The following is a 57324-nucleotide window of genomic DNA, read 5'->3' on the forward strand; positions in this document are numbered from 1 at the left end:
GCTTCCGTACCCAGGAAAACCATCGCCACCAGCAGATCGTTCCATACCCACAGGAACTGGAAGATGGCAAACGAGGCCAGCACCGGAAATGACAGCGGCAGCACGATCTTGACGAAGATCTCGAAATCGCTGGCGCCGTCGATGCGCGCCGATTCCATGATCTCGCGCGGCAGGCCGGCAATGTAGCTGCGCAACAGGTAGATCGCGAAGGGCAGGCCAAAGCCGGTATGCGCCAGCCAGATGCCAAGATAGGTTTTCGACGGCACGCCAAAGAACGAACCGACGCCGTTGTAGAGCTTGAGAAGCGGGATCAGCGACATCTGCAGCGGCACCACCAGCAGGCCGATGATGACCGCGATCAGCAGCGCACGGCCGGGAAAGCGCATCCAGGCCAGCGCGTAGGCGGCAAAGGCGGCGATCAGGATCGGGATGACGGTCGCCGGGATGGTGACGGTCAGCGAATTCATGAACGAGCGGCCGATGCCCTCGGAAAACAGCACGGTCTTGTAGTTGTCGGTGGTGAATTTCGGCGGCGCCGACGAGGCATAGTAGACGCGCTGGCCGCGATCGCCTTCGAACGCCTTGGGCGAGGCCATGACGAAGCTGCCGTCGGCATTGAGCTGCAACGTCACGCCGTCGCCGAGATCGGCAACGCTGCCGGCGGTATATTGCGTGGGCGCCGCCGACTTGACGCCGAAAGCGCTGATGTTGCGGGCAGCGCCGTCACCGAAGATGTTGCCCTGGAGGATGAACTTGCCGTCCTTCTCGACCTGCGTCGAGGCGGCCGGCAGGCGGCCGGCTTCCGTCTGAGTGGAGCTGGAGAACGAGTTCCACCAGCCCGAGGCGATGATCTGGTCCTTGTCGCGCAGCGACGAGACCAGGATGCCGAGCGTCGGGACGGTCCAGATAGTGACGAAGACAAGCACGGCAATGTGGACGCCAAAGCGGCTGGCGAAGGAATTTCCGGTCGCGACGGCCATCTCAATGTCCTCCCGTCTCTTTGTTCGCCTGGCGGATGTTCCAGACCATGATCGGAATGACCGCGATCATGATGATGATGGCGATGGTGGCGCCGCGGCCGAAATCGCCGCCGCCGCGGAACATCCAGTCGAACATCAGGTTGGCCAGCACCTGGCTGTTCCACTGGCCATTGGTCATGGTCAGCACGATGTCGAACACCTTGAGCACCAGGATGGTGATCGTCGTCCAGACGACGGCGATGGTGCCCCAGATCTGTGGCACCATGATCTTCCAGAATATCTGGAACGGGTTGGCGCCGTCGATGACGGCGGCTTCCAGCGTCTCCTCCGGAATGCCGCGCAGGGCGGAAGACAGGATGACCATGGCAAAGCCGGTCTGGATCCAGATCAGGATGATCATCAGGAAGAAATTGTTCCAGAACGGCAGCGATATCCAGACCTGCGGCTGGCCGCCGAAATGCTGGATGACGGCGTTGAGGATGCCGATCTGCGTCTGGCCTTCGCCGCGATACTCGTAGATGAATTTCCAGATCACGCTGGCGCCGACGAAGGAGATCGCCAGCGGCAGGAAGATCAGGCTCTTGGCGATCGTGCCCCACCAGATCTTGTCGGTGAGCACGGCGATGATCAGCCCGAGGAAGGTGCAGGCGGCCGGAACCACCGCCAGCCAGATGATGTTGTTGAGGATCGAGTTGCGGAACTCGCGATCGCCGAACGCCCATTCATAGTTGGCGAAGCCGACGAAATTGGCGCCGCCACGATCGAGGAACGACAGCCGCAGCGTCTCGACCACCGGATAGATCAGATAGATGGTCAGGATGATCATCGCCGGACCGACGAACAGCCATGGCCTGATAAGCCCCTGCCGGCGAAGATTGTCGATGGCGGCGGCACCGGCGACGCCGCGCGACGGGAATATCAGATCGACCAGCTTGTTGGCGCCCCAGAAATAGGCGACGCAACCGCCGACCCCGACGATGATGACGAATATGGCCGAGAAAATCTGAGACGCCATGGTTTCCTCCCCCTGCGCATGATCCACCAAGGTTGAATGCCCTTGGTGACGGGACCAGGCGCCGATTCAGTTGTGTGGAGCGCGATCGGCCGCAAAACGTTTCTCACGTGCGGATTTGCGCTTCATGTCGATGCGCTCATGACGAAAGGCCGCGGCGCGGGCCGCCGTCGGATCCGGGCCGGCTGGGCCCGGATCCAGTGCGAGAATGAAAGGCTCGGACGTTCGGTGGCCGAGCCGGCAGGCCGCCTACTTGGCCGGCCGCCTACTTGATCGCGTCCCAGCTCTTCTGGATGTCGGTGGCGACATCCTGGGCCGACTTGCCGCCGACCAGGTCGATCATGCCGGTCCAGAAGGCGCCGGCGCCGATCTTGCCCGGCATCAGGTCGGAACCGTCGAAGCGGAAGGTCGAGGCATTGGCGAGGATCTCGCCCTGCTTCCGCAGCGCATCGCTGGCATAGGCGGCCTTGTTGACCGCCTTGAACGGTGTCACGAAACCGCCCTCGGCCATCCAGATCTCGTGCGCGAGCGGCATCTTCAGGAATTCGATGAAGGCGCGCGCGGCCTTGGAGTCCTTGGTGATCATCGCCAGCGTGCCGGCGCCGAGCACGGGCGTGCCCAGGTCAGGCTTGGAGGCATAGGGCGGGAAGTAGAAGAAGTCCGCGTCCTGGCCAACCTTGGTGCCTTCGGGGAAGAAGGTCGGGATGAACGATGCCTGATGGTGCAGGTAGCATTTCGGCGGCACCGAGAAGAGGCCCTTCGGGCTGTCGCGGAAATCGGTCGCCGCAACCGCCTTGGCGCCACCATCGACCATGGTGTCGTCGGTCGCGATCTTGCCGAAGATGTCGATGGCGTTGACCACCGCCGGATCGTTGAACGGGATCTCGTTCTTCACCCACTTGTCGTAGACGTCGGGCGTCTGGGTCCGCAGCATCAGGTCTTCGACCCAGTCGGTCGCCGGCCAGCCGGTGGCGCCGCCGGAGCCAAGCCCGATGCACCACGGCTTGCCGCCATCGGCGATGATCTTCTTTTCGAGATCGGCGAGTTCTTCCTGCGTCTTGGGAACCGTGTAGCCGGCTTCCTTGAAATTGTCCGGCGAGTACCAGACCAGCGACTTCACGTCGGCCTTGTAGGGGAAAGCGAAGAAGCCCGGCTTGCCGTCCTTGTCCTTGAAGGTGCCGAGATCGACCCAGGACTGGCCGGCGCCGTAATTGTCCTTGACCCATTTGGCGGTATCGTCGCCGAGCGGCGTCAGCAGGCCCTTCGACGCCAGGTCCTGGATCAGGCCGGGCTGCGGCAGCACGGCGATGTTGGGCGGGCTGCCGGCCTGCGTGTCGATGACGATCTGCTGCTCGTAATTCTCCGAGGAGGAGTATTTGATCTCGACGCCGGTGGCTTCCGAGAAATAGTCGAGAACGCCGCGCACCAGACCTTCGTCCTCGCCGCGCCATGGCCCGAAGATGGTCAGCGTCTCGCCCTTGAGGTCGACTTTCTTGAGCTCTTCAAAATTCGCCCAGTCGAAGCGGGGATCCTCGCCCGGCTTGAACTTCAGTTCGGCCTGCGCGGGCACGTTCAGGGCGAGCGTGACAAACGCGGCGCCCAGCAAAAGCATTTTCTTCATCGGTATTCCTCCCAGTGGGTCACACACACACCGGACGGAACCTCCATTCCGTCCGCCGACGCCGCAGGACTGTGACTCACTCGGAAAGGAACCGCAACCTTTCGAAGAGTCTTCCAAAGCGCTTTGGCTTTTTTGATCTCGCCATTGAATCGCTCGGAAGTCAAGAGGGTGATGCGCTAATCGATTTAATTTAAGGCCATTCGAGGTCGAAAAGTGCGGTGCAGCATGCTTTTATGGCGGTGCAGCAGCAATTTTTGTTTCAAATCTGGTCAAACCACCCGTATGGTTGCTCATGGCGTCGCCGCGCTACCGTGGCGTCTTGGCCAATTCAATTTAAAAGCGCTTTGAGGCGCGGAGACCTGCTGTGAACCTCAAGCAGCTCGCCCATATGCTGGCGCTTTCGCAGACCACGGTAAGCCGCGCGCTAAACGGCTATCCCGAGGTCAACGAGGAAACGCGCCGGCGGGTGATGGACGCCGCCAAGCGCCACGGCTACCGCCCCAATCCGAGCGCGCGCCGGCTGGCGACCGGCAAGACCGGCATGATCGGTTATGTCCTGCCGACCGGTGCATCCGTCGACATCGATCCGCATTTTGTCGAATTCCTGTCAGGGCTCGGCGATTATGCCCGTTCGCACGAGCTCGACCTGGTGCTGTCGCCGGCCGACGCCGACGACCAGGAAACGACCTACCGGCGCATCGTCGCCAACCGGCAGGTCGACGCCGTCTACATCTCCTCGCCAAGGCCCGCCGACCGGCGCGTGGCGCTGGTCAACACGCTCGGCATTCCCTTCATCGTGCATGGCCGCAGCGACGGCTTGGATTTCGACTATCCTTTCACCGACATCGACAATGAGGGCGCCTTCCACGAGGCAGCCCGGCTTCTCATCCAGCTCGGCCATCGCCGGCTGGCGCTGATCAATGGCGACGACCGCGAGACCTTCGCCATCCATCGCGAGCGCGGCGTGCGCCGCGCCCCGGCGGCGAGTGGCCTGGAGCTGGGCGAGCGCCATGTCTGTTCGGTGGCCATGACCGAGGAGAACGGCTATCGCGCCACCCGGCGTCTGCTGGAAGAGGGCGATGCGCCGACGGCGATCGCCTGCTCCAGCCTGATCATGGCGCTCGGCGTCGTGCGCGCCGTGCGCGACCTCGGCCTGACCATCCCCGGCGACGTGTCGCTGATCGCCCATGACGACGTCTTTCCCTGGCTGAGGCCTGAGAATTTCTCCGTGCCGCTGTCGACGACGCGCTCATCCATCCGCCTCGCTGGCGCGCGTATCGCCGAACGGCTGGCGGCACGGATTTCCGGCCTGGAAGAGGGCGCCCGCGGCGAGGTCTGGCCGGTCGACCTGGTGGTCAGGGGATCGGTCGCCGGCGCGCCGGCCTGAGGGATTAAAACTCAATCACTCTGAACGACAGAGGTCGATCCTCGGCGGTTGCTGGCAGCCCGCAGCGGCGACTCTCTTGGCTTGTAGCCGGCGTGCCTCGGATTGCCATGCGTCCTGGTTGCCGGAAGTCGTATTCCGGAAGGAAGGGTTCCGGCATCCATTCATTGTCTCAGGTCGCGGATCTGAGGTGATCGATGAAGGCGCGCAGCTTCGGCAGGACCTGGCGCCTGCCAGGATGATAGAGGAAGACGCCCGGCGTCGTGGCGGCGACGCCGTCCAGCACCGATTTGAGTTTTCCTTCGGCTATCGGACGTTCGGCGACGGGCCGAGGTGTCTGCGCCAGCCCGACGCCCTGCATCGCGGCCCCGAGCAACGTCGGATAGTCGTGCGCGATCAGCGGGCCCGAGACCATCGCTTCGATCGCCCCATTGCCGTCGACGAAGGACCACGGCGCGACGGCGCCGTTCGAGCGGCGCAAGCGCAGGCAGGCGTGGTGGCGCAAATCCTCGACACGCTCGGGGCAGCCGTGGCGATCGAGATAGTCCGGACTGCCGACGACGACGAACGTGAATGGCGGCGTGAGCCGCACCGCGATCATGTCCGGCGCGATGAACTGGCCGAGCCGGATGCCGGCATCGAACCCGCCGGCCGCGAGATCGACCATCTCGTCGCTCGCGGCGATCTCCAGTTCGATCTCGGGATAGGCCCGGCAGAACGACGCGATCATCGGCTCAAGGATCAACGGCACGACGGCGCGGGGCACGGACAGGCGCAGCAGCCCGGTCGGCCGTTGGCCGACGTCGCGGGCGGCCTCGCCGGCCGCGACGATCTCCTCGAAGGCAGGGCCGGCACGATCGAGGAACCGCTGGCCAGCCTCGGTCAAGCCGACGCTCCGCGTCGTGCGGGCGAACAACGCCGCGCCCATGCGAGCTTCCAGCGCGCGTACCGCCTGGCTCACGGCGGACGGCGTCACGCCGAGATCGGCGGCGGCACGGCGGAAGTTGCGGCGCCTGGCGACAGCCAGGAACACCTCGACACCCTCCAGTGCACCATGCCGGACTGTGTAGTTCTGCTTCATGGGTTGTTGTGATTACAGCGGATAGTCGAACCATGGAAGCGGGCCTAGCTAGTCGATTGAAACTTGCAGACAGAGCAAGCCAATTGCCGAGCGGAGGCCAAATGCCCACGGAAGTGTTGTTCCAAATCCATCTCGTTCTAGGCTATGTTGCGTGGCTGCTTTGTTTCGGCGCATACGGTCTGCCGTGGCTGGGCTCGATGGACCGGGTCGCAACGCAACGTGCTATCGCCACTCTGCACAGCTTCCGCTTCTTCGGGCTCGTCTTCCTCCTTCCGGGCGTCGTAAGCCCCAATCTGCCCGCCGGCTTCGCCGTGTTCGCCGCCTATGGCGACTTCGCAACGGGGGTGCTGGCCATGCTGGCGCTGCTCACGGTGAGGATACCTCAGCTGTTCTGGCCGTTCGTCGTCGCCTTCAATCTCGTAGGGATGGTCGACCTCATCGTCGACTACTACCACGCCATCCAGATCGGCCTCCCTGCACGCGCGGGTGAGCTGGGCGCCACCTACGCGATTCCAATCATCTATGTGCCGCTGCTGATGATCACGCACGTCGCCGCATTCTATTTTCTGCTCCGTCCCCGGCAGAACGCGAACTGAGCCGCCGCAGGCTACTCCTTGTCCGCCCCTGCGGCCTTGGTGTCCAGCAGGCCATAGCCGAAATCATTATCGCGCCCCTTGGGGCCGAGATCTTTCGCCGTTGCCGCGAGCGCCTTTTCGATGTCGTCGGCCGAACGGTCGGGCGCGGCATGGAGCAGGTTGGCGATGGCGCCGCTCACGATCGCCGCCGCGAACGAGGTGCCGGTGACCACGTCCGAACCGGCGCCGCTCGGCGCCACCATCTCGACCCCGGGCGCCGAGATGAAGACATAGGCGCCGCGATTGGCCTGCGGCATCAGCCCATCCTTGGCATCGGTGGCGGTCACCGCGATGACGCCGTCGAAGGCGGCCGGATAGCCATAGGGCGCCTTCGGCCCGTTGTTGCCGGCCGCCGCCACCAGCACCATGCCGAGCGCCCGCGCATTGCGGCAGGCGGCGCCGAGCAATTCGTTCCTCGGGCCGACGAAGCTCATGTTGATGATGCGGACGTCCTGGTCGGCCGCCCAGTCGAGCGCCGACAGGATGACGTCCATGGTCGACTTGCCGCCCTCGAAGGCGCGGGCGTGGTAGATCCTGGCGCCTGGGGCCATGCCTTCCAGCGCGCCCACCCCGGCGATCAGGCCGTCGACCGAAGTGCCGTGATCGCGCTTTTCGATCGGCACGTCGGGCATGGCGTCGAACTGTCCGGCGATGACGCCGGAGAACGCCGGATTGGTGTCGTCGATGCCGGTATCGATCACCGCGATGCGGACGTTCTCGCCGCTGGCCTGCTTGGCATCGAGCGCGATGCGGTCGAAGGCATAGTTGACGATGCTGGCGGCCTGCTGCAGCGAATAGACATGGTTGGGCTCACGCCGCTGGGTGCGGCCGTCGGCGGCCAGCTGCGCCAGCACGACGCCGACCGGGCGGCCATCGGGAATGCCGAAGCGTACCAGCGTGGTGCCAAGCAGCCTGGACTGGCGCTGCGAGCGCACCTGCAGGCCAAAGGAAGCGGCGATCTGCTGCACTGCGCCCGCATCCCCGTCGACGGTCACCAGCACTTCGTCGGGCACGAAATCGCCGACCACCGCGCGCGGCGGCTGAACGGCGATGAGATCGGTCGGCGAGACGATGGGGCCGCCCGTCGGTGGCCCGGCCTGCGTGTCGGCAGGCGGTGTCGCCGGGTCTGGCCGTGGCGTCGGCACCGGTGCCGGAGGGGCGACCGGATTGGGAAACAGGTCGACGATCAGGGCGGGAAGAAAGACGGCACTGGCTTTGGCAGCACCCGCACCGGCATTGTCGCTGGCGCCGCTGCCGTCCGTGGCGCAGTCGGTGCCGGCAGCATTGGTGCCGTCGCGGCAGTCGATCTTCGTCTGGTCGCCATTGGCGGCATTGGTCTGCGCCGACGCAGGCACGGCGGCGATTGTCATCGCCGCCGCAAGGATTGCCGCAAATCGAATGACCGCCTCAGCCGCCATCAACCGGTTTCCTTCCCTCGATCACAGTGTCGGTGAAAGGCTGGGCGGCAATAAGGCCAAGTTGCTTGGTGTAGTCGGCTGCGGTGGCAGCCGGGATGCCAAGCCGGAACACGCCGTCGGCGGTCGGTCCACCGATGATCTTCAGCCCGTTGTCGCCGAGGAAGCCGGCGATGTCCGACATCTTCGCGTCCGGCTTGAACTTGACCAGGGCGAACGGCATTTTTGCCAGATCGTCTTGTGCACCGGCAATCTCGAAATTGCCGCTCTTGCCGCCCGGATTGACGAGCGACTGCACCATGATCAGCGCCAGCAGCACCGCGGCCGCCGCCCACGCGACGCCGGCCGGCACCGCCATGAAGCGACCCCAGGCCTGCGCCAGCCAGGACGAGCTTGCCGGGGTCCGCGCCGGCCCGGCCTCGGCGTCGAGCGCCCCGGCGAAGCGGCTGAGCGCATCGGCCGGCGGCCGGATCGCTTCGTTGGCCGCCGTGGTGCCGGAGAATTCCGCTTCCGCCTCGCCAAGGGCGGCAAGCGCGGCCGGATCGCTGGCCAGCCATTCCTCGACGGCTTCCAGGTCCGAACCTTCCAGCGAGCCGTTCAGGTAGAACGGCAGCAGCGTTTCCATTTCGTCGCGGCGCGACATCTTTTCAGCGGCGCTCATGGCCACCCCCTGTCGTAACCGGCGGCCTTGAGGGCCTCGCCGAGTTTCTTGCGGGCGTAAAACATCCGGGTCTTGACGGTCGCGACCGGGATGCCGAGCACCTCGCCGATCTCGGTCACCGACTGCCCGTGATAATAGGCAAGATCGATCACCGTGCGGTGCTCTTCGGGCAAGGCGTCGACGAAGCGGCGCAAGGCGGCGGCCTTGTCCTCCTTCATGGTGACGACTTCCGGCGTGTCGGCGCCGTCGGGCACCGCGGCGGCGGCCTCGTCGTCGATCCAGTCTTCCTTCTTCTTGCGCAGCAGGGACAGCGCCTTGAACCGGGCGATGCCGAGCAGCCACGTCGAGACTTCGGAGCGTCCTTCGAAACCTGGCGCCTGGCGCCATAGCTCGAGGAACACTTCGTTCGCGATATCGTCAGCCATCATTTCCGATCCCGTCTGGCGCGCCACGAAGCGGTAGACCCGCGCGTGGTGACGCATGAACAGGAGCCGCACGGCGGCACGGTCGCCCTTCGCGACCCGGTCGACAAGCGCGCGATCGGTCTCCGTCGCTGCCGTCATGGCCGGTCGAGCCGCCTGGCTCCTGTCTGCTCTGTCGCTGATCGGCCCAAAAAGGTTCATCCTCCGCCAAGGAATTCCGGGGAGGCTAACCGAAGTAAGGAAGTGTTGCCAGTGTGTCTGTCCAGCCGATAGATGGGTAACACTTTGAACCGGATAGATGGGTAACAGTTCTCCCCCTATGCGTCCGCCGCAGCGCCGAGCGGTTTGGTTGGCGCGACGCCGCGGCGGACAAGCTTCATACGCCTCGTATCGATGATGCCGAGGGCCCATTGGCCGTCCGCGGTTTCCGTGGCAGCGACCGCTTCGCCAGCCAGCGTCTGTGAGACATAGACGAAGCCGCCATTCCACCTGATCTCGCCTTTGTGGCGCACGCGGCGGACCGCGGCCTCGGCCGGATAATCCGGCTCGGGCGTCGCCCTTGGCATGGCGCGCTGTGACGAACGGTACTGCTGCGCTGGAGTGTCCATGGCCAGCGCTTCATGCGGACGCTCTTCATTGTAGCTGCGCCGGAAGACCTCGAAGGCCTGCCCCTGGGCCATCCTGTCGGCCTCCGGTGCTTCGGCCAGCGGCAGCATGGTCGGATGGAAGCGCTCATGGCGTCCGTTCTGCTGCGGCTTGCCGGGCGCGATCCGCTCCAGAGTGATGCCGAGCTTGATGAAGCGCACCGAAAGCGGCGTCAGCCGGTGACGCCGGCCGATGCGAAGGGCGGGCCATTGTCGCTTCTGAAGCGATCCGGCAGGCCATGCTCCTCCGGTTCGCACAAGGGTGAGGGGCAGCGCCGACTCTCCGCTGCGAGACTACTTCAATACCTTCCCATCCGCGCCAAACCGATACGTCTTCGCCGGATCCGGCGTCGCATAGAGCGTGGCGCCCGGCTCGGCGTCGTAGACACCGAAGATGCGCACGGTGATCAGCCCGGCCTTTTCGCAGTCGAGATAGAGGTTGGTGTCGGCGCCGAGATGCTCGGCGTGCACCACCGTGCCCTTCCAGCTGCCCGACTTCGGATCAACCGTCAGGTGTTCAGGCCGCACGCCGATGGTCTTGGCCGTCTCGCCGAGACGGGCACCATCGATGAAATTCATCTTCGGCGAGCCGATGAAGCCGGCGACGAACTCATTTGCCGGCGAATTGTAGAGCTCCATCGGGCCACCGATCTGCTCGATCCTGCCTGCGTTCAACACCACGATCTTGTCGGCCAGCGTCATCGCCTCGACCTGGTCGTGGGTGACGTAGATCATTGTCGCCTTCAGCCGGCGGTGCAGCTGCGCGATCTCGAGCCGCGTGTTGACGCGTAGCGCGGCGTCGAGGTTCGATAGCGGCTCGTCGAACAGGAACAGCTTGGGCTCGCGCACCACGGCGCGACCGATGGCGACGCGCTGGCGCTGGCCGCCGGACAGTTCGGCCGGACGCCTTTCGAGATAGGGTTCCAGCGACAGCATCGCCGAGGCGATGCCGATGCGCCGCTCGATCTCGGCCGTGGGCGTGCCCGCCTGCTTGAGGCCAAGGCCCATATTGTTCTTCACCGTCAGATGCGGATAGAGCGCATAGGTCTGGAACACCATGGCAATGCCGCGCTTGGCCGGCGGCGTGGCCGAGACATCCTCGCCGTCGATGACCACCCGGCCCGAGGTCGAATCCTCCAGCCCGGCGATGACCCTGAGCAAGGTCGACTTGCCGCAGCCCGAAGGGCCGACGAAGACGACGAATTCGCCATCCGTCACTTCGAGGTTGATGCCCTTCAACACCTCGACCGGCCCGAAGGCCTTCTTCACATTCTCGATTTTCAGCGAGCCCACGGCTTCGTTCCTGTCGTTAGAGTTTGACTCGTCCTAGAGCTTGACTGGGGCGCCGCTGCGCACGCTCTCATCGGCGGCAAGGCAGACGGCGAGCGATCTGACCGCATCGTCCATGTGTCTGGTGAGATCGAGATCCTCGCGGATCGCCTTCAGCACGAAGGCCTGTTCGAGATCGCAAAGGTCCTGATGGCCGGGCTCGCCCTGCATCGACAGCATCTCGTCCTGCTTCACGAATTTGCCATCCGGGCCGGTTGCGGCACTGTGCAGGCGGATGGTCGAGGTCTTGGTGTGGGTGTCGATGTCGTCGGACTTCACACCTTCCTTCATGACGATCGACACGCAGCCATTCGGCGAAATGACGTCCTTCACGAAGAAAGCCGTCTCCGAAATCATCGGTCCCCAACCGGCTTCGTACCATCCGACCGAACCGTCGTCGAACAGCACCTGCAGATGGCCGTAATTGTACATCGTGGGCGCAACCTCGTCGGTCAGCCGCACCCCCATGCCGCGCACCTCGACCGGTTTGGCGTCGGTGATCTGCAGCATGACGTCGAGATAGTGCACGCCGCAGTCGACGATCGGCGAGGTCGTCTGCATCAACTGCTTGTGCGTCTCCCAGGTATGGCCCGAGGATTGCTGGTTGAGGTTCATGCGGAAGACGTAAGGGCCGCCGAGCTTGCGCGCCTCGGCGATCAGCCTGATCCAGGACGGATGATGGCGCAGGATGTAGCCGATCACCAGCTTCCTGCCATTGGCCTTGGCGGCCGCGACGACTCGCTTTGCATCCGCCACCGTGGTGGCCAGCGGCTTCTCGACGAAGACATGGCAGCCAGCCTCGAACGCCTTGACCGCATAATCGGCATGGCTGTCGGAATAGGTGGCGATACAGGCGACGTCAGGCTTTTCGTCGCGCAGCGCCTCGTCGAAGGAGCGCCTGATGCCATAGTTGGACAGCCCGTCAGGCAGCGGCACGTCGGAACGGTTGATCAGGGCCGCGATCTCGAAGCCCGGATTGGTGTGATAGCCCAGCGCATGGCTGCGGCCCATATTGCCGAGACCGGCGACGACGACGCGAAGGGGACTTTGCGAACTCACTTGACGGCTCCGGAGGTAATGCCGCGGATCAGCTGCCGCGAGAAGATGACGTAGAGGATCAGGACCGGCATGATCGCCAGCGACAGCGCTGCCAGGATGGCGTTCCAGTTGGTGACGAACTGGCCGAGGAACAGCTGGGCGCCGAGCGTCACCGTCTTGGTCTCTTCCGACGGCGCCAGGATCAGCGGGAACCACAGATCGTTCCAGATCGGGATCATGGTGAAGACGGCGACCGTCGCCATCGATGGCCGCACCAGCGGCAGCACCAGGCGGAAGAAGATGGTGTATTCCGACAGCCCGTCTATGCGGCCGGCATTCTTCAGGTCGTCGGACACCTGCTTCATGAATTCCGACAGGATGAAGACGGCGAGCGGCAGCCCTTGCGCGGTGTAGACCAGGATCAGCGCCGTCAGCGTGTTGACCAGCCCGCTTGCCACCATCAGTTGCAGGATGGCGACGGTGCCCAGCCGGATCGGGATCATGATGCCGAGCGCCAGATAGAGGCCCATCAGCGAATTGCCGCGAAAGCGATACTCCGACAGCGCAAACGCGGCCATGGCGCCGAACAAAAGCACGAAGAACAACGAGGCGACGGTGACGACGAGGCTGTTCTGGAAATAGTGGATGAAGTCGCCCTGGCCGATCACGGTGGTGTAGCCGATCAGGTCGAAGGTTTTCGGCGTCGGTGGCGTCAGCGGCGCGCCGAAGATGCCCGCGCGCGACTTGAACGAATTCATGATCACCAGGATCACCGGGAACAGCGCGATCGCCGTGTAGGTCAACAGGATCGCGTGGGCGCCGATGGTGCGGGGCAGGGAACGGGTGGCGGTGCTCATCTCTCGCCCCTCAGAACTGGTAGCGACGCAGGCGCGTCTGGACGAGGAAGAGATAGACGCAGACGCCGCCAAGGATGATCAGGAACATCATCGTGGCGATCGCCGCGCCCATGTTGGGGTCGCCGACCTGCAACTGGAAGCCGAAGAAGGCGCGGTAGAGGAAGGTGCCGAGAATGTCGGTGGAATAGTTCGGCCCGGCGAGCGCCCCTTGCGCGGTGTAGATCAGGTCGAAGGCGTTGAAATTGCCGACGAAGGTGAGGATCGAGATGATGCCGATCGACGGCAGGATCAGCGGCAGCTTGATCTTCCAGAACTGCGACATGCCGGTGATGCCGTCGCATTCGGCCGCCTCGATCACCTCTTCGGGGATCGACAGCAGTGCAGCGTAGATCAGCATCATCGGGATGCCGACGAACTGCCACACCGAGATCAGGCTGAGCGCCGTCAGCGCATACTGCTCCTTGCCAAGCCATGGCGTGAACAGGCTCTTCAGGCCGACCAGGTCCATCATATGCGGCGCCACGCCCCACAGCGGCGACAGGATCAGCTTCCAGGCAAAGCCGACGATGACGAAGGACAGGATGGTCGGCACGAAGATCGCCGTGCGGTAGAAGGCGGCGAATCTCAGCCTCGGGCTGGACAGCAAGGCCGCCAGCATGACGCCGATCGGGTTCTGCACCAGCATGTGGATGATGAAGAACCAGGTGTTGTTCCTGAGTGCGTTCCAGAAACCCACCGACCAGTTAGGATCGCCGAACAGCGTGCGGAAATTTTCCAGCCCGACGAAGATCTGGTGCTGCTCGATGTTGCGGAACAGCGAGAGCTGCAGCGTGCCGGCGAGCGGCAGGATCATGATCGCCGTGTAGACGAGCAGCGCCGGCGCCAGGAAGACGCCGATGTGCCAGCGAGTCGGTCGTTTCGGTCGTGTTTCTGCGGCCATGAGTTCGGTCCCCGCCGTCTCTCGGTTCCAAATGGTGTCGATGCTAGATGATGCCTCGATGCACTGCCCGGATTCCTTCCCGTGCGGGAAGGACAAAGGCCTGTGACAGGTCAGCTTCGCCTTTCCCTACGCAGAGGGTAAGGCCGAGAGGCCACGCCGACAATCACAGCCTGAAAACCAGGATAGTCCGAAACCGGCCAGGCCTGCGCCCGGCCGGCTTCGTTGCCTGAGCTCTTACTTGGCCGGCTTGTACCAGCTGTCGAGACCGGTCTGCAGCTTCTTGGCGGCAGCTTCCGGCGTGTCGGTGCCGTTGATGACGTTGGCCGATTCAACCCATGTCTCGTTCTCGAGGTTCGGCGTGCCGCGCGACAAGATCTGGTAGGTCGAGCGGATCGTCGACTTGCACTTGCCGCGCCAGGAGACGAATTCCTGCGCCAGCGGGTCTTCCATCTTCACCGGCGAGGAGTTCAGGCTGAAGAAGCCCGGCAGCGCGTTGGCGTAGATGGTGGCGAAGTCCGGCGAGGCGACCCAGGACAGGAAGGTCTTGGCGGCGTCGGCGTTCTTCGAAGCCGCATTCAGGCCCATGCCGATATCGGTATGGTCGGAGATGTAGCAGGTGTCGCCGGCCTTCTCGACCGGCGGCGGGAAGGCGCCCATCTTGAACTGGGCCTGGGTGTTGAACAGGCCGATCTCCCACGAGCCGGCCGGGTAGATGGCGGCGCGGCCAAGGGTGAACAGGTTCTGACTGTCTGGGTAGGTCTGGGCTTCGAAACCGTCGCCGAGGTAGGGCTTCCACTTGGCCAGTTCCTCATACGGCGCGACCCAGTCCTTGTCGGTCAGCTTCTGATCGCCCTTGATCAGTGCTGCGCGGCCGTCCTCGCCCTTCCAGTAGTTGGGACCGATGTTCTGGTAGCCCATGGTCGCGGCTTCCCAGAGATCCTTGGTGCCCATGGCCATCGGGATGTAGGTGCCATCGGCCTTGATCTTGTCGAGCGCGGCGAAGAATTCGTCGCGGGTCTGCGGCACCTTGATGCCGAGCTTGTCGAAGGCGTCCTTGTTGTAGATGAAGCCGTGGATGACGGAGGCCATCGGCACGCAGAAGCTCGCCTTGCCGTCGTCGGTCTGCCAGGCGGCCTTGGCTACGGGCGAGAAATTCTCCATGCCGGGCAGCGCCGAGAGGTCGGCGAGGTTGCCCTTCTTGTAGAGTTCAAGCGACTTGTCGAACGGGCGGCAGGTGATCAGGTCGCCCGCCGAACCGGCGGCGAGCTTGGCGCCGAGCGCGGCGTCGTATTCGGTCGGCGCCGACGGGGCGAACACCACCTTGATGCCCGGGTTCTTGGCTTCGAAAGCCGGGATCAGCTTGTCCTTCCAGATGGCAAGGTCGTCGCCGCGCCAGCTTTCGATGTTGAGCGTTACGTCTGCGGCAGAAGCCATCCCGGCCGTGCCGAGAATGCTGGTGCCCAGAAGCAGTGCCGTCAGTAGTTTCGTTGTCATGCTCAGTCTCCCTGTTGACCTTTTTCAGGTTCGGTTTTGATGAGAACGGAGGCAGTGCGCCCCTTGCTCCCCTCGATCGCGGAAAGGGCCGGCCGCAGCTTCTGGCCGGCCTCTTCCAGTATCTTCTCGGCCGCATCGGCGCTGTCGGCGCCGGCGGCGAGCAGAATGGCGGTCTTGACCGCGCCGCCGCTCTTTTCGAGCAGCCGGGCGGCTTCGTCCCTGCCCCGCCCGCTGATGGCGGCGACAATGCGCGCCGCGCGATCGCGCAGCTTGATGTTGTCGGCCATGAGATTGACCATGTAGCCGTCATGCACGTGACCGAGATGGACGGCGGTCAATGTCGACAGCATGTTGAGCGCGATTTTCTGAGCGGTGCCCGCGCCCATGCGGGTCGAGCCGGCGATCAGCTCCGGCGGCGTTTCCAGCAGGATGGCGGTTTCGGCCTGCCGGAGCAGCAGCGAATCGCGGTTGTTGGCGATACCGATGGTGGCAGCACCCCGCCGCCGCGCATCCTCGACAGCCCGCACCGCATAGGGCGTCGTGCCGCTGGCGGAGACAGCGATCAGACAATCGCCCGCGCCAATGCCGGCATTGGCGACGGCTGTCGCAGCCTCCTCGGTATCGTCTTCGGGCCCGCCGGCCAGTGTCGTGAAAGCCGCGTCGCCGCCAGCGATCAGGATGGCGATGCGGTCGCGGTGAATGCCGAACGTGCCAGGCAGTTCAAGCGCATCGGCCAATGCCATCAGGCCGGAACTGCCGGCTGCCGCGTAGGCAAGCTTGCCGCCGCTCTTCAGCCTGCCGGCGATGATCTCGGCTGCCCTGGCGATGGACGGAATGGCTTGGCGTACGACCTTTGCGGCTTCGATCTGCGCATCGGCCAACGAAGCAAGGATGGCGTCGGGAGCCTGGATATCCAGACCCTCGGCATTCTGGTGAAGCGCTTCGGTGCGCGTTTCGGCCATCCCGGTTCCTCCAATACCAGAACAATACCAAAAAAATACCACTTGTCCACACGCATTAACGAATTCCCGAGTCGGAAATCGCTGAGCCAACGAAATACCTAGGTTTTTCAATAAAATACGCCTTAATCTTTTTGAAACGGAAATTAACCCTTGGCTATTGGTATTTTATTGGTATTATCCGCCCGGAGGAGAAATCACGTGAATTTCGTGCTCGGTATCGATGGCGGCGGCACCAGCTGCAGGGCTGCCTTGGCGACGGTGGAAGGCGCGGTCATCGGCCGCGCCAAGAGCGGCGCCGCCAATATCCGCACCGACCTCACCGGCGCTCGATCGAACATCGTCGAGGCCGCGCGGCAGGCGTTCATCGCTGCTGGGCAGGACCCGGACCAGATCCCGCAAACGCCGGCCATTCTCGGCCTCGCCGGCGCCAATGTCGGCACCTACCGGCAGCAACTCGAAGCAATCCTGCCGTTCAGCATCAGCCGCGTCGAGACCGACGCCGAAATCGCACTCGAGGGGGCTGTCGGCTCCGGTGACGGCGCCATGGCGATCCTCGGCACGGGTACCGCCTACATGGCGCGCAAGAACGGCAGGTCGCGCGCCATCGGCGGCTGGGGTTTCCAGGTCGGCGACCAGGGCAGCGGTGCCCGCATCGGCCGCGACCTGCTCGAACAGACGCTGCTCGCCTATGACGGCGTCCGCGCGGGTTCGCCGCTGACGCAGAGCATGCTCGCCGTCTTCCGCAACAACCCGGAGGACGTGGTCGAATTCACCACCAACGCCAAGCCAGGCGATTTCGGCGGCTTCGCGCCCAAAGTGTTCGAGCACGCCGAGAAGGGCGACAGCGTCGCCAACTGGATCCTCGACAGGGCGATCACCGACGTCGAGGCCTCGCTCGGCGCGCTCGACCTTGCGGACGACGCGCCGCTGTGCCTGCTCGGCGGGCTGGCGCCGCTCTACGCGCCGCGCCTGTCGGCGCGCTACCGGGCATTGCTGAAGCCGCCGCTCGACGACGCACTGGGCGGCGCCGTGCAGATGGCGGTACGCCTTTTCGCCAGACCGGCGGAGGCAGCGCGATGAGCGACGCCGCCGACCAGATCTTCGCCACGCTGAAACAGTCGTCGCAAAGCGGCGCGCCGCTTTATCTGCAGCTTCGCAAGAGCATCGAGGATGCCGTCAATCGCGGCCTGATCGGGCCGGGCGACGCGCTGCCTTCCGAGCGCGATATCGCCACCAAGGCCGACATTTCGCGGGTCACCGTGCGCAAGGCGGTGCAGGACCTGGTCAAGGGCGGCATCCTGGTCCAGCGCCACGGCTCCGGCACGTTCGTGGCGCCGCGCATGGAGCGCGTCGAGCAGTCGCTGTCGCGGCTGACATCCTTCACCGAGGACATGGCGCGGCGCGGCATGGCGGTGCGATCGGCCTGGCTCGACCGCGGCCTTTACGCGCCCTCGCCCGACGAGATGATGGTGCTCGGCCTGTCGTCGAGCGAACTTGTGGCGCGCGTGGCGCGCCTGCGCATTGCCAACGACACGCCGCTGGCGATCGAACGCGCCTCGCTGTCGGCTAGCGTGTTGCCCGACCCGGCGGGAATAGGCTCCTCGCTCTATGCGGCGCTGGAATTGACCGGCAACCGTCCGGTGCGGGCGGTGCAGCGCATTTCCGCCGCCAATCTCGGCGACAGCGACGCGCGCCTGCTCGAAGTGCCGCCCGGCATCGCCGGCCTGCACATCGAACGCATTTCCTATCTGGCGAGCGGCAAGGTGATCGAATTCACCCGCTCCATCTACAGGGGCGACGCCTATGATTTCGTCGCCGAACTGCGGCTGACAGGGCCGAGCGAAGAGGGCCGACCATGAGCGTAGAGCCGACAGAGATGACCCATATGCGGCGCGAGATCGAAGAGATCCCGCAAGCCGTCGCCCGCCTGCTCGACGGCTCCGGCGCCGTGTTGACCGAGGCCGGACGTGGCATCCGCGAACGCGACCCACAGTTTGTCGTCACCGTGGCGCGTGGCTCGTCCGACCATGCCGCCACGTTCATGAAATATGCCGTCGAGCTGACTGCGGGCCTGGCCGTCGCCTCGGTCGGTCCGTCGATCGCCTCGATCTATGGCGCCAAGCTCAGGCTGGCAGGCTCTGCCTGCCTGGCGATCTCGCAGTCGGGCAAGAGCCCCGACATCGTTGCCATGGCCGAAGCCGCACGGGCCGGCGGCGCGCTGACCATCGCCATCACCAACACCGCCGATTCGCCGCTGGCGCGCGCCTCGGACTATGCGATCGATATCCTGGCGGGCCCCGAGCGCAGCGTCGCGGCAACCAAGACCTTCGTCAATTCCGCCGTCGCCGGTCTCGCCTTGATGGCGCATTCCACTGGCGACGAGGCGCTTCTCAAGGCGCTCGCCAGCTTGCCCGAGCATTTCAGCAAGGCGATCGGCTGCGACTGGATGACGGTGCTGGCCGAAACGATCGACAAGCAGAAGTCGCTGTTCATCCTCGGCCGTGGACCGTCGGCGGCGATGGCCAACGAGGCGGCGCTGAAGTTCAAGGAGACCTGCGGCATGCATGCCGAGGCCTACAGTGCCGCCGAAGTCATGCATGGCCCGCTGGCGCTGATCGGTCCCGATTTCCCGGTGCTGGCGCTGGCCGCGCGCGACGCGTCCGAGCCGTCGGTCGCCGAAGCCGCCGACAGCCTGGCCGCCAAGGGGGCGCCGGTCTTCATCACCTCGATGCTTGCCAATCGCGCCGTGCGCCTGCCGCATGTCGCCACCGGTCACCCGCTGACCGATCCGCTGACGCTGATCGTGTCCTTCTATGTGTTCGTCGAGGCCTTTGCCCGCCATCGCGGCCTTGATCCGGACACGCCGCGCAATCTTCGCAAGGTGACGGAGACCGTATGAGCGACCGTTTTGCCCTGACCGGCGCCCGGATATTCGATGGCGACGACTGGCATGAAGGCGCAGCGCTTGTCGTGCGCGACGGCCTCGTCGAGGCTATTCTTCCCACAGGCGCCATCCCCTCCGACATTCGCGTCGTCGACACCGGCGGCGGCACGCTGGCGCCCGGCTTCGTCGACCTGCAGGTCAATGGCGGCGGCGGCGTCATGCTCAACGACCACCCCGATGTCGCGTCGATCGAGATCATCTGCAAGGCGCATGCGCCCTTCGGCACGACGGCGCTGCTGCCGACGCTGATCACCGATACGCCCGCGATTACCGCCGCCGCCGTCGCCGCCGGCGAAGCAGCGTCGCTGCGGAAGGTGCCGGGCTTCCTCGGCCTGCATCTCGAGGGACCGCATCTGTCGATCGCCCGCAAGGGCGCGCATGATCCGGCGCTGATCCGGCCAATGACGGACAAGGACGAGGCGATGCTGATCGCGGCGCGGCACAAATTGCCGGTGCTGCTCACCACGATAGCGCCCGAATCCGTCGAACCGGCACGCGTCGCGGCGCTCGCCAAGGCGGGCGTCATCGTCAGCCTTGGCCATTCCGACACCGGCTACGCCACGGCCAGCACCTTTGCCGCCGCCGGCGCTTCGATGGTCACCCATCTGTTCAACGCGATGAGCCAGATCGGCAATCGCGAGCCGGGACTGGCGGGCGCGGCCATCGACATCGGCACATTGTCCGCCGGGTTGATCGCCGACGGCATCCATGTCGATCCCGTCACCATCAAGGTCGCGCTGCGCGCCAAGCAGGGACCGGCGAGGATCGTGCTGGTCACCGATGCCATGGCGACGATCGGCACCGACATGACCTCATTCACGCTGAACGGCCGCATCATCTACCGCAAGGATGGCAGCCTGCGGCTCGCCGACGGCACGCTGGCGGGTGCGGATCTCGACATGATCTCGGCTGTTCGATACGTCCACCGCGTTATCGGGCTGGACCTGTCGGAGGCGTTGCGCATGGCCTCGCTCTATCCGGCGCAAGCGATCGGCCAGTCGCACCGGCTGGGGCGTTTCGCCAACGGCACGGCGGCGGATATTGTCGCGTTGTCGGACGATCTCGATATCGGACAAGTCTGGATCGGCGGCAAGACGGTGTTCGAGGCCAGCGCTTCACACTGAAGGCGAGCTCATGCAGGCAATCGACTGTGTTGTCGCCGGAGCCGGCGTCGTCGGGCTCGCCATCGCCGGGGCGCTCGCTTTGGCGGGCCGCGAGGTGGTGGTGATCGACAAGGCCGATGCGATCGGCACCGTCACCAGTTCGCGCAATTCCGAAGTCATCCATGCCGGACTCCATTATGCGCCGGGAAGCCTGAAAGCCCGGCTCTGCGTCGAAGGCCGCCTGCGGCTTTACGCTTATTGCGCCGAGCACGACGTCGCCCACAAGCGCACCGGCAAGCTGATCGTCGCCAGCGAGCCCGGCCAAATGGATGGGTTGCGGGCGATCCAGGCCAATGCGCGACGCTGTGGGGTCGACGATCTCGAGCTTTTGACGCGCGGCGAGGCCGAAAGCCTGGAACCGGCACTGACATGCGCCGCCGCCTTGCTGTCGCCGTCGACCGGCATTGTCGACAGCCATGCGCTGATGCTGTCGCTGCGCGGCGACGCCGAGGCCGCCGGTGCGTCCTTCGCCTTCCTAACCGTCGTTGCGGGGGCGACGATCGAAGCCGACGGGATCCGGATCGACACGCGCGATACCAGTGGCAAGACCTTCGCCTTGAAGGCCCATGCCTTCATCAATGCCACGGGCCTCGATGCGCAGGCCGTAGCCGGCCGCATCGACGGTTTCCCAAGGGATCTGATCCCCCGGCAGTGGCTGGCGCGCGGAAACTACTTCGCGCTTCCAGGCCGGTCGCCTTTTTCGCGGCTGATCTATCCGGTTCCGGTCGAAGGTGGCCTTGGCGTCCATCTGACGCTCGACCTGGGCGGCAGTGCCCGCTTCGGGCCCGACGTCGAATGGATCGATCGTATCGATTACACGGTCGATCCGGGCCGAAGCGCCGTCTTCTACGAGGCGATCCGGCGCTATTGGCCCGAGCTTGGCGACGGAGCCCTGCAGCCGGCCTATGCCGGAATCAGGCCGAAACTATCCGGCCCGGGCCAACCGGCGGCCGATTTCATGATCCAGGGTCCGGCTGACCATGGCGCCGGGCGAATCGTCAACCTGTTCGGCATCGAGAGTCCCGGCCTGACGGCAAGCCTGTCGATCGCCGACCATGCCGTCGGGTTGCTGTACCCGAAGTGACAGGCTCTCTTGATAGTTGTCATCGCAAGCGGACGTCATGAAACCTTTTGATTTCGAGGCCGTTGTCGGGGCGAATGTCCGACGCGAAACCCAGATCGAAACCGGCCGACGGCATCAAGCCGCGTGGCACCCCCGAGCCGCGTAGGGCAAAGGCGCGACCAGCAAAGTCGGGTGATGCGAAGTCGAACGACGAGGCTCCGCGCGAAAAGAAGCCACACGAGAAGGAGGCATCGACCGTCGAAGCGGCAGCTTCCGAGGCTGTCGGCGAGACTCCGCCGCCTCCGGAAGCCGTCGAACCCGATCCACAGTTGACGGCCGAGGGGGCAGAACAGGCGCGCAAGAAATATCTGCTGAAGCGTTTCTGGATCAGCGGGCGCGGTTATTGGGGACGGCACGGTGACAAGCTCGCCTGGCCGTTGACCATCGGGCTGTTGATCCTGATCAGCATCAATGTCGTCTTCCAGTATGGGATCAATGTCTGGAACCGCGCCATCTTCGACGCGATCGAGAAGCGCGACGCCCACACCGTCTACTTCCTGAGCGCGGTGTTCGTGCCGCTCGTGCTTGGCAGCATCAGCCTTGTCGTCGTGCAGGTCTACCTGCGCATGACCATGCAGCGCCGCTGGCGCTCCCGGCTGACGACCTCGGTCATAGCGCGCTGGCTCGCCAACGGCCGCTACTATCAGCTGAACCTCGTGAAAGGCGACCACCAGAACCCCGAGGCCCGCCTCTCGGAAGATCTGCGGGTCGCCACCGAGTCGCCCGTCGATTTCGTCGCCGGCGTGATTGTCGCCACCCTCTCGGCCTCAACCTTCATCGTGGTGCTTTGGACGATCGGCGGGGCCTTGAGCTTCACGTTGGGAGGCTCGACCTTCACCGTGCCCGGCTTCCTCGTCATCACGGCGGTGGTTTATGCGGCGATTACCTCCACCTCGATGTTCGTCATCGGCCGCGATTTTGTTCAGCTCTCGGAGAAGAAGAACCAGGCGGAAGCTGAATTCCGTTACGTGCTGACGCGCGTGCGTGAAAACGGCGAGAGCATCGCCCTGCTTGGCGGCGAGGAGGAGGAAAGCAGCGGCATCCACAAGACGTTCGCCGGTGCGCTCAAGCAATGGGCGCGGTTGACCGGCCAGCACATGCGCACGGCGGTGGTGTCGCAGGGCTCGAGCCTGTTTGCGCCCGTCGTACCGGTTCTGCTGTGTGCGCCGAAGTTTCTCGAAGGCTCAATGTCGCTCGGACAGGTGATGCAGGCGGCCTCCGCCTTCGCCATCGTGCAGGGGGCGTTCGGCTGGCTGGTCGACAACTACCCGCGTCTCGCCGACTGGAACGCCTCCGCGCGCCGCATCGCCTCGCTGATGATGTCGCTCGACGGGTTGGAGCGTGCGGAACAGAGCAATGATCTGGGGCGCATCAAACACGGCGAGACCAAGGGCGATGCAATGCTCTCCCTCGACGAGCTCTCGGTGACGCTCGACGACGGCACCTCCGTGGTCAAGGAAACCGAGGTGGTGATCGAACCGGGCGAGCGCGTGCTGGTGTCCGGCGAATCCGGCTCGGGCAAGTCAACGCTGGTGCGGGCGATCGCCGGCCTGTGGCCCTGGGGGAGCGGCAGCGTCAACTTCCACCCCGACAGGCGATTGTTCATGTTGCCGCAGCGGCCCTACATTCCCTCGGGGACGCTGCGCCGCGTGGTCGCCTACCCCGCGGCGGCGGATAATTGGACAGCCAAACAGATCAAGGCTGCCCTCGACAGTGTGGGCCTCGGTTATCTCACCGACAGGATCAAGGAAGAAGCGCCGTGGGACCAGACGCTGTCGGGCGGCGAAAAGCAGCGCCTCGCCTTCGCGCGCCTGCTGCTGCATCGCCCCGATATCGTCGTGCTGGATGAAGCGACCTCGGCGCTCGACGAGAAAAGCCAGGACAACATGATGGCGACGGTGATCCGCGAATTGCCCGATATCACCATCGTCAGCGTTGCACACCGCGCCGAGCTGGAAGCCTTCCACAGCCGCAAGATCACCCTGGAACGGCGCGAAGGCGGCGCCAAACTTGTCAGCGATATCGACCTCGTCCCGCGCAAGCGCAAACGCGGCCTGCTGAAGCGCGCCTTGTGGGGTTCAGGCACTCGGTAAGCTGGAAGGCGGCACCATTCAGCACGCAACTAGAGCAGTTCACCGTTTCACGGAAACGGCAAACCGCTCTAACTCTTTGTTTTGACGCAATTCCGGACGGAAAACCGTTCCACACTTTTCCTGGAATTGCTCTAGGATGCGTAGAGATCCTTGTAGGTCTCGCGCAAGAGATTCTTCTGCACCTTGCCCATCGTGTTGCGTGGCAGTTCGTCGACGAAGATCACCTGCTTCGGGTGCTTGTACTTCGCCACTCTTTCGGCGATGGCGCCGAGGATCTCGGCCCCGGTGATCCGCGAGGCCGGCGCACGCACGACCACTGCGGTGACGCCTTCGCCGAAATCCGGATGGGCAACACCGATGACGGCGCTTTCCGTGACCCCGTCAAGCGCGTCGATCTCGCTTTCGAGTTCCTTCGGATAGATGTTGTAACCGCCGGAAATGATCAGGTCCTTGCCGCGGCCGACGATGTGGACATAGCCGTCGCCGTCGATCATGCCGAGATCGCCTGATATGAAGAAGCCGTCGGCGCGGAATTCCGCCCTGGTCTTCTCCGGCATGCGCCAGTAGCCGGAAAAGACGTTCGGACCCTTGACCTCGATCATGCCGACTTCGCCCTGGGCGAGCGGCCGGCCATCGTCGGGATCGGCGATGCGCAGCGATACGCCGGGCAAGGGGAAACCGACCGTTCCGGCGCGCCGCTCGCCGTCATAGGGATTGGAGGTGTTCATGTTGGTTTCGGTCATGCCGTAGCGCTCGAGGATCGCGTGGCCGGTGCGCTCGCGCCAGGCCTTGTGGGTCTCGGCCAGCAACGGCGCCGAACCGGAAATGAACAGGCGGATGTTCTTCGCCGCCTGGCGGTCCAGCCCGTCCTGCTGAAGCAGGCGCACATAGAAGGTCGGCACCCCCATCAGCACGGTTGCGCGCGGCAACAGCGAGACGATGCGGCCTGCGTCGAACTTCCGCTCGAACAGCATCGACGCACCGGCCATCAGGATGACGTTGGTGGCGACGAACAGGCCATGGGTGTGGAAGATCGGCAGCGCGTGGATCAGCACATCATCCATAGTGAAGCGCCAGTGATCGACCAGCACCCGTGCGTTCGAGGCGAGGTTCTCGTGGCTGAGCATGGCGCCTTTCGAGCGGCCGGTCGTTCCCGAGGTGTAGAGGATCGCGGCAAGGTCGCCCTCGCCGCGCGTCACATCGTGGAAGTCCGACGGCAGCCGCGAGGCCTGATCGGTCAGCGATCCCTCGCCCTTGCCGTCGAGCGTGACGGTGGTAGCGCCCGCCCTTTGCGCCAGCGCTTCGATGTCGGCCGCCCTTGCCGGATCACAGACGACCAGTCGGGGTCCGGCATCGCCGAAGAAATACTCCAGCTCGGCCAGTGTGTAGGCGGTGTTGAGGGGCAGGAAGACGGCACCGGCACGCAGGCAGGCGAGATAGAGCAGGATCGCCTCCGGGCTCTTCTCGACCTGGACGGCTACCCGGTCTCCCGGCTCGACGCCCAGTTGCAAAAGCGCGTGTGCCAGCTGCGCCGACCGCGCCAGCATGTCGCCATAGGTGAGCGAGCGCCCGTCATCGGTTTCCATCAACAGGCGGCCCGGCGCCGGCATCCTGGAACGGAACGCATCGAACAGATGATTGCTCATGAAGTCTTTCCCGGGGCGGCGGAGTCGGTGCTGAGCACGCTTTTCGAGCGCCATGCACTGGCGGCGAAGCGTTCGCGGTTCTTGGTCGTGCCGTCAAGACCGAAAGCGGTGGTTCGGGCTCGCCACGTCAGCGGTAATGGTTGCGAGCGATGGGCCGCGAAACGGCCTTTCGATGGAACGGCCGCTAGCGCCGGGCGCGTTCGGCCTTGCCGGCGACCGCCTTTGACCCTTCGCCTTGCTTGAAGCGTTCCAGGCACATGGCAGCGGTCAATTGGTAATGATTGACCAGTGCCTCGACCGCACCATCGGCATCCCCGTCCAGGGCACATTCGGCGATCAGGCGATGCTCGCCGAGATCGTCGCGCTGACTGCTTTCGCCATCACTGGCCATTTGCCGGTAGCGATGGGCGTGATCGGAAAGCTGATCGCAAAATCCCACGAGCCAGTGCGAGCGGCAGGCCGAGATCAGAACCCTATGGAAGATACGGTGCAACTTCTCCCAATCGGGATCGAGCGAGGAAGGGTGCGGCGAAAGACGTGACGCGCGCCCCAGGCGATGCAGCGCCAGCACCAGCTGCTCCTCCCATTCGGCGGTGCGGTGAGCGATGGATTCGCGAAGCGCCCGTTCTTCGAGCCAGCAGCGGGTGCGCGTCAGCTCTTCAAGCTCCGACGCACTGACCGGCATGATGAAGAAGCCGCGCTGATCGTGCCGGCCGAGAAGCCCCTCCGAGGCGAGGCGATTGAGCGCCTCGCGGACAGGGGAAGCGCCGGCCCCATATTTGGAAACCACCCATTCGACCCGCAGCTTGCTCTCGGCTTCAAGGACACCGTCAAGAAGGTCTGCACGCAGTTGGTGATAGACCGTGCTGGCAAGCGTGCTCTTGGATCCTGCGCGGTCGTCGTCGAGATTGGCAGCTCCGTACGTCAAAGCGACTCCTTGTCCCCAAAACTGTCTTGGGCAATTCGAGTCCGAGAGCATTCCCTTTTCGTACGCGTACTATACAGCTTCCGCCACTGAACGCTCAAGCAGAAGATCGCGCCATCGCACTTAAGCACGAAGAAATATGCGACACGTAGGCGTTCGATCCTGTAAATCCGCGCGTCACCACGACCTGAGGAAACTCAACCTGTTTTGCATGCACGCAGGAGAATCTGTTCTTCCTGTTCCTTTGTATGCGTGCGAGACCATCTGTTCTGTCGTGTTGGACAGGGCGGCGAACATTCGAATCGAATGAGGCCGCGCTCCTCATCCAGATCCGATGCCATGGAGCATCCGACCTCACGAGCCCGACACCGGAATCACTGGCCGACATATCGGGATTGAAACCGGGATGGGCGCCGTGCGTTAGCCGGCTGCGTTGTCGGCTGCCGTCCGGATCGCCTGAATGTTTTGCCGGTAGGCTTCGACGCTGCCGCCCTTGAAGATGGCGGCGCCGGCCACCAGCACGTCAGCGCCGGCGGCGGTGACCAGTGGCGCGGTTTCGGCCGAAACGCCGCCGTCGATCTCAATGCGGATCGGCCGGCCGCCGATCAGCGCCTTGACCCGCTTCACCTTGTCGACGATGCCCGGAATGAAGGCCTGGCCGCCGAAGCCCGGATTGACGGTCATGATCAGGATCAGGTCGAGCCGGTCGAGCACATATTCGACCGCGCTTTCCGGCGTTGCCGGATTGAGCGACACACCCGCCTTCTTGCCAAGGTTCTTGATCGTCTGCAGCGAGCGGTCGAGATGTGGTCCGGCCTCGGCATGCACCGTCATGCCGTCGCAGCCAGCCTCGGCGAAGGCGGCCAGATAGGGATCGGCCGGCGCGATCATCAAATGGCAGTCGAAGAAGGCCTTGGTGCGGTCGCGGATTGCCTTGATCACCGGCGGACCAAAAGTGATGTTGGGCACGAAATGCCCGTCCATCACATCAAGATGGATCCAGTCGGCGCCGGCCGCCACCACTGCCTCGACCTCGTCGCCAAGCCTGGAAAAGTCCGATGCCAGCACCGACGGTGCGATCAAGGTCTTCTTGCTCATGCTGCGGCCTTTCCGAGCGACCCTTCATATGGCTGCTCCGAATCGACTGCCTAATGCGCTCCAGGTGACTTGTCGAGTACGCAGCTTGCGGTGACCGCACAGACCCGCGTGGCGCGGCAGCGTCCACGGGGAAAAAACCCGCCGGATTGCTCCGGCGGGTTCGCGATGTCTGACTGGCCCGATTACGGCTTGAAGTTCTGGATGTTGTTGGTCGCCGGATCCAGTTGCTGCTGCTGGACCTGCGGCGTGCGCCGCGGCAGAAGCTGCAGGATGTTCGGGTTCAGCAGGTTCGGGTTGATCTCCACGCCCGGCTGCCTGCGGATCGGCACGCAGTTCGGATACCGTCCGACCGTGCCCACCGGGCAACGCCGTTTGATGATCGGCTGGCACTGGCCATTGATCATCTGCGAGCCCGGCGCGCATTCCACCTGCGGCTTGCGGCAGGCACCGTCGATCACCTGCGTTCCACGCGGACAGACACACTCGCCGCGCTTGTTGTGGACCTGGCCGCGTATGTCGCACTGCTCCTGCGTCGGCTGCTTGCGCCGGCAGGCGTTGCCTTGCACCTCGGTGCCCCTCGGGCAGACGCAATCGCCGTTGGCGTCATGGACCTGGCCACGGATGGTGCACTGCTCGGGCTTCGGTCGCACCGGGCGGCAGGCCCCATTGCGCACCTCGGTCCCTTGCGGACAGACGCAATCGCCATCGGCATTGCGTATCTGGCCGGGGATGCGGCACTGCTGCGGCTTCGGCTGGATCGGACGGCAGGCGCCGTTGCGCACCTCGGTCCCTCGCGGGCAGACACAATCGCCATAGGCATCATGGATCTGGCCACGGATGGTGCACTGCTCGGGCTTGTCGGTCCTGACGCACTTCCCGTTCTCCAGTCCCGTGCCGCGCGGGCAGACGCAGCGTCCGTCCTCGGTGCGGATCTGGCCTTCGAGCAGCACGCAGCGCTTCGGCGGCGGCGGCGTTGGCAGAACGTTGGTGCCGCCGCCGGTGCACTGGCCATTGCGGAAGGTGGTGCCTTCCGGGCAGACGCAGCGACCGGCGTCGTTCATGACGAAGCCCGCCGAACATTCCTTCTTGGCCTCATGCGTGATGGTGAAGGGATGGCAAGCATAGGCCTTGCCGCGATCGCCCTGCACATTGGCCTGGTCGCCGCCCAGCACGTCGCCGCCGCCTTGCACCCGTGTGTCGGGAGACAGGACGCCAACGCAGTTCTGGCCGCTGACACTGCCCTGCAGATTGGCCAGGCGGCCATCGTCGGGGATAACCACCGTCACGTGGTGCGATTGGCTTTCGCCCGCGCCAAGCGACAGGTTGGCGATGCAGGACGCCGGCAAGGTCACCGGCTCCGGCGAGCAGCCGAAGGGCGGGTCGATCGAGGTGATCGCAACACCGTCCAGCCTGCCGAGACCCTCCACGCCGATCGCATCACCGATGCGAACCGGACCAGAGAAGGGGCTCGTCCCATCATTGGTTATGGTGATGTCGAACGAGCAAGGTTGGCCGAGCCGGCATTCGCGGTCGCCGGTCTTTTCGACACGGATGGTCGAGGGACCGCCGCCCTTGGCGCAGGCCTGGCCGATCGGATAGACGACATCGTCGCCCGGCGCCGGCCCATAGGAGCCGCGCGCGCAGTTCTCGAACTCGCCATTCGCCGAAACCGTCACGTCGAAGTGGCGGCTGGTTCCGGGTGCCATCACGGCACCGGGAATCTGGCACGACAGCGCATTGGCCGGAACCGGTCCGCAAGCCCATTCCGCGCCATCGGGAGTGACGGTCTGGATCTGGACGGGCGCGCCGCCGGCCACCAGCGTGGCGGCGTCGTTGACCCGCACCGGACCGGTGGGGGCAGCGGTGCCGGCGTTGGTCACGGTGATGCGGCAGGAAACCACCGCGGCACCAGCCAGCGAACCGCTGCACACCTTGGTGATGCGCAGGCCAGGCTGGCCGCCATTGGGATGACGGATGCGTTCCTTGGCGCAGGCCTTGTTGTTGGTGAGGTCGGTTTCACCGGGGATGGGTTTTACCTCGGCGCAGTTCTCCACCGTGTCGGACCGATAGCCGGCCGGCATGACCGCCTTGACTAAGATCGGCGTCGAGGCACCCGCGGGCAACGAGATGCCCGCATTGTCGCAGCGGAACTGGCCGGGGCCGTTCGGTCCGCATGTCCAGGGCGGGCTCGGCCCGAAGGTCGAGGAAGCCGGCGCGCCGCCGGGATAGGCGTCGATGACCGTCAGTGGCCCATTGTAGGTGGCGCTGCCGTTGTTGATGACGTCGATCACGAAATAGCAGATGCCGTCGGCCGTGCAGACCGGGGTGCGGGCACGCTTCTTCAGGATCAGGTCGACCTTCTTCTCGACCGGCGGCCGGCAGTCGCGGTCACGGTCGCCACGCCGGCAGATCGGGATCGAGGCGCAGCCGCGGTCATTCGACTGGCTGCCGAACAGCGGCTTGCCACTGGCCGCATAATTATAGGCGGCGCAGTTGCGTAAAGCACCGCCTTGCCAGCCCGCAGCCGGCTTGAAGCCGAGCTTGAGGTCGACGAAGGCGCCCGGATTGAGCGTGGTCACCGGATAGGTGCACGTCATCGGGGTGGTGCCGGGCACGCAGACCCAGGGCGGATTGGGCCCTGAACTCAGCGTCGAGCCGGCCGGCAGCGTCACCTCGTTGAGCACGATCTTGCCGTTGTAGGGCGCGGTGCCGACATTGGTGACCCTGATGGTGAAGTCGCAGCCGCCGGCCATCGTGCAGCGCGGAACATCGGCGCGTTTCTCGACCTTGAGGTCCGGTTCCTTGTCCCTGGGCGGACATCTCTGGTCGCGCGGGATGACGATGTCGATGGTCTGCGTGCAGCACAGGCCCCAGCCTTCCTTCGGGCCGGCATAGGTTTCGATGCCGGTGACGATGAGATGGATGACGTCGCCGGGCGAGGCACCGACGATCTTCCAGTTGAGCACACCGCCGCCCGCCGGCACCAACTGCGTGTCGGGGATGATGGTGATGCCGGGTGTCGTCGTTGAAACCTGCACCCACTTGCCGCCCATCTCCGGGCCGACCGGCATGTGGTAGATGAAGGCGCCGCCACCGGGCACGCAATCAACCGTGCCGCGTTCCACCTTGAAGCATTCCTTGCCGGGAGGTGGTGGCGGCGGATTGCACTTGGTGACGTCGATCTTGATCGAGGTCTTTTCACCGGTCTTGAAGTCACCGTCGTCGGGCTTGCTCGGATCCTGCGACGGGATGATGGTCCCGGTGCCCGGTCCGGCGGTCACCTTGATCATACCCTGGTTGTCGACGATGGTCGGCGAGGGAAACGCCGCGTGGTCGATCTTGGCCGTGATCTGGAAGGTGATGACGCGCTCGTTCGGAGCGCCGACGCCGTCGAGATCGGAGGCGGAAATCCGGAAATCGGAAACATCAGCCGTATCGTTGGGATTCGCCGAGGTGCTGATCGTTGCACCCGGTAGAGGTCCGCCGGACGAATCCGTGCCGTCGCCGGCCACATTGACGTTGACGATCTCAAGGCCGTGCGGGAGCTGGTCCTTGAAGTCGAGCTTGAGCTTGTTAAGCCTGGCCGCGAGGCCTGGGTCGGCAAAGCCCTGCGGGTCGCCGCGCAAACCGAAGCTCAGCGAATAGACGACGTAGTCGCAGCCTCTTTGGGTGCCTTTCTTGGTGAAGAAAGGCACGATCCGGTCCGGCCTCGGATTGATGACGCGCGAATTGTCGAGGTCGAGCTTCAGCTCCGGGGTGATCGGGGCGGCGTCTTCCGCGAAGCCTTGCACCGGGGTTAGCATGGCGACCGCGATACCGGCCGCCATCAGCCAGCGCGCGCCGCGCCTGGCATATGACAGGGGTTTCATGATCGTCTCCATGACGGTTTCTTGAGTGTTCGTCGCGAGTGGGGACAGGGCAAGAATGTTCATCTTTCCCTCCTCAACGTTCGCAGCTGACGGCTGGGGTTCTGAGCGGCAAAGTCATCTTGCAGCAAGGGTAGTAGCCACCCTTGTCCTTGTCGGACTTCCTGTAGAAGCAGAGCCCGACATCGACTGTGTCGCCCGGATAGTGGCCGGTGATGCCGATCGTGTAGGGCTTGCCGGGCGCATGCGACTGCGGGGTGGTCACCCCGACGCCTGGCGTCCTGGACTGTGCCTTGATCGAATCGCCGCCGAAGCCGGCATGGTCATGGAGATAGAGATCGGCCTCGAGGCCGGAAGGCGTGCAGAAATACTGGACGTCCTCCACATCGAGACAGGGAGGCAGATTGCCGGGCGGTGGGAAGTCCGGCGGATAGAAGGGGGGCAGGTAGCCGCCCGGGATTTCTTCATAGTAGCCGGCGCGGCCCTCGCAAGGGTGCCAGACGGCAACGTCGCCGACATGGCCCTCGACCTCGGGGTCCTCGAAATAGCCGTCGAAGTCGACGAACCAGGAGCCAAAGGGCGGCACGTTGGCCGGCTTGACCAGTTCCCTGGGCGTGATCTGCACGCCATGCACGGCGAGCGGCCCGCCGGCGGCGAGCTGTTCGGCAAGGGCTGGATTGTCGCGCAGCTTGTCGCCGGTGTTGACCAGCGTCTGGGTGCAGACCGAGGTGTCGAGATTGCCCTCCGCGTCGTAGCCATATTGCAGGTCGAGACCGCCGGCCGACTGCCGGTTGCCCTGCGGGAAGCCGACGGCATATTCCTGCGGCACTTCCACCCAGACCGATTCCGTCGCCGGATCGTCCGGGTTTTCACGCCAGTAGCGGATGACCTCGCCCTTGCCGGAATCGGCGAACTGGCTGTAGTCGTAGCGGTTCTCGACCGGGCCGCGCTGGGCGAGGTACATGAAGCCGCTGTTGTCGAAGGCGATGTCGGTGACGGCGTAGTCCTTGTCGGCCTTGACCGTCAGTTCCCAGCGCGGGTCGCCGGCAAAGGTGCCGTCGCGGGCAATGCCCACCGACCAGATTTCCGACTTCTCGCCGACCGAATAGTAGACCCGGCCGCCATGATAGGAGACCGCCCAGACGCGGCGTTCGTCCTGCGTGTAGCCCCAGCTGTCGGGGTCTTCGCTGTCGAAGGCAGCACCGTGGATGTCCATCACCGCGCCATCATCGGCGACCGGAGCCAGGCCATGCGCCGGGCGCCCGGCAACGCCATGGTCGAAGCTGTCGATCAGCTCGCCGTTGGCGTCGATGCGATGGATCAGGCCGGTGTCGAGGTCGGACGCGAAGAACTGGCGATGGGTGGCATCGAAGGTGATGTTGCCAATGCCGGGACCGCTGTTGGCGTCGATGTCGGCGAATTTGGAGACCTGGCCGGTGATGCCGTCGATTTTCCAGATGGTGCCCGGCCCGCCACCGTTTTCGGTGCCGAATTGGCCGTCCATGAAGGTGGCGGCAGCCATGCCACGGCGCTGCCGCTCCGGCCTTCCGTCATCGTCGGCGTCAGGCGTGACGATGCGGATGCCGTGCAGCGAGGTGGCGCCGGCATAGAGATTGGGGATGCCGGACGGGATGCCGTCGCGCACGCCGTCATCATAGGTGACGCCGAACACCTGGCCGATCTGGCCGGCCGTCACCTCGAAGGGCGGCGGCGTGAAGACGAGCTGACCCGAGGCTGGCCCGCCGAGGTGCGAAACGTCGAAGACGCGCAAGGTGGCGCGCGTTGTATCGATGAAGGTCTCGTCGACGGGATCGACGCCGGGCGGCAGGCCCTCATCAAAATTGGGAATGATGGTGCCGGAGAACCCGGTCACCGCCATCGAGCCGGGATAGATGATCTGGGTCTCCTGCGCCTGGGCGGTGCCGCCCAGCCAAAGGCCGGCGGTGAGTGCCAGCGCCAGCAGGCCTCCGCCTGCCCGTCCGGCGCGGCTCAGCCCATAGTCAAAAGAAGACACGAACGTGCCGCGGACGCGAGACATGAAGCTACCCCCGTTAGCCACGGGAGAAACGTCCGGTTTTGCCGCGCAAATCAGGGCAGGGCGCGGCGGTCCGGCTCGTTCTTCCCTGATCGAATTGTCTGCTTTCCTCTTGGTCACGATACGCCTGCTCTTACGCAGGGTCAACGGAATCAGCGGAAAGCCCAGCGCATCGACCCCGTCCCTGAAACGGTGGTCGCGCTGAGCTCCTGTTGTTCCCGGAGACCGCAGAGCCTCTGGGTTGCTGGTCATGGGGGCTTCCTTTCCGGGCCGCACCATGCGGCGCCTGGATGTCAGTCGCGGGCGGAGGCGGAAAGGTTCACCGATCAGGCTCCGGCACGGTGTTCCGGGCAACGGTTGAGCGGCTCGCGCCGAAGCTGGCGCGGATTGCGGCGGTGAAGCCTGCCGTGATGAAAGCTGCCCGCCGGGTCAGCCCATATGGCTGATCGGGCAGCGCTCGCGCACGCAGGCGGCTTCGTCGCAGACCCGGCAGACGACGTTCTGGTCGTCGCCCATGTCGACCAGCGCCGGCAGGAGTTTTTCGACCAGCTTGCCCAGGTTGCGCGTCTCCTCGGGATCGAGCGCGCCAACGGCGCGCTCGATGACACCGCGCCGTGCCGCCAGATTGCGGCCGAAGACGTCATCGCCCTTGTCGGTGAGGCGCAGCGCCTTCGACCTGCGGTCACCCTCGATCCCTTCGCCGCGCAGCACCAGCCCTTGTTCGACCAGATGATCGACCAACCTGACGGTGGCGGAATGCGTCAAGGCGATGAAGCGCCGGAGAGTCTCGATCGACAGGCCCGGGTTCGAGCCGATCTGGATTACCGCGGCGACGGCGCTCGGGCCGAGACCGGTCTCCGTGCCGAACGCCTTCTCCATCTTGTCGACGAGAGCGAGGCTCATGGCGCCAAGGATGTTTTCCAGGCGTAGCTTTTCCAGATCCCCGGTCATCACCATATTCCGCGGGCGACAATCCTATGCATGATGCATAGTTAAGCCGTTTCCCGCCAGCCAGCAAGGATGGTGGAAGCGTTGCGCAGAATGCTTGCGCGCGGCACTGCCTGTTCTTATATACGCGCCAAGCCGTTCTGCGCCGGAATGCCGGTAGCCGGAACGGAATTTCTTGTGAACAGGGGCTTTCATCGGAACGCCTGTACGGGTCCTGAGAGCCTGCTTAGCGGAGAGACTAGAAAAATGGCAAAAGTAATCGGTATCGATCTAGGCACCACCAACTCCTGTATCGCCATCATGGATGGCAAGGAGCCGAAGGTGATCGAGAATGCGGAAGGCGCGCGCACGACGCCTTCCATCGTCGCCATCAGCAGCGACGGCGAACGTCTGGTCGGCCAGCCGGCCAAGCGCCAGGCGGTCACCAATCCTGAAAACACCATCTTCGCGGTCAAGCGCCTGATCGGCCGCCGCTATGACGATCCGGTGACGGAGAAGGACAAGAAGCTTGTCCCCTACAAGATCGTCAAGGGCGACAATGGCGATGCCTGGGTCGAGGCCGGCGGCAAGAAGCAGTCGCCCAGCCAGATCTCGGCCATGATCCTGCAGAAGATGAAGGAAACGGCGGAAGCCTATCTCGGCGAGAAGGTCGAGAAGGCGGTCATCACCGTTCCGGCCTATTTCAACGACGCCCAGCGCCAGGCGACCAAGGACGCCGGCAAGATCGCCGGCCTTGAAGTGCTGCGCATCATCAACGAGCCGACCGCGGCAGCGCTTGCCTACGGCCTCGACAAGAAGGATGGCAAGACCATCGCCGTCTATGACCTTGGCGGCGGCACGTTCGACATTTCGGTGCTCGAGATCGGCGACGGCGTGTTCGAGGTGAAGTCGACCAATGGCGACACCTTCCTCGGCGGCGAGGATTTCGACATGCGCCTGGTCGAATATCTGGCGGCCGAGTTCAAGAAGGAACAGGGCATCGACCTGAAGAACGACAAGCTTGCCTTGCAGCGCCTCAAGGAGGCGGCTGAAAAGGCCAAGATCGAGCTGTCGTCGACGACGCAGACCGAGATCAACCTGCCCTTCATCACCGCCGACGCGACCGGGCCCAAGCACCTGACGCTGAAGCTGACCCGCGCCAAGTTCGAAAGCCTGGTCGAGGATCTCGTCCAGCGCACCATCGACCCCTGCAAGGCGGCCCTCAAGGATGCCGGCCTGAAGGCTGGCGAGATCGACGAGGTCGTCCTGGTCGGCGGCATGACCCGCATGCCCAAGATCCAGGAGATCGTGAAGCAGTTCTTCGGCAAGGAGCCCCACAAGGGCGTCAACCCGGATGAGGTCGTCGCACTCGGCGCCGCCATCCAGGCTGGCGTGCTGCAGGGCGACGTCAAGGACGTGCTTCTGCTCGACGTGACGCCGCTGTCGCTCGGCATCGAGACGCTGGGTGGCGTGTTCACGCGGCTGATCGAGCGCAACACGACGATCCCGACCAAGAAGAGCCAGGTGTTCTCGACGGCCGAGGATTCACAGTCGGCCGTGACCATCCGGGTCTTCCAGGGTGAGCGCGAGATGGCCGCCGACAACAAGGCGCTCGGCCAGTTCGACCTGGTCGGCATCCCGCCGGCCCCGCGCGGCGTGCCGCAGATCGAGGTCACCTTCGACATCGACGCCAACGGCATCGTCAACGTCTCGGCCAAGGACAAGGGCACCGGCAAGGAGCACCAGATCCGCATCCAGGCATCGGGTGGTCTTTCGGACGCCGACATCGAGAAGATGGTCAAGGACGCCGAAGCCAATGCCGAGAGCGACAAGAAGCGGCGTGCGCTGGTCGAGGCCCGCAACCAGGCCGAAGCGATGCTGCACTCCTCGGAGAAGTCGCTGAAGGAATATGGCGACAAGGTCTCGGAAGCCGACCGCACGGCGATTGCCGACGCGATTTCGGCGCTGAAGACCGCGGCCGAGGGCGATGACGCGGCCGAGATCGAGGCCAAGAGCCAAGTGCTCGCCGAAGCTTCGATGAAGCTGGGCCAGGCCATGTACGAAGCCTCGCAGAAGGAAACGGCGGAAGCCGACGCCAAGGCGGACGCCGCCAAGGACAGTGACGTCGTCGATGCCGATTTCGAGGAAATCGACGAAGACGACGACAAGAAGAAGTCCGCCTGAGCCGTTTTTGACGGCAGGTGACGCGAAAAGCCCGGCGCAAAGCCGGGCTTTTTTGCAACCCCTTGCAGAAAAAGAGCGGCGCCGGCCGAAAAAATGCGGGCAAACCCGCGTCGACACTGGCATCCCGCTTCCATCGCACCTAAATCGGAACGGCGGCGCCGGCAGAAGACGCAACAATGCTTCAAGACGTTGAGCATCCGGACAGCGGGAAAAAATGAAAGCTGATTTCTACGAGACGCTGGGCGTCCAAAAGGGCGCCGACGAGAAGGAGCTGAAGAGCGCTTTTCGCAAGCTCGCCATGCAGTTCCATCCCGATCGCAATCCCGGCGATCATTCCTGCGAGCACAAGTTCAAGGAAATCAACGAAGCCTACGAGACGCTGAAGGACCCGCAGAAGCGCGCGGCATATGACCGCTTCGGTCACGCGGCCTTCGAACAGGGCGGCATGAATGGCGGCGCGCAAGGGTTTGGCGCCGGTGGCTTCGCCGACATCTTCGAGGATATTTTCGGCGACATGATGGGCGGACGCCAGCGCCGCTCGTCGGGCGGCCGCGAGCGCGGCGCCGACCTGCGCTACAATATGGAAATCTCGCTGGAGGAAGCCTTCGCGGGAAAGACCGCGCAGATTCGCGTGCCGGCCTCGATCTCGTGCTCGGAGTGCTCGGGCAGCGGCGCCAAGCCTGGTACCCAGCCGGTGACCTGCTCGATGTGCAACGGCCACGGCAAGGTGCGGGCCACGCAGGGCTTCTTCTCGATCGAGCGCACCTGCCCGCAATGCCAGGGACGCGGCCAGACCATCAAGGACCCCTGCCCGAAATGCGCCGGCCAGGGCCGCGTCACCGAGGAACGTTCGCTGTCGGTCAACATTCCGGCCGGCATCGAGGACGGCACCCGCATCCGCCTTGCCAATGAGGGCGAGGCCGGCCTGCGCGGCGGCCCTTCGGGCGACCTCTATATTTTTCTGGCGGTCAAGCCGCACGAGTTCTTCCAGCGCGACGGCGCCGATCTGTACTGCAAGGTGCCGATCTCGATGACGACGGCAGCCCTTGGCGGTTCCTTCGAGGTGACGACACTGGACGGCACCCAGACCAAGGTGAAGGTGCCGGAAGGCACCCAGAACGGACGCCAGTTCCGCCTCAAGGGCAAGGGCATGCCGGTTCTGCGCCAGCCCAATGTCGGCGACCTCTACATCCAGACCGCGGTCGAGACGCCGCAAAACCTTTCCCGCCGCCAGCGCGAACTGCTGGAGGAGTTCGAACAGCTCTCCTCGCAGGACAATTCACCGCAATCGAGTGGCTTTTTCGCGCGCATGAAGGATTTCTTCGAATCCTTCGGCGAGCGGTGATGCATAGGGCAAGACGCCAAGGCCGGCCGCACGAATCCGTATGGCGAGTCGCTCCTTGGGAGGCGACGAAACTTATCTTATCCACGACATCGGCACGGCCGCGCCTTGCCTTGCGTCACCCAGGTGCTAAGTAGCTTGCGGGGAGCGCTGAGGAGAGCTTGCATGACACGTGGTCCCGGACTCCGTAAGGCGCTTGCCGAAAAGTTCGACGACGAGCTCAAATTCTTCAAGGGCTGGATCGACAAGCCGAAGACGGTCGGCTCGATCGTGCCGACCAGTTCGATCACCGCCCGCAAGATGGCCTCGATCGTCGATCCGAAATCCGGCCTGCCGGTGCTTGAGGTCGGTCCCGGCACCGGCGTCATCACCCGTGCCATCCTGGCCCAGGGGGTGCGCCCCGAAAGCCTCTACGCGGTCGAATACAACACGGATTTCGTGCGCCACCTGCGGGCGCTCTATCCTGCCGTCAACGTCATCGAGGGCGATGCCTTCAACCTCGACGCCACGCTTGGCGACAAGAGCGGCATGATCTTCGATTCCGTCGTTTCCGGCGTGCCGCTGCTCAACTTTCCGGTCGCCCAGCGCATCGCCTATATAGAGAGCCTGCTCGACCGCATCCCGGCCGGCCGGCCGATCGTGCAGCTGACCTATGGCCCGATGTCGCCGATTCCGCCCGGCCGCGGCGACTATACGGTCGAGCATTTCCATTTCGTCATCCGCAACATCCCGCCGACGCAGCTCTGGATCTACCGGCGCGAAGCACATTAGTTTCTGGGTGCAGAGCCGTTCGCGGATCGCTGGCGCTGACCGAATACCTTGGCGATTGGCATAAATGCCCATCACTTCGTCATCCACGGGCGGAGCAAGGAGCGTAGCGACGCGGCGCAGACCCGAGGATCCATGCCGCGACTTCTGGGCGCCGCTACGGTGCAAAATTATGCTCCGCGACACTCTTCGGCTGAGGTCGCGGCATGGATCCCAGGGTCTCCGCGACGGAGCTTCGCTCCTGCTTCACCCAGGGATGACGAAGTTGGCGTTGATTTGCTCGAACCTTGGCTGTACCTGTCCGGGAACAAGGGTGGCCAATGGCAGTGATCCCGAAAATCCTCGTCTTCGCCGGCTCGGTGCGCAGCGGCGCCTACAGCGGCAGGACCGCCGACGTGGCGCAAAAGGAGCTTGCGGTGCAGGGCGCCGAGGTGACCCGCATCTCGCTTGCCGACTATCCGCTGCCGATCCTCGATGAGGACCTCGAAAAGGAGAGGGGCGTTCCTGAAAACGCCGTCAAACTTGGCCGGCTGATTGCCGCCCATGACGGCGTGATGATTGCGACGCCGGAATATAACGGCTCCATCCCGCCACTGCTCAAGAACACGATCGACTGGGTGAGCCGGGTGCGCAAGGATGGCGGCCGGCCGGTCAGGCCGCTTGCCGGCAAGGTGGCTGGCCTCTGCTCGTCTTCCAACGGGCACTTTGCCGGCATCCGCTGCATCAACCATCTTCGCGCCGTACTGGTGCGTTGCCAGATGGTGGTGGTGACGCCGGAATGCTCGGTGCCCGAAGGTGGCGACGCCTTCGACGAGGACGGCAATTTCCGCGACGAAAGACTGTACAAATCGATGGAGCACCTATGCCGCACGCTGATCGAAACCTCGCGCCTGCTGTCCACCCGGATCGAGGCGTGATCGCCGACACCATGCGGCCCCAATCCATGCATGAAAGATTGATCGTCGGCCTCGACGTGCCGACCGTGAAGGAAGCCGAGAAGGCGGTGCACGAACTCGACGGCGTCGTCTCCTTCTACAAGATCGGCTATCAGTTGGCCTTTGCCGGCGGGCTGGACTTCGCCGGGGAACTGGCCAGCGGCGGGACAAAGGTCTTCCTCGACATGAAGCTGCTCGACATCGACCACACGGTGGCCAAGGGCGTCGAGAACATCGTCAAGATGGGCATGTCCATGCTGACCATCCACGCCTACCCGAAGGCGATGCGCGCGGCGGTGGAAGCAGCGCGTGGCAGCGACCTTTGCCTGCTTGCCGTCAGCGTGCTGACCTCGATGGACGAGCAGGACGTGATCGACGCGGGCTATGAATACGACCCGCATACGCTGGTGCTGCGGCGCTCGGAACAGGCGCTGCACGCCGGCATGGGCGGCATCGTCTGCTCGGCCGAGGAAGCGGAAGCGGTGCGCCGGATCGCCGGGCCAGACATGGCGGTGGTGACGCCGGGCATACGGCCCGCGGGCAGCGACCATGGCGACCAGAAGCGCGTGGTGACGCCGGCACAAGCGATCCGGAACGGCTCCAGCCACCTCGTCGTCGGCCGGCCGATCGTTGCTGCCGCCAACAGACGCGAAGCGGCCGAAGCCATCCTCGATGAAATGCGCTCGGCCTGATTTCCCAGGAATAAACTCGGAGAAAAACCATGCCCAAGGGATACTGGATCGCCCGCGTCGATGTGCGCGACGCCGAAGGCTACAAGGACTATGTCGCCGCTGCGAAGCTCGCCTTCGACCGCTTCGATGCGAATTCCTGGCGCGCGGCGGCGCGCATGAAAAGGCCGAGGGTCCTGGCCGCGCCCGCAACGTCATCATCGAGTTTCCGTCGCTTGCCGCGGCGCACGACTGCTATCACTCGCCGGAGTATCAGCGCGCCGTCGCCATCCGCCAGAAGGTCGCCGACGGTGAGATCGTGCTGGTCGAAGGAGTCTAGCTAGGAGAAGAGCCGGTTCGCGGCGGCTTCTGCCATGGCGTCGGCAAGGCTCAGGCCCCATTGCTGGCGGCAATAGGCTCGGAAATCGAAGCAGGGCAGGCCGGGGCAGACCTCGAACTCGATGAGGTGGACGGTGTTGTCGGCCTCGACCCTGAGATCGATGGAGAACACGTCGCGCAAGCCGAGCCCACTCATCAGCCGCTCGGCGATCGCACGGATCCTGGCGTCGGCGATTGGCTGGCCGTCGGCGACCGCCACGAGTTCCGGTTCGGCATAATATCCCGCCGCCTTCGCTGCCTCGCCGGTTTCACCATAGAGCGCGAGGCTGTCCGCCATGGTCTGGAAATCGCCGCCGGAATCGACAAAGGCTACGCCAAGCGCTTCGACGCCGACTTCCGGTGTCAGCCCAAGAAAACTCGCGCGCACATTGCGGCCGGCGACATAAGGCTGGACGACGACATCATCGCGATAGGCCGAAAACACCCGGCGGCTGAGTTCCAATGCGTGGCCGAGATCACTGGTGCGCGAATCAGGCCAGATGCCGATCTTGGCGCCCAGCCGGTTGGGCTTGACGAACCAGCCAGCGGGCGACGCCGGCGGCTCGACCAGCCATTCCCCGTTTCGCGCCAAACCGGCCTGCGGCACCGGCAGGCCCAGCGCGCCAAGCACGGCGCCGGAGCGGAACTTGTCCTGGCAGAGGGCGAACAGCGCATCGTCGGCGCCGATCGTCTTGAAGCCGCCCAGTCTCGCCAGAGCCGGTGCGGCACCGCCACGGAAATAGGCGACGCCGTCGGTCAGCGTCCAGACCATCGTGGTGCCGGGATTCTCGCCGGCGAGCGCCGCTGCGGCATCGTCGAGCGCGACGGGCGTGAAAGACAGGCCGCGCGCCGGGCAAGCGGCGGCAAGCGCGTCGAACTCGCGCGCAAGGTCGGTCGACTGCGCCAGGTAGGAGGCGATCTCGGCGGCGCGCTCCGGCGCATGGCCCTCCGCGATGAGGCGGTCGAAGCAGGCCTTCTCCGGCTCATGGACAAGGATCAGTTTTGGCTTGTGGCTCGACATGAAACGAACGATTCCCGGCGCTACGATCACCTACCATCGCATGGCCGACGCAAACGGCTTTCGCGAAACCGACCCAGGCCAGACGCCTGCGTGACAGCAGCGGAAACCGAGGGCGCCGATCGCCCGCTCAGGCGATCAGCACGCGTGGCTCGAAGCGGCCGTTGACGGGGATGTCGAGCAGAAAGGTCATGCCCGCCTGCGGGTCGAGCTGGCGCTGCTTCTCGTCCTTGCCCGACCAGGCGGAAGTGACCGCCAGCCGATCGGCGTTCTTGCCTATGAAGGCCGGACAGGATGGCTGCGTCACCGGCATGGCGACCGAGCGCAGCAACGTGCCGTCAGGGGCGTAGGCCTTGACCACCTTGCCACTCCAGACGGCGTTCCACAGCACGCCGTCGCGGTCGACGACCGATCCGTCGACATAGCCCTTGGACGAGCGGTGGTCTACGAACACATTCGGTTCGCCGGCAGGCAGGCCGGTCGCCGGATCACAGGCGACGCGCATCAACAGTCCGGTCGAGGTGTCGGTGTAGTAGGCGAGCGCGCCATCCCCGGAGAAACAGATCGAATTCGAGACGGTGATGTCCGAAAACAGGCGGCGCAGCTCGCCCTTGAAGAACCAGTAGATGGAACCGGCGCCCTTTTCCTCTTTCTTGCCCATTGTGCCGGTCCACAGGGCACCGCAGGGATGGACGCGGGAATCGTTGGAACGGGTCAGCGGATTGTCGGCCTCGATCGGCGTGTGCAGCGTCAGCTTGCCGGTGGCGACGTCGCGGACATGGAGCCCGGTCTCGGTGGCGATCAGCTGGCGCTGCTCGTCGATGATGGCGATGGCGCTCGCCATCTGGCCAAGCTCGTGGATTTTCAGCGCGCCGCCCGCCCCGGCTTTTTCGAGAAGCTGGCCGTTGACGATGTCGAACCAGTAGAGCGTATCGGTGGCGGGGTCGTAGCTCGGCCCTTCGCCGAGCTGGCAGATATGGTCGGAAAAAACGGAAACGGTCGCTTCGCTCATCATACTTCTCCGAACACCGCATCCCAGGCTGTCACCGCCGCTTGGGCTCGCGCGGCCACCTCATCGACGCTCATGCCCGGCTTGAACAGGCTGGAGCCGAGGCCGAAGACCGTCACGCCCACCGCCTTGTAGCCGGCAAAGTCCTTTTCCGAAACGCCGCCGACAGCGCCGACCAATGTCTGCGCCGGCAGCACCGCCCGGATCGCGGAAATGCCTGCCGCGCCGAGCACGCTGGCCGGGAAGAATTTCAGCGCCGAGGCGCCGAGCCGGATCGCCTGGAAGGCCTCGGTGGGCGTGAACACGCCGGGCATGGTGACCATGCCGTGGTGCATCGCGCGCGCCATCACTTCTGCATCGATGTTGGGGCTGACCAGGAGCCGCCCGCCGGCCTTGTGCAAGCCATCGACATCGGCTGCCGTCAGCACCGTGCCCGCGCCGACTAACGCCGTCCTTGGAAGCGCCTCGACAATGCCCGCGATCGAGACAAAAGGCTCGGGCGAATTCAACGGCACTTCGATCGCCTCGATGCCGGCGTCGAACAGCGCCTGGCCGATCGCGACCGCCTCGGTCGGCTTGAGGCCGCGCAGGATGGCGACCAGTCCGCGCTTGAGCTTGGGAAAGGCTGCGGTCTGGCTCATCGGGCAACTCCGGTTCTGGCGATCATGCCGTTCTCGCGCGCGGCCTCGACGAGCCCGGCACGCACCGCCTCGTCGGCATCGACGGTGCGCACGCCGAGTCCGGCAAGGCCGAGCGCCGCCTGGTAGAGCGCTGCAAGCGCGCCGGAGGCGACCAGCACGACCGATGCCGCGCCGGCGCCATGGCGGCGGCTGGCGGAGGCGATCTCGCCGCCGATCAAAAGGCCGGACAGGCAAGCGGCGGCATCATCGGACTTCAGGTCCTGCAGCAGGCCGGCGGCGCGGATGGAAAACAGCCGCGAGGTGACATCGCCGCCTTCCGCCAATGCGGTTTCGCACCAGCGGCGGAAGAACGGATTGTCCGCAGTGACCGGCTTCGGATGTTCGCCCAGCGAATGGCGCAGGATCGAGTGCGCGGCAAGCACCGAGAACAGCTCACCGGTCGGCCAGGTGCCGAAACCGGCAACGGCGCCATCCTCGACCAGCACCCATTTCGAATGGGTGCCGGGCATGCAGACCAGTTGGCGTCCCTTGGCCGGCAGGCCGGCGCCGGCAAGCTGCGTTTCCTCGCCGCGCATGACGTCGGGGGCATCGGCCAGACGCTGGGCGAGGCCCGGCACGATGCGGATGTCGCGGTTCTGGCCGAGCACAAGAGCAGCACCCCCGAGGATGGCACCGATCGGTGAAGGCACGCTGACATAGGGCGCCTCCAGCCAGCCTTGGCGGGAGCCGGCCATGCCGCAGATGATGACGGGCAGCGCATCGGGTGCCCCCATCGCCACCAAGTGCCCTTCGAGAAGGGTCGAAAAGCCTTTCTGCTGCGCGGTGATCAGGCCATCGTCGCCACGGCGTTCGGCAAGAACCTTGCCGTCCTTGTCGACTAGCCAGACCCGCATGCGGGTCGTGCCCCAGTCGACGGCGGCTACCGCCGGCGCGTTGCTGGCTGGGCTCACAGAAAACCTCCATCGACGATCAGCATCTGCGCGGTCAGCATGCGCGAAGCGTCCGAGGCCAGGAACAGCGCGGTGCCGACGATGTCGTCCGGCTGCATCACCTGCTTGATGCACTGCTTGGCGACATGGGCGGCAAGCGCCTGTTCGGTCACCCAGAGTTCCTTCTGCCGCTCGGTGATCACCCAGCCGGGCGCGATGGCGTTGACGCGAATGCCGTCCACGCCGAGCTTGCCGGCCAGCCCCTTGGTCAAGCCGAGGATACCGGCCTTGGCGGCTGTGTAGGCCGGCATGTCGGGATGGTTGATGAGGTAGGATGTCGAGGTGAAATTGATGATCGAGCCGCCGCCGGCCCGCTTCATGCCCGGCGCCACCGCTTGCGCGGTGAAGAAATGCGGCCGCAGATTGATCGCCTGGTTGTTGTCCCAGAATTCGACCGTCACGTCCTCGACGGCGTGGCGCTCGTCCCACGCGGCATTGTTGATCAGCACGGTGACATCGCCATGCGCCTCAGCCGCCCTCGCCGCCGACGCCCGCAGGGCCGCGACATCCCGCAGGTCGGTCTTGAGATAGAGCGGCCGGCGGCGGAACTCTTTTTCGATGCGGTCGGCAAGGGCCGTGCTTGGGCCATCGGCGATGTCGATGAAGGCGACATTGGCGCCCTGGCGCACAAAACCCTCGGTCAGTGCCGCGCCAATTCCAGAGCCGCCGCCGGTGATCAGCACCGAGGCTTCCTTGAGGTCGGCAAAATGCGCCGATGGCATCATCTGTTCTCTCCCAGCGCATGACCGAAAATCGGACCGATTTCCGGAAAGGGACCATGCGCAACATCACCTGCTACTGCGTCGCTTGCGCGTCCTGAAGGACGCGCGGCGCTGTAGTCGGACCGGCGCGCATCCTAGCCAGACACGTCGTGCGGGCAAGGGCGAAAAGCCGGATTGGCGGGCTTATGTCAGACAAAACGACAATGCGCCGCGCTGGACGCACACAGCGCTGTCGGCGGGATTGCCGGCGGCGTCGATATCGGCGGTCAGACCGCCTTGGCGCGCGAGGCGCCGCGGAAGGAATCGCGGAGATAGCCGAGCGTGGCGTCGGCATCGACCGGCTTGCCGAACAGATAGCCTTGCCCGCCGGCGCAGCCGAACTGGACGAGGCGGTCGGCCTGCGCTTCCTGCTCGATGCCCTCCGCCACGACATCCATGCCGAGCCCCTCGCACATGGCGAGAATGGCGCGAATGATATGTTCCGAGGGACGGTCATCGAGAATGGAGGAGACGAAGGCGCGATCGATCTTGAGCTTGTCGAAATGGAATTCGCGCAAGCGGCCGAGCGAGGACTGGCCAGTGCCGAAGTCGTCGAGCGAAACGCGGATGCCGACGCGGCGCAAATCCTCGACGATCTTCTCGGCCGAGGCAGGGTCGTTCATCAGGCCGGTCTCGGTGATCTCGATTTCCAGCCGGCGCGGATCGAAGCCGGTGCGCTCGAGGATCGCCAGTATATGCAGGCCGGTGTTCTGGTCGACGAGTTGCGAAGGCGACAGGTTGAAGGACAGGAACAGGTCCTTCGGCCAGCTTCTGGCCGCCTCGGTCGCCTTGCGCAGCACCAGCTGCGACAGCGGGCCGATGATGCCGCGCTCCTCGGCGATGGGAATGAAGACCGTCGGCGGCACCGAGCCGAGGTCGCGATCGGTCCACCGCGCCAGCGTCTCGAAGCCGACGGTGCGGCGGGTGTTGAGGTCGACGATGGGCTGGAAATGCGGCTCCACCTCACCGGCGGAGACGGCGCGGCGCAGCGCCTGTTCGATGCGGGTGACTCGCTTGGCCGCTTCCTCCATCTCGCGGGTGTAGACGACGACCCGGCCACGGCCGGAACGCTTGGCATGGTAGAGCGCCGTCTCGGCCTTGTTGACGAGGATTTCGGTGGTCTCGTCGCCGGAATAGAACAACGAGCAGCCGACCGAGGCCGAGAGCCTCGCCGTGCGTTCGCCGACATCGTAGGGCGCCGACAGGATCTCGATCAGCATGCGGGATTTTTCCGCCGCCGCTTCCTCGCTGAACACCAGCGGATAGAGGAAGGCGAATTCGTCGGCGCCGATCCGGCAAACCGTCGAATGACCATCCATCGAGGCGCGCAGCCGCATGGCGACCTGGATCAGGATGTCGTCACCGGCCTTGTGGCCGAACAGATCGTTGATCGGTTTGAAACCGTCAAGGTCGAGAATACCGACGGTGAACGGTGCCGGGTCGTCGGCACGATCGCTGATCAGGCGATCGACCTTGTCGAAGAAGCGGCGATGGTTGCCAAGCCCGGTCAACGGATCGGTGAATGCCAGATCCGTGCTCTCCCTGTTTGCCTGACCGGTGCCAAACGAAGTTTGCATCGGTGTCCCTGTTTGTGACTGCGGATTTACACCCAGACTGTCAGCAAACCCTTTAGGAAACGTATCCCCAAATCGATTATTCGCGGGTAAAGTGCATCACCTTCGGGAAGATCCCCACCGCATGCGTCAAACCTTTGTTTTCAGGCAATTCTTCAGCCGTTGGGCCTGACACGATAGAGTTCGAGCGGGGCGCCCCTGGTGTCCGCGACCGGCTCCAGCCATTCCGGCACGTTGCGGCGCATCAGCCCGGCCAGAAAGCCGTCCGGCGCGGTGGCGGCGAGAAGCTGGCTTTCTGGATTGCCACGGCATACAGCGACAAGGCCGACATGGTGGCTTTCGACCGCCGACCTCGCATCGGCGTCCGATCCGAGGAAGGCATCGAGCGCAAGCAGGTTTCCCGCGATGTTGCGATGATACGGCCCGGCGAACACGCGATGCCCGGAATAGGCCAGGATGGGCGAGCCAAGATTGGAAATGGCGAGCACGGTGGTGTCCGGCATCTGGCCGAGTGCCGCGAACGAGGCCTTGCCCTGGCAGGACCCATCGACACTGGCGTCCTTGACGGCCACGCGGGGTTCGAACACGCTCGATGCCGCCTCGGCGGCGGCCGACCAGATTGCGTTCACCGAGATCAGCCAGGCCGCGACCATCCTGAGCAGCGCGCCGCGTGACGGGCTGGTTTCGGCCCGCTGCCGCCATTTGGCGATCCAGGCGGAAAGCGGGATCACCGCGAAGGCGATGGAGAAAGTCGAGCCGCGCACTTCCCAGGCGCTGACCAGGACCGCCACAACCAGCAGCCCGCCGACAAGACTGTCCTGCCGCCGCCAGCCGCCACGGCTGAAGCGAAGCACCATCAGGGCGACCGCCAGCAGCGGCGTGGCAAAACGCGCCACCACCCGGACCGGATCGTAGAGGACAAGTTTGTACAGCGACTGCGCCTCGTCGATGTAATCGAGCCATAATTCCCTGAGGCGCGGATCGAGGTTCGCATAGGGAGCTGCCAGGCATTGCGGGAACAGTGACACCACGACAGCGCCCAGCACCATGGCAAGCAGGCCAAGCGAGATCAGCCGCCGCCGGCGCGTGCGGCTGGCCGCATCGACCGAAGCGATGGTCGCAAGGCCAGTTCCAGCAAGCGCCGCGACGACGAACTGCATGGTCGAGAAGGCATCGCATTGCGCCTGGCCCCAGGCCGACGGCGGGATGGTGGTGACGAACACCAGCGCCGAAACGCCGGCAAAGCCGAGGCCAAAATCCATCGCGATCCGGCGTTCTCCTCCCGGGTCGACGACAAACAATATCGCCGTGCAGGCGCCGATGGCGGCGACATAGGGCGCGGTTTCCATGCCGACAGCCAGCGTCAGCGCCGCGCACAGGCCCGAAAACAGTGCCGCCCACCGACGCTCGGGTGCCTCGAGCAGCAAACCCAGGCTGGCCATGGTCAGCGTCAGCTGGACATTGTGATGATCGAGCGCACCCGGCGAAAAGATGCCGATGAAATGCAGCGCCGCGGCGCCGACGACGACAGCCGGCAGCACGGCGCCCGCACCGGCGAAACCGCGCGCCGCGCGGGCGGTGAAGAACACGGCCGCACAGAACAGCAGCGCCGGCCACAGTATCTGCGCGATGGCCTCGGCCATCGCCATGCTGCCGGTCAGGGCCGAGGCCGTGAGGATGATGGCGGCAAGCGGCGCGTCGACCAGCCGCGACCAGTGCATGACGAAGCCGCCTTCAAGCCCCATCCTGTACTGATGCAGGTCGAACCAGCCCTGTCCGGCCAGCATGTCGCGAACCTCGACCAGACGCAGCAGACTGTCATTGTCGCCGCCGGCATTGGTCAATTCACGGAATCCGTTGCAGGCGCTGACGGCAACCAGCACCAGCGCGGCGATGAGCGCCAGCGCGAGGTCGTTATGCCATGACGGGCGTGGCGTGGCCTTGACGGACATTGTGGCATCGACAGGAGTCACGGGACGGCCCTTGATCGCTCTCTTTCGCGAAAGGAAACCTAGCGCCAACTCACTGCGCAAACCTTAAGCCGGCCTTGCGAAAGGCAATCCACGCCGCGAAACGCTTTGTTCGTCATTCACGGGATATGTTCCCGGAACAGACGATGAACAGGCAATTCGGCCCCGGATCTTGGCATGAGTATTATGGCGGTCGAAAAAAAGATCCTGAACGCGGCACACAGCCGTGCAGTGTTTCAACGCCGCATCCGGGTCCTCTCCGAACATATCAGCGTCATGCTGGGCACTGAGGGCACCGTTCTCGATCTCGGCTGCGGCGACGGCTCGCTCGCCAAGGCGGTGATGGACAGGAAACCCGGGCTGACGTTTCGCGGGATCGATGTTTTTGTCCGTCCGCGTACGGCCATCCCCGTGGAGATTTTCGACGGCGCCACGATTCCGGCCGCTTCCGGGTCGTTCGACTGGGTGACCATAGTCGATGTCCTCCACCACACGGACAATCCCGGCCATCTTGTCGCCGAAGCCGCAAGGGTCGCCCGCAAGGGCGTTGTCATCAAGGACCATCTGCGGGACGGGCCCTTCGCGCACCGCACACTCAGGTTCATGGACTGGGTGGGAAACAAGGGCCACGATGTGAGGCTGCCCTACAACTATCTGTCCAGACAGGAATGGGAAGCGATGTTCGGTCAGGTCGGGCTCAAGGCCCAGACCTGGCGCGAAAACCTGGCGCTATATCCCTTTCCAGCGAACCTCCTGTTCGACAGGGGTCTGCACTTCGTGGCATCGCTTCGGTAGCCGGCGGGCCGCTGCCGAACGCCTTCACGCGGCTCTTTGATCGTCGCGAAACACCCAGACCAATGAAAGCACATAGCTCGCCGCGCTTGCGGCGACCGTGGTGATGGCTGACATGACCAGCGGCGACGCGGAAAATATCGACACCGCGACATGGGCGGACAGGCCTGCGAACGCTGCGCAGCCTAGCTGGGTGACGAGATAGCGTGGCAACGCATGGGCGTGGTCGTGCTGCCCCTCGAACGTCCAGCCGCGCTGCGCCGAATACGCCACTACGAACGCCAGCACATAGGCGATGACGCTTCCGACAAACGGCGGCAAGCCGGCCGAAACCAAGGCCCACGACAATCCGAAGAACAGCAGCGCCGCGCCAATGCCGACCACGGCGAACCGGATAAGCCGTACCGAGGCGAATTTTCGCGCGAGCCCGTTCATTTTTCAGCAGGCGCGCCGGTTTCGGCCGATCGGTTGGCCTGGCCTGCTTTCAGCCGTTTTACCGGTATCTCCAGAACCCCCAGCAGGAACGCCGAGAAGAATGCCTGGAATGAAATGACGATCAGGCTGAGGCCGAGCACGACGATACGCGGGATTTCGGAATCGTTCAGCGGACCGAAGCCGAGATGCGCCCAGCGCGCCACGGCATAGGTGAAGAACAGCACACCGCCGGCGAAACAGATGCCGGCATTGGTGGCGAGACGGTCGGTGCTGATGGTTCTGGTCAGCCAGTCGGAACGTCGGCTTGGCGGCAGAATGCCGGTTATCTCGGCATAGTAACGCGAAATGGCGCCAAAAGTGATGAGCTGGACGCCGGTGACGACCATGAAACAGGCGGCGACGAAGGTGTTGAGGTCGAGCGACAGATTGTCGATCACGCGCAGCGGCCCGAACACCAGCAGCGCCGCAAACAGCATACCAAGGCCGCCGAGCACCGTGCCCGGTATGAAGAACATCCAGCGCGGATTGTAGACCAGCAGGAACTTCAGGTGTCGCCAGCCGTCGCGCCAGGTCCTGAGATGCGGCGGCCGGCTGCGGCCGTCGGGCTTGAGCTTGGTCGGCACTTCCTCGATGCGCAGGCCGGCCAGCGCGCCGCGCACCACCATTTCGCTGGCGAATTCCATGCCGGTCGTCTGCAAATCGAGCTTCCTGATGCTCTCGGTGTTGAAGCCGCGCAGACCGCAGTGGAAATCACCGGTCCTGATGCGGAAGAACAGCCGGCCGACGAAGCTCAGCACCGGATTGCCGAGATAGCGGTGCAGCGGCGGCATGGCACCGGGCTCGATGCCGCCTTGGAAGCGATTGCCCATGACCAGGTCGGCGCCGTCACGCAGGCGCGCGACGAAGGCCTCCAGCGCGCCGAAATCATAGCTGTCGTCGGCATCGCCCATGATGATGAAGCGGCCCTTGGCAGCGGCGATGCCACCAAGCAAGGCGGCGCCATACCCCTTTTCGGCCACAGGCACGACACGGGCGCCGATCGCGGCGGCGATATCCTGCGAACCGTCGGTGCTGCCATTGTCGGCGATCAAGACCTCGCCGGAGATCCCGGCCTTGCCGAGAAAAGCCTTCGCCTTGCCGATGCAGACGGCCAGCGTCTCGGCCTCGTTGAGACACGGCATGAGGATGGTGAGTTCGAGCTCTTTGGCCGAAGCGGCGCGGATGGCGGTGACGGCGTTCATGGTCGTTGTTCCATCGAGGACCCGGTGCGGCAGCGGCAGGCCGGGCAATTCGGCGCCTACCCTTGCACGGCAAGGCTTAAGAAAACGATGACGCGCAGCCTTGCCTTGTCTCCAACCGACCGGTGGCGGCCAGGCATGCGGTTGCCTGATGCCAATCTTCAAAATGTCGCGATTGGCAGACGCGCGGCGAGGCTGTACAGGCAAGGCAGTCGCCATCCGATGCGCCGGAGACCTGCCATGAAGCTGAAAATCGCCGTCCAGATGGACCATATCTCCACCGTCTCGATCGCCGGCGACACTTCGTTCGCGCTGTCGCTGGAGGCGCAGCGGCGCGGCCACCAGTTGTTCCACTACACGCCCGACCGGCTGTCGCTGCGCGACGGCAAGGTGTTTGCCCGCATCGAGGAAATGACCGTCCGCGACGAGAAGGGCAGCCACTATTCGCTGGGCGAGCAGGTGCGTACCGATCTCGCGGAAATGGACGTCGTCCTGCTGCGCCAGGATCCGCCCTTCGACATGAACTACATCACCACCACGCACATCCTCGAGCGCATCCATCCCGGGACGTTGGTGGTCAACGACCCGGCCTGGGTGCGCAACAGCCCGGAAAAGATCTTCGTCACCGAGTTTGCCGACCTGATGCCTGAGACGCTGATCACCAAGGACAGCCAGGAGGTCGCCGCCTTCCGCAAGGAGTTCGGCGACATCATCGTCAAGCCGCTCTACGGCAATGGCGGCGCCGGTATCTTCCATCTGCACGAGGCTGACCGCAACCTCGCCTCGCTGCTCGAGATGTTCGGGCAGATGTTCCGCGAACCCTATATCGTGCAGCGCTACCTGAAGGAGGTGCGCAAGGGCGACAAGCGCATCATCCTGATCGACGGCGAGCCGGTCGGTGCCATCAACCGGGTGCCGGCCGAGCATGATTCCCGCTCCAACATGCATGTCGGCGGCCGCGCCGAAAAGACCGAGCTGACGGAGCGCGAGCGCGATATCTGCGCCCGCATCGGACCCTCGCTGAAGGAGCGCGGCTTCATCCTCGTCGGCATCGATGTCATCGGCGACTACATGACCGAGATCAACGTGACGTCGCCGACCGGCGTGCGCGAGGTCAAGCGCTTCGGCGGCGCCGACATCGCCAGCCTGTTCTGGGACGCGATCGAGGACAAGCGGAAGTAGGCCGTCTCCATTTTTCGCCCTGCAACCCGGCACAATCCGCCTGCAACCACAGCGCGCGACTGTTCCTGTAATGTTCTTGCCTTGGCCGGGAAACTGTGATTGTCTCCCCAGGGGCTTTCAGGGCCCTGATCGCACGGGCTGGGGCAAGCCCATATCCAGGGGTGGGAAAAATGGTGGCGCGGGTTCGCACGGTCGCTTTCCAGGGTATCGAGGCTGTGCCGGTCGACGTGCAGGTGATGATCGCACCCGGCAAGGTCAACATGCATATTGTCGGCCTGGCCGACAAGGCGGTGGCCGAAAGCCGCGAGCGGGTGCAGGCGGCACTGCATGCCTCCGGCCTGTCGATGCCGTCCAAGAAAGTCACCGTCAATCTGGCGCCGGCCGACCTGCCGAAGGAGGGCAGCCACTACGATTTGCCGATCGCGCTTGGCCTGATGGCGGCCCTTGGCGCCATTCCGGGCGACATGCTGGCCGGCTATGTCGTGCTTGGCGAATTGTCGCTCGACGGCACGATTGCCGCCGTCGCTGGCGCCTTGCCGGCGGCGATCGGCGCCAATGCCGAGGGCAAGGGCCTGATCTGTCCGTTCGCCTGCGGGCCGGAAGCGGCCTGGGCGGGTGCTGATTTCGACATTCTGGCGCCGCGCAGCCTGATCGCCATTGCCAATCATTTTCGTGGCACGCAGGTGCTGTCGCGGCCGGAGGCCGGCATCCACGCCTCGGCGCGCGACCTGCCCGACCTTGCCGACATCAAGGGCCAGGAGAGCGCCAAGCGGGCGCTGGAAGTGGCGGCTGCCGGTGGCCACAACCTGCTTATGGTCGGGCCGCCCGGCTCGGGAAAATCAATGCTGGCGCAGCGGCTGCCGTCGATCCTGCCGCCGCTGGCGCCGAAGGAATTGCTGGAAGTGTCGATGATCGCCTCGGTGGCGGGCGAGCTCGGCGAAGGCAAGCTGACCGACAGGCGGCCATTCCGAGCCCCGCACCATTCGGCCTCGATGGCGGCGATGGTCGGCGGCGGCCTGCGCGCGCGGCCGGGCGAAGTGTCGCTGGCGCATCACGGCGTGTTGTTCCTTGACGAGTTCCCGGAATTCACACCGCAGACGCTCGACGCGCTGCGCCAGCCGCTGGAGACCGGCGACTGCATGATCGCGCGCGCCAACCATCGCGTCACCTATCCGGCGCGCATCCAGCTGGTGGCGGCGATGAACCCGTGCCGATGCGGCATGGCCGGCGAGCCGGGCTATCGCTGCCTGCGCGGCGAGCGCTGCCGCACCGACTACCAAGCGCGTATCTCAGGCCCGCTGCTCGACCGCATCGATCTCAGGATCGAGGTGCCGGCAGTCTCGGCCAGCGACCTGATCCGGCCCGACCGGGCGGAGAAAAGTGCCGATGTGGCGCTGCGCGTGGCACGCGCCCGCACCATCCAGCGCGAGCGTTTCGAACGGCTCGGCGTGACCAGCGCCACCACCAACGCGCATTGCGCGCCGTCGGTGATCGAAGACATCGCCATGCCCGACGCTGCCGGCCTGTCGCTGCTCAAGGACGCCAGCGAAAAGCTCGCCTTTTCGGCGCGGGCCTATCACCGCGTGCTGAAAGTGGCGCGGACGCTCGCCGATCTCGATGCCAGCGAAACCGTCGGCCGCATCCATCTCGCCGAAGCGATCTCCTACCGCATGAGCTCGGAGCGGGTGGCGCAGGCGGCGTGAAGGGCCGAAAGCGGCGTGAGCTTCTTCGCGAGGACAGCGAAAACCCCGGCCTCTCGCGCCGGGGTTTTCGCTTAAGGGAAACAGACAACCCTGCCGCCATTCAGCTCGGCAGCCGGCTTCGATCGCCCGCGCATGGCTGGCGGTCAGGCCATCTTTGCCATGATCTTGGCCATATCCGCCGTGTCGAACGCCCTCAATGTCTGGGTCCTGATGTTGCCTAGCGATGCGATCGACAAGGCCAGAGCGGTCGCGGCAATGTCGTCGTCGGCTTCGGCGATCGCGACAACATCATGTTGGCCAAGCGTCCACAACAGCGTGTGAACCTTGACGCCACTCTTGCTGGCCATCGCCTTGAAGGCGTCGGCACGCTTCTGCGTGTCCTTGATGCTCTTGATACCTTGATCTGTGAAATTCGACAGCAATACGTAGTAAGCCATTGGTTCCTCCCACAATAGGGAGCGTACGGGCGCTCACGGCGCGTCCGCCGTCTCCCATGGCCATGATACCATGAGCCGGGCGCCCGAACCACGGACGGAAAATCAGGCCCGCGCGACGGGGCTTTTCACGCATATATCGCGAATATGAGGGATCAGGGCACCCTCGGAGTGACGCCACGCTTGGCCGTTATTTGCCGATATCTGGCGGAACATTCATGCAGATGGTGTGGCCAGTCAAACCGACGCGCCGCCATGGCGACGGCAACGCTGCCCTCGTGAAGGCGTCGAAAGGTGACAGCCCTGAGTGATCGAAATTGCAACTTTCCCTATCCGTGACAAACCGAACACTGTCACCGCGTGAACTTTTCCGCCGCGGTCGAAGCGAGCCCGCTCTTTAGATATGGATGCAGGGTCAGCCCACACGCTTCGACCATCCGTCTCGATGGAATATTGGTTGCGGCGACCTGTTCGTAAAAGACGGTCGCCGCGAGTTGCTCGAATGCCATGACGGCGGCGCAGGCATTGATGTAGCTGCCAAGCGACTTGCCCCTGTGGGCCGGCGAGACCGCGGCGAGACCGCCCCAAGCGTAGGTGCGGAACGAACTAAAGGTATTGTGTGGCATATAGACAAACGACGTGGCGACGAGGTCCCCGTGCTCGTCGACAAGCGCCAAAGTTCGCCCGTTGACCGTTTCGCCCGCGAGGGTCGACCGCGAGAACGGCGCCAGACCATTCTCCACGAAAAAGACCTGCACGCGCTCAAGGCAAGCCTCTGACGGGTTGCCCGACAGATCAATGTGAGACAGCCCCTGTGGCGGGCCTTGCGCAACGATCCGTTTCGACGCGGCTAGAACGTCGTCAGCAGAGCCCATGAACGTATCCCACCAATCCAGGCGATGTCCCCGGGCCGCCAAGTGAGCGGACATCGCCGCCGTGCGGTCTTCATGCACGAGGCGAAAACCGAAGCCTCCGTCCGCCTCCAGCATCGCGATACAAGCCTCAAGCCCGACACGATCGACGTCGTCCGTGGAGACCATTCGGCCGGCATTGCAGAGCCCAGGAGTGTTGACGACCGTGCTGGCAAGCTCATCCGCTCGTCGCTCCAGGCGCTGCTGGAGTTCGGTCCCGAAATATCCCCTCATGGAATGTCCCTCAACCGGCGGCCGGTGCCCAAGGTTAAATTAGCATGAGCGATCATAAAGAGAAGTCTGCCCTGCGTCCCAAGCGCCGCAATGCTGGCAGGATAGACGCGGTCGTGCCGTCATCGGCTTGGGCCGGCGCTGGTGCGGGCTTCATCCCCAGCACGGAGCACGCCGCCAAAGCCTGTCCTTGATCGGCACGGACGTACCACCGCGTGTTGAAGGTGGCGCGCACGCTGGCTAATCTCCACGCTAGCCGCGCCGTGCGTCGCGATGCCGTTCATAGGGCTATCGCAGGGATACCGATGGCGCGGGTAGCGTGGTAGAGCGCCTCCTAGCCAGCTCGATCCGTACCAGGAATCAGCCTCTGCAGGGTCGGCGCCATGATCATGCCGAAGGTCAAGGTATCGCCGTAAGCTCGCGCGGAAAGCATTGCGCCATGCACGGTCGCCATGAAAGCCTCGGCCTCAACGCGGGGCGAAGCGGAAATTGCCAGCGTGCCTTTTTCGGCACCGCGCTCGATGACGCCAGTCAGCCATCCCGAGAGAAACTGAAAATACGCCCGGACTTCCGCGGCAACCTCCGGCGGAAGGGCCGGCAGCTCGCTGGCAAGCAGTGCGCAGACGCAGAACGGTATGCTCGCGTCCTCAATGCATCGGGCCCAGATACCGGCATAGGTTCGAAGCAACTCCGGCGACTCGGGGACATTGCGCTCGAGCCCTCCCAGGCCCGTGACGGCATCCTCGAGGTAACGCTTGAGCAGGGTCTGCACGAGGTCGACCTTGCTGGGGAAATGGTGATGGATGCTGGCTTTGCGGATGCCGATCACTTCGGCGATATCGGCGTAGCTGAAGCCATTGTATCCGCCGGCGACGATGAAGGTTCGCGCGGCGGCCAGTATCTCATCGGCGGTGTTCGAAGGCTTGTTCATAACTTGCTCCGGCAGAGGGCTCCTCTGTCCTTAGCGGGTCACCGTTTCACGGAAACGGTGACCCGCTCTAACTCTTTGTTTTGGCGCAATTCCGGACGGAGGTTACGGCGAGGTCACCGAGCCCGCACTTTTTGCTGGAATTGCTCTAGCTTGCGGCCTGCGGCGACTTCCGAAGGACATCGCTGACCGACAACCACACGGCAGACACCAGGAAGTAGAAGGCGCCGAAAGCGGCATAAGGTGCGACGTTGACGATGCCAATGGCCTCCGTGCCGCCCGCCATCTTGACGAAGAAGACCCCAGCCAGTGCCGACTGGGCGCCACTCAGGATCATCGCCCACTGGGCGCCGTTGGTTTTCCAGCGACGCACCGCCGTAAGGAGCTGGAACAGGCCGGAGACAACGGCCCAGACGCCATAGACCGAAAGCACCGCCTTCATGCTGTTACCGAGCGCGATGGCGACCGCAATCGTGGCGACGATGCTGACGGCGAAGTTGAGCAATTGCGACTTGTTGCGGCTGAGCCCGCCGGTGCGGCGCGCGTCGATGTAGTTCGCGAGCGCGTCCCATGCGGGGTAGGCAACCAGCATGGCGGCAGCGAGCGGCGGGCTGCTTTTCGCGACGGTGAAAGCCGCCGCAACCCAGGCCGCCGATACGGCAAACCGCAAATAATAATAGCTTTTGAGCCAACCATTTAATGACGCGGCGCGGCTCTGATCATTCATTTGTCCAGGCATGATGGGATCTCTCGCTTCATCACCTACCAACTAGTAGGTAGAATGACGACCGTCAAGACGCCTGGAACCGATTGCCAGTCACCTCGACATCTCATTTATGTGATCGGCGCTCGCTTGTGCCTTTAGCGTTCTTTCGCCCACATGATGCAACGCGTCCCTTATCCAAGTCCCGGAATCGAAACACCAAAGGTCTGAAGCA

49 protein-coding genes and 3 pseudogenes (2 of these 52 cut by a window edge) are annotated in these 57324 nt (G+C 64.5%); 18 read left to right on the top strand and 34 right to left on the bottom strand.

Annotated elements, in window-relative coordinates; translation table 11 throughout:
* The 3 genes from AC56QQ_RS02170 to AC56QQ_RS02180 all read right to left on the bottom strand — a co-directional run.
* Nucleotides 1-980: the 5' portion of a carbohydrate ABC transporter permease gene (locus AC56QQ_RS02170; protein ID WP_489858775.1), read on the bottom strand. The gene continues 175 nt to the left of window position 1, outside the view; only the first 980 of its 1155 coding nucleotides appear in the window; its start codon is at nt 978-980; the stop codon falls past the left edge of the window.
* A 1-nt stretch (nt 981) separates the two neighbouring features.
* Nucleotides 982-1995, bottom strand: coding sequence for a carbohydrate ABC transporter permease (locus AC56QQ_RS02175; protein WP_489858774.1), 1014 nt, complete (start codon nt 1993-1995; stop codon nt 982-984).
* Nucleotides 1996-2257: 262 nt separating this feature from the next.
* Nucleotides 2258-3613, bottom strand: coding sequence for an ABC transporter substrate-binding protein (locus AC56QQ_RS02180; RefSeq protein WP_497125389.1), 1356 nt, complete (start codon nt 3611-3613; stop codon nt 2258-2260).
* Nucleotides 3614-3977: 364 nt separating this feature from the next.
* Here AC56QQ_RS02180 and AC56QQ_RS02185 point away from each other — a divergent pair, with 364 nt between their 5' ends.
* Nucleotides 3978-5000 (top strand): LacI family DNA-binding transcriptional regulator, encoded by a 1023-nt coding sequence (locus AC56QQ_RS02185; RefSeq protein WP_497125390.1) that lies wholly within the window; start codon nt 3978-3980, stop codon nt 4998-5000.
* A 169-nt stretch (nt 5001-5169) separates the two neighbouring features.
* Here AC56QQ_RS02185 and AC56QQ_RS02190 read toward each other — a convergent pair whose 3' ends face one another.
* Nucleotides 5170-6078, bottom strand: coding sequence for a LysR substrate-binding domain-containing protein (locus tag AC56QQ_RS02190; RefSeq protein ID WP_497125391.1), 909 nt, complete (start codon nt 6076-6078; stop codon nt 5170-5172).
* Between the two features lie 101 nt (nt 6079-6179).
* Here AC56QQ_RS02190 and AC56QQ_RS02195 point away from each other — a divergent pair, with 101 nt between their 5' ends.
* Entirely contained in the window at nt 6180-6674 is a 495-nt protein-coding gene (locus tag AC56QQ_RS02195) for a DUF8737 domain-containing protein (RefSeq protein ID WP_497125392.1), read from the top strand.
* Nucleotides 6675-6685: 11 nt separating this feature from the next.
* Here AC56QQ_RS02195 and AC56QQ_RS02200 read toward each other — a convergent pair whose 3' ends face one another.
* The 10 genes and pseudogenes from AC56QQ_RS02200 to AC56QQ_RS02245 form a co-directional block, all read right to left on the bottom strand.
* Complete coding sequence (locus tag AC56QQ_RS02200) at nt 6686-8131, bottom strand: S8 family serine peptidase (RefSeq protein ID WP_497125393.1); 1446 nt, start codon at nt 8129-8131, stop codon at nt 6686-6688.
* Nucleotides 8121-8789 carry an anti-sigma factor gene (locus AC56QQ_RS02205; protein ID WP_497125394.1) on the bottom strand — a complete coding sequence of 223 codons (669 nt, stop codon included), beginning with the start codon at nt 8787-8789 and terminating at the stop codon, nt 8121-8123. The genes AC56QQ_RS02200 and AC56QQ_RS02205 overlap by 11 nt, the downstream gene beginning before the upstream one ends.
* A complete protein-coding gene (locus AC56QQ_RS02210; protein ID WP_256749249.1) occupies nt 8786-9352 on the bottom strand; it encodes a sigma-70 family RNA polymerase sigma factor in 567 nt (188 codons plus the stop codon). Before AC56QQ_RS02210 ends, AC56QQ_RS02205 begins: the two co-directional genes overlap by 4 nt.
* A gap of 176 nt (nt 9353-9528) precedes the next feature.
* Nucleotides 9529-10103, bottom strand: a pseudogene (locus AC56QQ_RS02215) (integrase core domain-containing protein); the annotation flags it as partial.
* A 46-nt stretch (nt 10104-10149) separates the two neighbouring features.
* A complete protein-coding gene (locus AC56QQ_RS02220) occupies nt 10150-11148 on the bottom strand; it encodes an ABC transporter ATP-binding protein (protein ID WP_489858768.1) in 999 nt (332 codons plus the stop codon).
* Nucleotides 11149-11181: 33 nt separating this feature from the next.
* Entirely contained in the window at nt 11182-12243 is a 1062-nt protein-coding gene (locus AC56QQ_RS02225; protein ID WP_497125395.1) for a Gfo/Idh/MocA family protein, read from the bottom strand.
* Nucleotides 12240-13079, bottom strand: coding sequence for a carbohydrate ABC transporter permease (locus AC56QQ_RS02230; protein WP_010912697.1), 840 nt, complete (start codon nt 13077-13079; stop codon nt 12240-12242). Before AC56QQ_RS02230 ends, AC56QQ_RS02225 begins: the two co-directional genes overlap by 4 nt.
* A gap of 10 nt (nt 13080-13089) precedes the next feature.
* Entirely contained in the window at nt 13090-14019 is a 930-nt protein-coding gene (locus tag AC56QQ_RS02235; RefSeq protein WP_256752363.1) for a carbohydrate ABC transporter permease, read from the bottom strand.
* Between the two features lie 234 nt (nt 14020-14253).
* A complete protein-coding gene (locus AC56QQ_RS02240; RefSeq protein WP_489858765.1) occupies nt 14254-15513 on the bottom strand; it encodes an ABC transporter substrate-binding protein in 1260 nt (419 codons plus the stop codon).
* 2 nt (nt 15514-15515) lie between these two features.
* Nucleotides 15516-16475: an N-acetylmuramic acid 6-phosphate etherase gene (locus tag AC56QQ_RS02245; protein WP_489858764.1), complete on the bottom strand. Its 960-nt coding sequence runs from the start codon at nt 16473-16475 to the stop codon at nt 15516-15518.
* A gap of 198 nt (nt 16476-16673) precedes the next feature.
* On the opposite strand from AC56QQ_RS02245, the gene AC56QQ_RS02250 reads away from it, so the two are divergent.
* The 6 genes from AC56QQ_RS02250 to AC56QQ_RS02275 all read left to right on the top strand — a co-directional run bounded on the left by AC56QQ_RS02250 (nt 16674) and on the right by AC56QQ_RS02275 (nt 23798).
* Nucleotides 16674-17555, top strand: a complete 882-nt coding sequence (locus AC56QQ_RS02250; RefSeq protein ID WP_497125396.1) for a glucosamine kinase nucleotide-binding domain-containing protein — start codon at nt 16674-16676, stop codon at nt 17553-17555.
* Nucleotides 17552-18334: a GntR family transcriptional regulator gene (locus tag AC56QQ_RS02255; protein WP_096452258.1), complete on the top strand. Its 783-nt coding sequence runs from the start codon at nt 17552-17554 to the stop codon at nt 18332-18334. Before AC56QQ_RS02250 ends, AC56QQ_RS02255 begins: the two co-directional genes overlap by 4 nt.
* On the top strand, nt 18331-19374 hold the full coding sequence (locus AC56QQ_RS02260; RefSeq protein ID WP_489858763.1) for an SIS domain-containing protein: 1044 nt from the start codon (nt 18331-18333) through the stop codon (nt 19372-19374). The genes AC56QQ_RS02255 and AC56QQ_RS02260 overlap by 4 nt, the downstream gene beginning before the upstream one ends.
* Nucleotides 19371-20543 (top strand): N-acetylglucosamine-6-phosphate deacetylase, encoded by a 1173-nt coding sequence (nagA, locus tag AC56QQ_RS02265; RefSeq protein ID WP_497125397.1) that lies wholly within the window; start codon nt 19371-19373, stop codon nt 20541-20543. Before AC56QQ_RS02260 ends, nagA begins: the two co-directional genes overlap by 4 nt.
* A 10-nt stretch (nt 20544-20553) precedes the next feature.
* On the top strand, nt 20554-21666 hold the full coding sequence (locus AC56QQ_RS02270; RefSeq protein WP_497125398.1) for an NAD(P)/FAD-dependent oxidoreductase: 1113 nt from the start codon (nt 20554-20556) through the stop codon (nt 21664-21666).
* A gap of 74 nt (nt 21667-21740) precedes the next feature.
* Entirely contained in the window at nt 21741-23798 is a 2058-nt protein-coding gene (locus tag AC56QQ_RS02275; RefSeq protein ID WP_497125399.1) for an ABC transporter ATP-binding protein/permease, read from the top strand.
* 131 nt (nt 23799-23929) lie between these two features.
* Here the strand turns inward: AC56QQ_RS02275 and AC56QQ_RS02280 are convergent, their stop codons facing one another.
* The 6 genes from AC56QQ_RS02280 to AC56QQ_RS02305 form a co-directional block, all read right to left on the bottom strand.
* Nucleotides 23930-25444 carry a malonate--CoA ligase gene (locus AC56QQ_RS02280; RefSeq protein ID WP_497125400.1) on the bottom strand — a complete coding sequence of 505 codons (1515 nt, stop codon included), beginning with the start codon at nt 25442-25444 and terminating at the stop codon, nt 23930-23932.
* A 184-nt stretch (nt 25445-25628) separates the two neighbouring features.
* Nucleotides 25629-26372, bottom strand: coding sequence for a GntR family transcriptional regulator (locus AC56QQ_RS02285; protein WP_497128853.1), 744 nt, complete (start codon nt 26370-26372; stop codon nt 25629-25631).
* A 417-nt stretch (nt 26373-26789) separates the two neighbouring features.
* Nucleotides 26790-27467, bottom strand: a complete 678-nt coding sequence (rpe, locus tag AC56QQ_RS02290) for a ribulose-phosphate 3-epimerase (RefSeq protein WP_497125401.1) — start codon at nt 27465-27467, stop codon at nt 26790-26792.
* Nucleotides 27468-27649: 182 nt separating this feature from the next.
* A complete protein-coding gene (locus AC56QQ_RS02295; protein WP_497125402.1) occupies nt 27650-31399 on the bottom strand; it encodes a DUF7929 domain-containing protein in 3750 nt (1249 codons plus the stop codon).
* Between the two features lie 10 nt (nt 31400-31409).
* Nucleotides 31410-33647: a hypothetical protein gene (locus AC56QQ_RS02300; protein ID WP_497125403.1), complete on the bottom strand. Its 2238-nt coding sequence runs from the start codon at nt 33645-33647 to the stop codon at nt 31410-31412.
* A gap of 150 nt (nt 33648-33797) precedes the next feature.
* On the bottom strand, nt 33798-34319 hold the full coding sequence (locus AC56QQ_RS02305) for a MarR family winged helix-turn-helix transcriptional regulator (protein WP_489858756.1): 522 nt from the start codon (nt 34317-34319) through the stop codon (nt 33798-33800).
* A gap of 243 nt (nt 34320-34562) precedes the next feature.
* On the opposite strand from AC56QQ_RS02305, the gene dnaK reads away from it, so the two are divergent.
* From dnaK to AC56QQ_RS02335, 6 genes and pseudogenes are all read left to right on the top strand, one after another.
* Nucleotides 34563-36479: a molecular chaperone DnaK gene (gene dnaK, locus AC56QQ_RS02310; protein ID WP_489858755.1), complete on the top strand. Its 1917-nt coding sequence runs from the start codon at nt 34563-34565 to the stop codon at nt 36477-36479.
* Between the two features lie 214 nt (nt 36480-36693).
* Complete coding sequence (gene dnaJ / locus AC56QQ_RS02315; protein WP_023765366.1) at nt 36694-37824, top strand: molecular chaperone DnaJ; 1131 nt, start codon at nt 36694-36696, stop codon at nt 37822-37824.
* Between the two features lie 162 nt (nt 37825-37986).
* Nucleotides 37987-38592 (top strand): phospholipid N-methyltransferase PmtA, encoded by a 606-nt coding sequence (pmtA, locus tag AC56QQ_RS02320; RefSeq protein WP_497125404.1) that lies wholly within the window; start codon nt 37987-37989, stop codon nt 38590-38592.
* A 317-nt stretch (nt 38593-38909) separates the two neighbouring features.
* Nucleotides 38910-39506: an NADPH-dependent FMN reductase gene (locus AC56QQ_RS02325; protein WP_497125405.1), complete on the top strand. Its 597-nt coding sequence runs from the start codon at nt 38910-38912 to the stop codon at nt 39504-39506.
* A gap of 11 nt (nt 39507-39517) precedes the next feature.
* Nucleotides 39518-40216 (top strand): orotidine-5'-phosphate decarboxylase, encoded by a 699-nt coding sequence (gene pyrF / locus AC56QQ_RS02330; protein WP_497128855.1) that lies wholly within the window; start codon nt 39518-39520, stop codon nt 40214-40216.
* Between the two features lie 29 nt (nt 40217-40245).
* Nucleotides 40246-40469, top strand: a pseudogene (locus AC56QQ_RS02335) (DUF1330 domain-containing protein); the annotation flags it as partial.
* A 63-nt stretch (nt 40470-40532) separates the two neighbouring features.
* Here AC56QQ_RS02335 and AC56QQ_RS02340 read toward each other — a convergent pair.
* From AC56QQ_RS02340 to AC56QQ_RS02370, 7 genes are all read right to left on the bottom strand, one after another.
* Nucleotides 40533-41591: a D-alanine--D-alanine ligase family protein gene (locus AC56QQ_RS02340; RefSeq protein ID WP_497125406.1), complete on the bottom strand. Its 1059-nt coding sequence runs from the start codon at nt 41589-41591 to the stop codon at nt 40533-40535.
* A gap of 127 nt (nt 41592-41718) precedes the next feature.
* Nucleotides 41719-42600 (bottom strand): SMP-30/gluconolactonase/LRE family protein, encoded by an 882-nt coding sequence (locus tag AC56QQ_RS02345; RefSeq protein ID WP_497125407.1) that lies wholly within the window; start codon nt 42598-42600, stop codon nt 41719-41721.
* Complete coding sequence (locus AC56QQ_RS02350) at nt 42600-43238, bottom strand: 2-dehydro-3-deoxy-6-phosphogalactonate aldolase (protein WP_497125408.1); 639 nt, start codon at nt 43236-43238, stop codon at nt 42600-42602. Before AC56QQ_RS02350 ends, AC56QQ_RS02345 begins: the two co-directional genes overlap by 1 nt.
* Nucleotides 43235-44188, bottom strand: coding sequence for a 2-dehydro-3-deoxygalactonokinase (locus tag AC56QQ_RS02355; protein WP_497125409.1), 954 nt, complete (start codon nt 44186-44188; stop codon nt 43235-43237). The genes AC56QQ_RS02350 and AC56QQ_RS02355 overlap by 4 nt, the downstream gene beginning before the upstream one ends.
* Nucleotides 44185-44952, bottom strand: a complete 768-nt coding sequence (locus tag AC56QQ_RS02360) for an SDR family NAD(P)-dependent oxidoreductase (RefSeq protein WP_489858749.1) — start codon at nt 44950-44952, stop codon at nt 44185-44187. The genes AC56QQ_RS02355 and AC56QQ_RS02360 overlap by 4 nt, the downstream gene beginning before the upstream one ends.
* 263 nt (nt 44953-45215) lie before the next feature.
* Nucleotides 45216-46565, bottom strand: coding sequence for a putative bifunctional diguanylate cyclase/phosphodiesterase (locus AC56QQ_RS02365; protein WP_489858748.1), 1350 nt, complete (start codon nt 46563-46565; stop codon nt 45216-45218).
* A 152-nt stretch (nt 46566-46717) separates the two neighbouring features.
* Nucleotides 46718-48514, bottom strand: a complete 1797-nt coding sequence (locus AC56QQ_RS02370; protein ID WP_497125410.1) for a GtrA family protein — start codon at nt 48512-48514, stop codon at nt 46718-46720.
* A gap of 195 nt (nt 48515-48709) precedes the next feature.
* Here AC56QQ_RS02370 and AC56QQ_RS02375 point away from each other — a divergent pair, with 195 nt between their 5' ends.
* Complete coding sequence (locus AC56QQ_RS02375; RefSeq protein ID WP_497125411.1) at nt 48710-49327, top strand: class I SAM-dependent methyltransferase; 618 nt, start codon at nt 48710-48712, stop codon at nt 49325-49327.
* 24 nt (nt 49328-49351) lie between these two features.
* Here the strand turns inward: AC56QQ_RS02375 and AC56QQ_RS02380 are convergent, their stop codons facing one another.
* The gene (locus tag AC56QQ_RS02380) at nt 49352-49759 is read right to left on the bottom strand and encodes a GtrA family protein (protein WP_497125412.1); all 408 of its coding nucleotides are present in this window, start codon (nt 49757-49759) and stop codon (nt 49352-49354) included.
* Nucleotides 49756-51000: a glycosyltransferase family 2 protein gene (locus AC56QQ_RS02385; protein WP_497100413.1), complete on the bottom strand. Its 1245-nt coding sequence runs from the start codon at nt 50998-51000 to the stop codon at nt 49756-49758. The genes AC56QQ_RS02380 and AC56QQ_RS02385 overlap by 4 nt, the downstream gene beginning before the upstream one ends.
* Before the next feature lie 237 nt (nt 51001-51237).
* Here AC56QQ_RS02385 and gshB point away from each other — a divergent pair, with 237 nt between their 5' ends.
* Nucleotides 51238-52179 carry a glutathione synthase gene (gshB, locus tag AC56QQ_RS02390; RefSeq protein ID WP_497125413.1) on the top strand — a complete coding sequence of 314 codons (942 nt, stop codon included), beginning with the start codon at nt 51238-51240 and terminating at the stop codon, nt 52177-52179.
* A 170-nt stretch (nt 52180-52349) separates the two neighbouring features.
* Complete coding sequence (locus tag AC56QQ_RS02395; protein WP_497125414.1) at nt 52350-53882, top strand: YifB family Mg chelatase-like AAA ATPase; 1533 nt, start codon at nt 52350-52352, stop codon at nt 53880-53882.
* Between the two features lie 143 nt (nt 53883-54025).
* Here the strand turns inward: AC56QQ_RS02395 and AC56QQ_RS02400 are convergent, their stop codons facing one another.
* Nucleotides 54026-54319, bottom strand: a complete 294-nt coding sequence (locus AC56QQ_RS02400; protein ID WP_497125415.1) for a GYD domain-containing protein — start codon at nt 54317-54319, stop codon at nt 54026-54028.
* 350 nt (nt 54320-54669) lie between these two features.
* Nucleotides 54670-55461: a GNAT family protein gene (locus AC56QQ_RS02405; protein ID WP_497125416.1), complete on the bottom strand. Its 792-nt coding sequence runs from the start codon at nt 55459-55461 to the stop codon at nt 54670-54672.
* A gap of 191 nt (nt 55462-55652) precedes the next feature.
* Between AC56QQ_RS02405 and AC56QQ_RS02410 the strand changes: the two are divergent.
* Nucleotides 55653-55784: pseudogene (locus AC56QQ_RS02410) on the top strand (magnesium chelatase subunit ChlI family protein); the annotation flags it as partial.
* Nucleotides 55785-55792: 8 nt separating this feature from the next.
* On the opposite strand, the gene AC56QQ_RS02415 reads toward AC56QQ_RS02410, so the two are convergent.
* The 3 genes from AC56QQ_RS02415 to AC56QQ_RS02425 form a co-directional block, all read right to left on the bottom strand.
* Nucleotides 55793-56389: a TetR/AcrR family transcriptional regulator gene (locus tag AC56QQ_RS02415; RefSeq protein WP_497125417.1), complete on the bottom strand. Its 597-nt coding sequence runs from the start codon at nt 56387-56389 to the stop codon at nt 55793-55795.
* A 145-nt stretch (nt 56390-56534) separates the two neighbouring features.
* Complete coding sequence (locus tag AC56QQ_RS02420; protein ID WP_497125418.1) at nt 56535-57125, bottom strand: DUF308 domain-containing protein; 591 nt, start codon at nt 57123-57125, stop codon at nt 56535-56537.
* A 158-nt stretch (nt 57126-57283) separates the two neighbouring features.
* Nucleotides 57284-57324, bottom strand: partial view of a divalent metal cation transporter gene (locus AC56QQ_RS02425; protein ID WP_497125419.1) — the end only. Its footprint extends 292 nt past the window's final position; only the last 41 of its 333 coding nucleotides appear in the window; the start codon falls outside the window, past its right edge; the stop codon is at nt 57284-57286.

Source organism: Mesorhizobium sp. RCAM 05099, from assembly GCF_059683685.1.

Coding starts and splice junctions, on each gene's coding strand:
- AC56QQ_RS02175 (WP_489858774.1), bottom strand. CDS start 1,995: ATGGCGTCTCAGATTTTCTCGGCCATATTCGTCATCATCGTCGGGGTC.
- AC56QQ_RS02180 (WP_497125389.1), bottom strand. CDS start 3,613: ATGAAGAAAATGCTTTTGCTGGGCGCCGCGTTTGTCACGCTCGCCCTG.
- AC56QQ_RS02190 (WP_497125391.1), bottom strand. CDS start 6,078: ATGAAGCAGAACTACACAGTCCGGCATGGTGCACTGGAGGGTGTCGAG.
- AC56QQ_RS02195 (WP_497125392.1), top strand. CDS start 6,180: ATGCCCACGGAAGTGTTGTTCCAAATCCATCTCGTTCTAGGCTATGTT.
- AC56QQ_RS02200 (WP_497125393.1), bottom strand. CDS start 8,131: ATGGCGGCTGAGGCGGTCATTCGATTTGCGGCAATCCTTGCGGCGGCG.
- AC56QQ_RS02205 (WP_497125394.1), bottom strand. CDS start 8,789: ATGAGCGCCGCTGAAAAGATGTCGCGCCGCGACGAAATGGAAACGCTG.
- AC56QQ_RS02210 (WP_256749249.1), bottom strand. CDS start 9,352: ATGACGGCAGCGACGGAGACCGATCGCGCGCTTGTCGACCGGGTCGCG.
- AC56QQ_RS02230 (WP_010912697.1), bottom strand. CDS start 13,079: ATGAGCACCGCCACCCGTTCCCTGCCCCGCACCATCGGCGCCCACGCG.
- AC56QQ_RS02235 (WP_256752363.1), bottom strand. CDS start 14,019: ATGGCCGCAGAAACACGACCGAAACGACCGACTCGCTGGCACATCGGC.
- AC56QQ_RS02240 (WP_489858765.1), bottom strand. CDS start 15,513: ATGACAACGAAACTACTGACGGCACTGCTTCTGGGCACCAGCATTCTC.
- AC56QQ_RS02245 (WP_489858764.1), bottom strand. CDS start 16,475: ATGGCCGAAACGCGCACCGAAGCGCTTCACCAGAATGCCGAGGGTCTG.
- AC56QQ_RS02255 (WP_096452258.1), top strand. CDS start 17,552: ATGAGCGACGCCGCCGACCAGATCTTCGCCACGCTGAAACAGTCGTCG.
- AC56QQ_RS02260 (WP_489858763.1), top strand. CDS start 18,331: ATGAGCGTAGAGCCGACAGAGATGACCCATATGCGGCGCGAGATCGAA.
- nagA (WP_497125397.1), top strand. CDS start 19,371: ATGAGCGACCGTTTTGCCCTGACCGGCGCCCGGATATTCGATGGCGAC.
- AC56QQ_RS02270 (WP_497125398.1), top strand. CDS start 20,554: ATGCAGGCAATCGACTGTGTTGTCGCCGGAGCCGGCGTCGTCGGGCTC.
- AC56QQ_RS02275 (WP_497125399.1), top strand. CDS start 21,741: ATGTCCGACGCGAAACCCAGATCGAAACCGGCCGACGGCATCAAGCCG.
- AC56QQ_RS02280 (WP_497125400.1), bottom strand. CDS start 25,444: ATGAGCAATCATCTGTTCGATGCGTTCCGTTCCAGGATGCCGGCGCCG.
- rpe (WP_497125401.1), bottom strand. CDS start 27,467: ATGAGCAAGAAGACCTTGATCGCACCGTCGGTGCTGGCATCGGACTTT.
- AC56QQ_RS02295 (WP_497125402.1), bottom strand. CDS start 31,399: ATGAACATTCTTGCCCTGTCCCCACTCGCGACGAACACTCAAGAAACC.
- AC56QQ_RS02300 (WP_497125403.1), bottom strand. CDS start 33,647: ATGGTGCGGCCCGGAAAGGAAGCCCCCATGACCAGCAACCCAGAGGCT.
- AC56QQ_RS02305 (WP_489858756.1), bottom strand. CDS start 34,319: ATGACCGGGGATCTGGAAAAGCTACGCCTGGAAAACATCCTTGGCGCC.
- dnaK (WP_489858755.1), top strand. CDS start 34,563: ATGGCAAAAGTAATCGGTATCGATCTAGGCACCACCAACTCCTGTATC.
- dnaJ (WP_023765366.1), top strand. CDS start 36,694: ATGAAAGCTGATTTCTACGAGACGCTGGGCGTCCAAAAGGGCGCCGAC.
- pmtA (WP_497125404.1), top strand. CDS start 37,987: ATGACACGTGGTCCCGGACTCCGTAAGGCGCTTGCCGAAAAGTTCGAC.
- AC56QQ_RS02325 (WP_497125405.1), top strand. CDS start 38,910: ATGGCAGTGATCCCGAAAATCCTCGTCTTCGCCGGCTCGGTGCGCAGC.
- pyrF (WP_497128855.1), top strand. CDS start 39,518: ATGCGGCCCCAATCCATGCATGAAAGATTGATCGTCGGCCTCGACGTG.
- AC56QQ_RS02340 (WP_497125406.1), bottom strand. CDS start 41,591: ATGTCGAGCCACAAGCCAAAACTGATCCTTGTCCATGAGCCGGAGAAG.
- AC56QQ_RS02345 (WP_497125407.1), bottom strand. CDS start 42,600: ATGAGCGAAGCGACCGTTTCCGTTTTTTCCGACCATATCTGCCAGCTC.
- AC56QQ_RS02350 (WP_497125408.1), bottom strand. CDS start 43,238: ATGAGCCAGACCGCAGCCTTTCCCAAGCTCAAGCGCGGACTGGTCGCC.
- AC56QQ_RS02360 (WP_489858749.1), bottom strand. CDS start 44,952: ATGATGCCATCGGCGCATTTTGCCGACCTCAAGGAAGCCTCGGTGCTG.
- AC56QQ_RS02365 (WP_489858748.1), bottom strand. CDS start 46,565: ATGCAAACTTCGTTTGGCACCGGTCAGGCAAACAGGGAGAGCACGGAT.
- AC56QQ_RS02370 (WP_497125410.1), bottom strand. CDS start 48,514: ATGTCCGTCAAGGCCACGCCACGCCCGTCATGGCATAACGACCTCGCG.
- AC56QQ_RS02375 (WP_497125411.1), top strand. CDS start 48,710: ATGAGTATTATGGCGGTCGAAAAAAAGATCCTGAACGCGGCACACAGC.
- AC56QQ_RS02380 (WP_497125412.1), bottom strand. CDS start 49,759: ATGAACGGGCTCGCGCGAAAATTCGCCTCGGTACGGCTTATCCGGTTC.
- AC56QQ_RS02385 (WP_497100413.1), bottom strand. CDS start 51,000: ATGAACGCCGTCACCGCCATCCGCGCCGCTTCGGCCAAAGAGCTCGAA.
- gshB (WP_497125413.1), top strand. CDS start 51,238: ATGAAGCTGAAAATCGCCGTCCAGATGGACCATATCTCCACCGTCTCG.
- AC56QQ_RS02395 (WP_497125414.1), top strand. CDS start 52,350: ATGGTGGCGCGGGTTCGCACGGTCGCTTTCCAGGGTATCGAGGCTGTG.
- AC56QQ_RS02400 (WP_497125415.1), bottom strand. CDS start 54,319: ATGGCTTACTACGTATTGCTGTCGAATTTCACAGATCAAGGTATCAAG.
- AC56QQ_RS02405 (WP_497125416.1), bottom strand. CDS start 55,461: ATGAGGGGATATTTCGGGACCGAACTCCAGCAGCGCCTGGAGCGACGA.
- AC56QQ_RS02415 (WP_497125417.1), bottom strand. CDS start 56,389: ATGAACAAGCCTTCGAACACCGCCGATGAGATACTGGCCGCCGCGCGA.
- AC56QQ_RS02420 (WP_497125418.1), bottom strand. CDS start 57,125: ATGCCTGGACAAATGAATGATCAGAGCCGCGCCGCGTCATTAAATGGT.